We start from the raw sequence: 56,864 nt of genomic DNA, 5'->3' as shown, positions 1-56,864 counted from the left end.
TGAAGAGCGCCGGCAGGTCCGGGCCGAGCGCGATGCGGGCCGCGCCGGTCAGGGTGGCGAAATCGAGGACGATCTCCGGCTGCTGCTCGCTGGCATAGGTCAGTGCATCGGCGAGGATCACGCGCCCTTCGGCGTCGGTGTTGTCGATCTCGATGCTCAGGCCCTTGCGGGTGGCGATCACTTCGCCCGGGCGGAACGCATCCGGACCGATCGCGTTTTCCACCGCCGGGATCAGCAGGGTCAGCTGCACCGGCAACTGCTGGGCCATGATCAGGCCGGCCAGGCCCAGTGCGTGCGCGGCGCCGCCCATGTCCTTTTTCATGTTGCGCATGCCGTCGCCCGGCTTGATGTCCAGCCCGCCGGTATCGAAGCACACGCCCTTGCCGACCAGCGCCACATGCGGCTGGCCCGGGTTGCCCCAGCGCAGCACGATCAGGCGCGGCGCGCGATGCGAGGCGCGGCCCACTGCGTGGATGGACGGGAAGTTCTGCTCCAGCAACGCATCGCCGGTGATCACCTCGATCTGCGCACCATGCGCGGTGGCCAGCTCGCGCGCGGCGTCTTCGAGCTGCTGCGGCCCCATGTCTTCGGTCGGGGTGTTGACCCAGTCGCGCACGCGCAGGCTGGCGGCGATCACGTCGCGCACTTCAGCCGAGGGCGTGGCGGCCAGCTGGGCCGGCGCGCGGTTCGGTTTGCGATACCGCGCGAAGCGGTAGCTGCCCAGGCCCCAGCCGAGCTGCAGCAGGGTCTCGATCTCCGGTGCCAGTGCATCCGCCAGCGTCCAGACGGTGCCTTCGGGCAGCGCGAACGGCGCATGCGCGTAGCTGTAGACATCCCCCGGGTCGCCCACACCGACGATGGCGCCGGCCAGGCCGTGTTCGCCCGGCAGCAGCACCACGCTGCCACCGCTGCCGTTGAACCGCTGCGCATCCAGCCACGCGCCGAGCGCGTCGGATTGCTGCGCACGCCAGCCGGCGTACTGCTCGCGGGTCATCACGTGCAGCGGCAGGGCGTTGCGCGTCTCGGAAGTGAAACCGTTGATCTGGGACATGGGACTCGAGTGCTCCTTGGGCGGCGGCTTACGCGTGCTGGGCGGATGCGTTCGCATCCAGCCAGTCGGCCAACCCGGTCAGGGTGTCGAACTGCAGATCGGGCTGCAGTGAAGGGTGGGTCCAGGTGTGTTCTTCGCGGTTGATCCAGCAGCCGCGCAGGCCGGCCTGCATCGCACCGACCACGTCCATCTCGGCGTGGTCGCCGACGTGCAGTACCTGGGCAGGTGCGATGCCGAGGCGATCGCAGGCGGCGTGGAAAATGCTGGCGGCCGGCTTGGCCGCACCGTGCTCGCGCGAGCCGAGCTGGAAGGTGAAGTGGTGGGACACGCCAATCCGCTGCAGATCGGCATTGCCGTTGCTGAGCGCGGCGACCGGCACGCGCGCGGCGATCCGGGCCAGTGCGTCCATCGCATCCGGGTAGAACTCCACCTGGTTGCGCGCGGCGTAGAACGCCTCGTAGGCCGGTTCCAGCAGCGCCGGATCGGCGCCGCTTTTGTCCAGCGCCTCGCTCAGCGTCAACCGGCGCAGCGCGCTCAGGTCGTAGTGCAGGTGCGGGTTGTCATGGAAGGAGCGCTCGCGCAGTTCGCGCATCGCCGCCACCGGATACATCGCGGCGGTGGCGGGGCTGTGCTGGAGCATCCACTCGTACAACACCTGGTCGATGCGGGCGCCGATGGGGGCGAACGGCCACAAGGTGTCGTCGAGGTCGAGGGTGATGGCTTGGACTGGGAAATTCACCCCGCCATTCTACGCCTGCGCGCGCGGGCTTTCATGGCGCGCGCAGGCGCCGAGGTGAGGTGCTTCAGCGCAGGTCGTAGGAGCAGGCGATGGATGCCTGGCCCTCGTCCTGCCGCACGCTCAGGTCGTGGCGGCCCACTTCCAGCGTGTAGTCGCCGGCTTCATTGCGCGGAATCTTCGCCAGCGCTGCGATCTGGTCGATACCGGCCGTGCTGAAGTAGGCGGTATAGCTGTCGATGCTGTCCTCGCCGCTGGCGCCGTCGTACAGGTGCAGGCGGTTCACCGGCTGGCCCAGCACGAGCAATGGCGTGGTCAGCGCATACTCGCCATCGGACAGTTCGCCGTACGCCTGCAGCTCGGTCGGCTTGAGCACCTTTGCCAGCGCGGCGAACTGCGCAGGCGTCAGGTGACGCTTGCAGGTGACCGCCTCGATCAGCTGGCGGCTGGCCACCTCGGCGCTGGGTGGGGGACCGGCCAACGTCGGGGCAGCAAGGGTGACAAGGCCGGCGAGGGCGAGGCAACGGGCAGCGAGGGAAGACATCAGGGCCGGGATCCATCCGAAAAGGTGCCGGTATTCTGGCAGCACCGGGGATCGCGCGGCCAGCCGTATCCTTGCCCTGAACCGCTTATTCCAGCAGCTTGGCCCAGCCCTGGGTGCCATCCAGCCGCGCCAGCACCAGCTTGATGCAGACCAGCAGCGGCACCGCCAGAAGCAGGCCGATCATGCCCCACAGCCAGCCGAACACCATCAGCGCCAGGATCAGGATCAGCGGTGAGATCGCCATCCGGCGGCCGAGCACGATCGGCGTCACCACCTGGCCTTCGACGGTATGCAGGGCGAGATAGCACGCGGCCGGCAGCAGCGCCTGGAACGGATCGCTGAACTCCACGAAGCCCATCAGCAGCATCAGCGCCACGCCGATCAGCGGTCCCACATACGGCGCGAAGTTCAGCAGCGCCGCGACGGTGCCCCACAGCAGCGCCTCCTGCAGCGAGATGCCGAGCAGCAGCAGGATACCGGCGAACACCAGGCCGACCAGCGTGTTGATCACGGTGATGGTCAGCACATAGCGGGACACCTCGCGTTCGATCGAACGCAGGATGTCGGTCGTGAACCGTTGCTGCTGGCGGCTGGGGAACAGGGCGATGGCGTGCTTCTGCAGGCTCTGCCCGTAAATCATGAAGAACAGGGTCAACAGCACCACCGCCAGCACCGAAGCAGCCAACCGTGGTGCACGGGTCAGGACCTTGTAGGGATCATCCATCTGGGTGCGCACGATCTGCACCCGGCGGCTGCCTTCGCCACCGGCCACGCGCGCGAAGTTCTCGGCGGCCTGGTTGGCCTGCTGCACCGGCTTGGTCAGGTTCTGTACCTGGCGGGCGACCTTGCGCAGCTGCTGCGGTGCCTCCTGGGCCCACTCCATCGCCGGGCCCACCAACTGCACGCCCAGTGCGGCAGCGCCGCTCAGGCCCACGCCAAGCACCAGCACCGCACCGAGGAAACGGGGGATCCAGATCTTCTGCAGCACCCGCAGGATCGGGTTGCCGACCAGCGCGAAGAACATCGCCAGCAGGATCGGCAGCACCACGTCCTGCGCCGCCCACAGGGTAAAGGCCACGGCCAGGGTGGCCAGGATCACCAGCGACATCGGCGCGCGTGGCCGGGGCGGGGAAGGTGCGACAGCGGCTTCAGCGGAAGGGGATACCGGAACGCTCATGCAGGTCGCACACTGGAAAGGAGCGTCATTATTGGGCAAGCCGGGTGCGCATGGCGTGTGGGGGGCGTGCAGACGAAGAAAGGCCCCGCGACGGGTATCGCAGGGCCTTTGGATAGTGCATCCGAGCGCGGTGCGATCAGCGTTCGGACAGGTCCGTGGCGGCTTCCGCCGGTTGCGGCTGATGCGGCGAGGCCGGATCGGCACGCCGTTCCGGAGTGAGCCGTGGCGCGGCTGCTGCCGGAGCCCTAGCCGCCTGACGCGGCGCCTGATCGGTGGCGTCATCCACCTTGTCGGCCGCCTGCTCGGCGGTGTCAGCCGCTTCGCTGGCCTGCATCGAGGCGAACGCGGCCTGGGTACTGGCCACCAGATTGGAGACCGAGCCGATCATCTGCAGCCAACGCGCGCCCTGCACTTTCGCGCCGAGCCCGGTCGGCTCCAGCTTGCCGGCCAGGAAGCCGCCGGCAAGACCGACGGTGATGATGCGCAGCGGTGTCCATCCGGTACGCCAGACGGTGCTGAGGGTGGACCAGCTGCTGCGGGTTTTCTCCACCCGCACCGCTACCACCAGCTCGGCGCGCTGTACGCGTTGCCGCAAGGCTTCGAAGTTCATCGCTTCACCCCCGTGGTATCCACGTCGGCATCGGGATCTTCATCGCTCGGTTCGTCATACAGGCCCAGCCGCGACAACTGGCGGCGGGTGGCATGCATGCCGGTATGGCGGAAGAAGAACGAGACCCGCCACATCGCGTAACCGGTGACGAGCAGGCTGACGATCGACGTGATCAGCAGCGAATGGAACCAGGACAGGCCCCATCGCTGCATCAGGGCGATCAGCGTACCGGCCAGCAACAACCAGGCCGACGCGCCGAATACGATCGCCACGCCGGCCCAGGCCAGTGCCCGGCCAAACGCGCTGCGCGCCAATGCGAAGTCGGCCGAGGCCAACCGTCGCAGGGAGCGCAGCGTGTGCTTGGCCGAATCCACCGTCTCGCGACCGGCCTCACCCACCTGGCGGATGCTCTCGTCCAGGCGGGGTGCTTTTTCACCGCTGTCCGGTGGCGGGGTATCCGCGCCACCGGGGGCGGGCGACTGGGCTTGATCGCTCACGCCGCTGCTTACTTGTCGCCGCCGCTGCGGGCCAGCTTGGCGATGATCCAGCCGGCGGCGAAGGCGACGCCGAAGGAGGCCAGCGGACGCTCACGGATCAGTTCGGCGGCGCTGTCGACCAGGTCCTTGCCCTTGTCCATCAGTGCATCGACCTGTTCCTTGGCAGCGGCACCACCGAACTCGGCCGCGGCCAGACCGGACAGCGCGGTATCGGACAGCTCGGCCTTGACGTTGGCCTTGCCGAGGCGCAGCTCATCACCGGCAGCGCCGGTGGCGCCCTTGATCGCACCGCCGGCAGCGGTGGCCGCCGACTTCAGGTGCGAGCCGGCTTCGCCCAGGTGTTCCTTCAGGTTCTCGGTATTGGTGGGGCTCATCGTGTATCTCCTGCTATGCGATGGGGAAGGTGACCGCGGACGATCCGACGGCAACGAACACAAGGTAATAGCATCGGCCGGGTGTAAGCGACGTTACGGCTGACGCCGCGTTCAGCGCATCACCAGCTGGCCGCCGCCATTTCCCCGGATGATCCTGAGCACCAGCTGCGCCGGGCGCTGCTGGAAGTTGGCGCGCCAGCTGGCGAGGTCGGCAAACTCACCTGCCGTTGCCGCGGTGATCACGTCGCCCTGCGCAAGCCCGGAGGCTGCCGCGCGGCTGCCGCGTTTGACGTCACTGACCAACACCCCGCTGACACCGGCCTGGCGCAGCGACTCGGGCAGATCGACGAAGGTGGCCCCGCCCAAGCGCGGATCGAGCGACTCGCCGGTGACCGCGCGTGCCTGTTCTTTCAGCGTGGCCTTGATCTGCAGCGGCTTGCCCTCACGGCGCACGTCCAGGGTCAGCGTGCTGCCGACCGGTTGCAGGCCTTCCACGTTGTGCAGCGCCTGGGCACTGTCCACGCGCTGGCCGTTGGCCGACACCACCACATCGCCCGGCTTGAGTCCGGCGGTCGCGGCACTGGACCCGGCCAGCACGCGGGTCACCAGCGCCCCCCGCGTCTCGGTCAGCCCCAGGCCCTGCGCGATCTGCTGGGTCAGGTTCTGCGCCTCGATGCCGAGCGTGCCACGCACCACCACGCCGTGTTTGACCAGCTGGTCGACCACATCGCGCGCCAGGTTGGAGGGGATCGCCAGGCCCAGGCCGATGTTGCCGGCCATGCTGCCCTGCGGATTGAAACTGGCGGTATTGATGCCGACCAGTTGCCCCTGCAGGTTGACCAGCGCACCGCCGGAATTGCCCGGGTTGATCGAGGCATCGGTCTGGATGAAGTTCTGGTAGCCCAGCCCGCGGATGCCGCTGCGGCCCACCGCAGAGACGATGCCGGAGGTGACCGTCTGGCTGAAACCGAAGGGGTTGCCGATCGCCACCACGAAGTCGCCCACGCGCAGCTGGGCGCTGTCGCCGAGCTTGATCTCGGTCAGGTTGCCGGTCGGAATGCGGATCAACGCGACATCGGTATCGGCATCGGAGCCGATGAATTCAGCCTTCACCGTGCGCCCGTCGGCCAGGGTCACCTGCACGTCGTCGGCGTTGTCGATGACGTGATGGTTGGTCAGCACCAGGCCCTCGGCGGCATCGATGATGACGCCCGAGCCCAGTGATTCGTTGATGCGTTCCTGCGGCACTTCCGGGAACAGCCGGCGGAAGAACGGGTCGTTGAAATAGGGGTTGCGCACGCGCACCACCTGCTTGGTGTTGACGCTGACGACTGCCGGCATCACCCGCTCCAGCATCGGCGCCAGCGAGGGCACCGCCTGGCCGGCGATCGCTGCGGGCAGCGCGGCCGTGGTCGGAATCGTGTACGCGGCTGGCGCCGCTTCGGCACGGTTGTCCAGGTGCGCGTTGATGGCCGTGGCGGTGAACCCGCCGAAGGCAGCGGCGAGGGCGAGCGTGAGCAGGGTCGGGAGCGGTCGCATGGTCCGGCGGTTCCGTGTCGGAGGGGACGGGGCAGGGAAAACACGTATACGGTAATTCAACCTGAATGAGTGTGTCCGCAATCGGCTAAACCTTGGATGAAATTCGCCACGTCGTCGGCCTTGCGGTGACGTTGCCTGGGCACGGATGGCGGGGCCGATATGGGCCGGTGGCGAGGTGCGAAGGAGGGCGGTGTGGTGTGCCTGGCAACGTCCAGGCGCACCCGGGTCACGCACCCGCAGGGCGCATCCGCGTCATCGAAACCAGCGCAAATGCCGGGTGCGAGGGCAGGGAATGGATCAAGTGCGACGATCAATCATGGGCTCATTGAATGCAGCCGACATGCGCATCGAGACACATCGCGTGCGCCACGCGCTGGAGCGCCGATGCTGTTTTCAAGGGGTTTCGTGCAAGTGGTTGGTGCGTTGCTTGCTGCCGACGATGGGGGTGCTACTGTCGGCGTGGCACGAGCATCGCATCAAGACCGTTCCACGATGAACCGCGCCGGTATAGCATCGCCAGCGATTTGACTAACCAGGCCCCTTAGGAGGCACTCAATGAGCAACGGTAATGGTGTGACCACGGTTCTCTCGCAGACCGTCGAAGATGCAAAAGAAACCGCCACCAACGTCGGCGAGACCATCGCACACGTTGCGGAAGATGCCGTCGCTTCGGTCAAGAAGACCGCCAAGCGCGCCCGCAAGGCGGCCACCACCCAGGTCGCCAAGGTCAAGAAGGCCGTGACCAAGGTCGAGAAGACCGTCGCCAAGAAGGCTGACAAGGCGGCCAAGTCGGTCGGCAAGACCCTGGCCACCGCCAAGCAGAAGCTGGAAGCGGCCAAGAAGAACGCCAAGGCCGAAGCCACTGCCATCAAGAAGCAGGTCGCCAAGAAGAAGGCCACCGCTGAAAAGGCCGTGACCAAGACCACCAAGGCTGCCGGCAAGAAGGCCACGACCGCCAAGAAGGCCGTGACCAAGAAGGCGGCTGCTGCCAAGAAGACCGTGACCAAGAAGGTTGCCACCGCCAAGAAGGCTGTCGCCAAGAAGACCGCGACCGCCAAGAAGGCCGTGACCAAGAAGACCGCTGCCGCCAAGAAGACCGTCGGCAAGAAGGTCGCCGCTGCCAAGACCGCTGTTGCCAGGAAGTCGGCGACCGCCAAGAAGGCCGTGACCAAGAAGACCGCAGCGGCCAAGAAGGTGGCCGGCAAGAAGACCGCCGTCGCCAAGAAGACCGTCGGCAAGAAGGTCGCCACCGCCAAGAAGGCTGTGGTCAAGAAGTCGGCGACCGCCAAGAAGGCGGTGACCAAGAAGACCGCGACCACCAAGAAGGTGGCCGGCAAGAAGACCGCCGTCGCCCGCAAGTCGGTTGGCAAGAAGGTCGCCACCGCCAAGAAGGCCGTGACCAAGAAGACCGCAGCGGCCAAGAAGATCGTCGGCAAGAAGGTCGCTACCGCCAAGAAGGCTGTGGCCAAGAAGGCCCCGGCGAAGAAGGCTTCGGCTCGCAAGGCCGCGCCGGCCAAGCGTGCCGCCGCCAAGCCGGTTGCCCGCAAGGCACCGGCCAAGCGCGCGCGCAAGTAAGTAAGTAAGTTGTAACGTGCTGCTCCTGCCTGAGGGCGGGAGCGGCATGGTGGGAACGGCCTGTCCCCGTCCCCGGTCATTTGCCCGTCCCGGGTCATTTCGGCATCCCCGGTCGAGCGCATCGCGTCACTGTGCGATCAGGCTCCCGGATCATGCCCCCACTGTTCCGCTTCCCTCGGCTCCTGCGCCCAGCCGGAGCATGCTTGACGGTGCCTCCCTGCGTCTGTTGCTAACCTGACCGGCACACGTTCACGGGAAGATGCAATGCGCGGTCTCGACTTCAGCTCCTGGCAGGCCATGCTCTCCACCCTGGTCGGGTTGGCGATCATTACGTTGATCGGCGTCGGCATCCGGCTCCTGGTCATGCAGACCATGCAGCAGCGCCGCGAACGCGAGAATCGTCAGATCAACGAGCGTCTGCGTACGCTGATCGCCGCTTACAAGGTCCTTGGCGGCTCATTCACCGGCACGCTCGATGTCGATCCACGCCATCGCCGGGATTTCCGCGCGCTGCCCGACGGCAGCGAAGGCGGCGATGCGCTGCACCTGCCGGCGGAGGCCGAGAACGGTGGCGAGCGTGCGCGGCGGATCCGTGATGCGGTGGAAGCGGCCCTGTCGGACATCGTGCTGCTGGGCACCGACGAGCAGGTGCGCCTGGCCGCCCACGCCGCCAACGAGATGGCCCAGGGTCGCCTCGTTCCCACGGCCGAGCTGGTGGTGTCGCTGCGTGACTTCATCCGTCAGGCGCTGGACCTGGATCCGATTCCAACCACGGTCACCATCCCGCGCCAGGGTCCCGCACGGCCCTCGGCCGGTGCGAAGGGCAAGGGCGATGCGGGTGACAAGGGCGGCGGCAAAGGCGGCGGAGGGATGGGCGGTGGAGGCGGTGGTGGTATGGGAGGAATGGGCGGTGCTGGCATGGGAGGTGGAGCGGACGATACTGCCGACGCTCATCGCTGAGCGGCCCGCATCCGCTCACGGCGAGGCGGCCGCCCCGATCCGGTAGGGCGGCGGCGTCGCACCCATCAGATGGGTGACGAAGTAATCCCACATCCGGCGCATGTAGTAATCGTCGTTGCGGAACAGTTCGTGGTCCTGGTTGGGCAGGTAGAGCAGGTCGTAGTCCTTGTTGGCCAGCGTGAGGGCGCGCGCCAACTGCAGGGTCAACGCCGGCATCGCGTTCTCATCCAGGTCGCCGTAGACCAGCATCAGCCGACCCTGCAGGCGATCGGCCAGTGCATCGTTGGCCAGTGGCTGGAACAGCGCTGGCACTGCATCCGGTGCTGGGCGCACGGCGGTGCCGTCTGCATAGACCGGCTGGCCGCCGACCAGGCGGTCCATGCCGTGGATCGCGCCGCCGTACATGCCCTGGAAGCTGTGGCTGCCGGCCGAAGCCACCCCGACCTTGTAGAACGCCGGATGGCGCAGCAGGGCACGCGCCGCACTGTAGCCGCCGAAGGAATGCCCATAGATGCCGACCCGCGTCAGGTCCATGCCCGGATAACGTCTGGCCAGCTGGCGGATCGCCGCGACGTGATCGTCCAGCTGCAGATCCGCCGCGCTCAGGAAGCTGGCATCGTGGAAAGCCTTGGAACGTCCGGGTGTGCCACGCGCATCGATGCTCACCACCACGAAGCCGAGCTGGGCCAGGCTGGAGCGCGCGACGGGGTTCATCGTCGCGGTGGCGTCGACGAAGCCCACCGGGGTATTGGTGATGTGCGGTCCGCCGTACATGGCATCGATGACCGGATGCCGTCCATCCTCGCGGTAGCCAGGCGGCAGATAGACCGTGGCCTGCAGTTCGGTGCGTCCATCGGCGGCCAGGACACTCACCCGCTGCGGTGGCGTCCAGCCGGCGGCGCGCACGGCGCGGTCGTCGCCGCGCTCCAGTTCCAGCACGACCCGGCCATCGCCCGTTGAGCGCAGCACGCTGACCGGCGCCTGGTCCACCCGCGAGTAGCCATCGACCACGTACGCCGCCGAGGGCGACAGCAGGTGGGAGGGCCGCCCGCCCATGAGCACGCCGGTTCCGCCATCGATCGCGTGATCAGCTGCTTCCGGTGTCAGCAGGACCGGCGCGCCACCGTCCAGCGACACGCGGTACAGGCGTCGTTGGTACGGATCCCCCGGCTCGCGCCCGCCGGCGGTGAACAGCACCTGGCGACGCACCTCATCGACGCCGACCACATCGCGCACCAGCCATGCGCCCGTGGTCAGCTGACGGACGACACGTCCATCGCGGCGATCGACCAGGTACAGATGGCCCCAGCCATCGCGCTGCGAGAACCAGACGATGCCATCGTCGCGCTGCAGAACGTGCACCGCCGGCCGGTTGTAGGGATAGCTGTTGAGCTGCACGCGGGTATCGCTGCGCTCTTCCCGTACGGTACGCACGCCGCCGGTGCGGACATCCACCTCGACCAGACGCAGCCGCGCGGGGTGGTCATAGCGCACGATCGCCGTATAGACCTTGGCGGCATCGGCCGACCAGCCCAGCACGCCGGCCTCGGTCAACGTGTGCCAGCCCTCGGGAGCGGCGATGCTGCGTGTGCCGCCGCCCACTTCGGTGACGAACCATGCATCGCGGACCTGCTCGGCGTCGCCCAGCAGGCCCAGGCGTACTTCATGCACGACCGGGCGGAACCCGGTGGTCGGCGCAGTCGCCAGGTAGGGATAGGGCAGGACCTTGCGTTCGTCGTAGCGCACGCCGAACAGGCGCTGGCTGTCCGGTGACCAGGTGACCGCGAACGGCGGCATCTGCATCCGGCCTTCCCGTCGCGGAATGCCGCGCAATGCAAAATCGGGCAGTACCCCATAGCCGTACGAGGGCTCGCCATCCACGGTGAGCGCCCGTCGTTTACCGTCGGCACCACGCCGCAGCCACAGGTTGTCCTGCTCGACCCGCACGCTGTGCCGGCCGTCCGGCGCAGGCAGGTCGCGGGGATCGGCGACCGCTGAGGTTTGCAGCGCACACGGCAGCGGCAGCGTGCAGGCCACGACCTGCCTTGCGTCCACGCGCAGCGTGATCCGCAATCCATCGCCGCTGCGGGCGACGCGGTCCACCTGCTGCATCACCGCGCCTGGATCGGCGACCCCGGCAGCCTGCAGTGCCGCCTGCATGACGTTTTGGTCAAACAGCGCCGTGCGCGTGGAGGCCGCCGGATCGACCAGCAGGTAGCGGGTGCGGCCATCGTCCTCCTGGCGGGCATACCAGAAGCGGCCGTCCTCCAGCCAGTGTGGCGCGACGGTAGCATTGCGGACCTTGCCGCGCAGCCGCTGGTCGAGCACACGTTCGGCGCGCTGGTACTGCATCAGGCCCGGTGCCGCGGCCTTGGCCGGCGGGCTGGCGGTCGCGGTGACCGCCAGCCCCAGAACGAGCAGACAGTGAAACATTCCCGAACGTGCTGCGGCCATGCGTCTCGCTCCCTGATGACGGTCGCCCGGCAGGCAGCATCGTCCTCATGGCGCGTGCTCCTGTCAGCCTGGAGCCCCGAGCATGCCGGTGCTCCAGCGCGCACTCAAGCGGCGCTGCCGCAGCGGGTATGCCCTTCCTGGCCCCCGCTCAGCTCTTGAGTTCCACCACCGGCACGAAGCCGCCGTAGATCATCCGCTTACCGTCGAACGGCATCGGATTGTTCTCCGGGTTCATCCGCGGGTCCTCCATCATCTTCTGCATGCCGGCATCGCGCGTGGCCTTGTCCGGCCATTCGATCCAGGAGAACAACACGGCCTCATCATCCTTGGCCGCTACCGCGCGATGGAAGTCGGTCTGCTTGCCGTGCGGGACATCGTCGCCCCAGCACTCCACCACGCGCAGCGCACCATGCTCGATGCAGATCGCATCGCCCATCTGCGCGTGTTCCAGGAATTTCGCTTTGTTCGCGGTCGGCACGGCAAGTACAAAACCATCGATATAGGCCATGGCAAAAGCTCCAGATGACGCGCCGGGATGGGCGCCTTCATGACATACGACGAACCGGGGGATGGAACATCGACAGTGCGCGCGGTGGCCGTTGCGGGCGGTGAATCTGTCCAGGACGGTCACGAAGTGAACAAATTCAGCATCCAATCCGCCAATTTCGGCGGCCTTCGGGACAAACGTCAGAAAACTCTGAGTCATGGTGCGGAACATCCTGATAGGCCAGCTGACGCATTCAGCACATGATGGCCTTGCCGGGCAGGACGCCCCACGGCGCCCTGCGGTCCAACGCCCCACGGCACGGACCTCGGTGCATCCAGGAGGATGGACGCGTTAGCCGATAACTCCCCAAGAGCGGCTTCCCCAGCGCGTGACGCCCCGAAAGGGCACCGTCGTGACCAGAATCCTTTCCCCGCGCGGTTCCCGCGCGTGGCCTTCGCCCCGCCCCTTTTCAGTTACCCGCGTGATCGCCGCGCAGGACGGGCATTCACGTCCTCATCGCCTGAAAAAGGCCACGCGCGTATGCCAGAGCGCGTCTGAACGGCGCCCCAAAATTCACTTTTGTGCACGCGGTCAACTTCAGGGCGGGTTGTGTCGAATAACGGAGAATTTACATTCCCGATGCAGTCCGGCCTCCATGCCGGGTGCAAGTAGTCCAAGACATAAAGGTGTACCCCCATGAAGACTTCGTTGATTGCTCTGGCGCTGGCCGCCGCCCTCCCGTTCACCGCTTCGGCGGCTGAAGGCCTGTCCTACAACTACGCTGAAGCCGACTACGTCAAGACCGACGCAGATGGCGGGAAGGCCGACGGTTGGGGCGTGAAGGGTTCCTATGCCTTCCTGCCGAACTTCCACGCCTTCGGTGAGTACAACCAGCAGAAGACCGACATCGGCAACTTCAAGGTTGACCAGTGGCGCGTCGGCGTCGGCTACAACCAGGAAATCGGCAACAGCACCGACTTCGTGGGCCGCGTTGCCTACAACAAGTTCGACCCGAAGGAAGGCCTGGATTTCAACGGCTACAGCGCTGAAGCCGGTATCCGTACCGCGTTCGGCCAGCACGCCGAAGTCTATGCCATGGCCGGCTACGAGGATTACAGCAAGAAGCACGGCGTCAATCCGGATGGCCAGTTCTACGGCCGCCTGGGTGGCCAGGTGAAGTTGAACCAGAACTGGGGCATCAACGGCGACATCAAGATGGATCGCCATGGTGACAAGGAATGGTCGGTCGGCCCGCGCTTCAGCTGGTAATCCCAGCGTGACCGCATCGCCACGTGCCTGACCGGCGTGGCAGGAAAGGCCCGGCATTGCCGGGCCTTTTTCGTGAGCGCGATGTCCGCAGCGGGCGCGAGGGATAATGCGGCACCCTCATGGAGATGCCCAATGCCCCCGTCCTCCGATCTGCAGCAGCCTCGCCTCGGCTGTGGTGCCGTGATCCAGCGCGCCGACGGCGCGATCCTGCTGGTCCAGCGTGGGCGTCCGCCCGAGCAGGGGCATTGGGGGCTGCCCGGTGGCAAGGTCGATTGGATGGAAACCGTCGAACACGCGGTGATCCGTGAGGTGGAGGAGGAGACCGCACTCCAGGTGACGGTGGAGCGTCTGTTATGCGTGGTCGATCATTTCGAGCCGGCGCTTGCCCAGCACTGGGTCGCCCCGGTGTATCTGGTGCGCGCCCAGGACACCACGATCGCGTCCGTGCAGGAGCCCGAGGCACTGCTCGGGCTGGGCTGGTTCACCGCCGATGCACTGCCCGCGCCGCTGACACTCTCTACGCGCAAGGCCCTGGAACACCTCTCGATCGCGCACTGAGTCCTCGCGCGCAGGGCGCTCAGCGTCGTGCGGCGGCGCCATCTCCCCGCGCCACGGCCTCTACTTCGGCCAGGCTGGTGATGGCGTAGTCGCCCGGCGTGGACATCGCCAGCGCGCCATGTGCCGCACCCAGATCCACGGCCGCCTGCTCGCCCTTGCCGCTGAGCAGCGCATGCACCACGCCGGCCACGAAGGCATCGCCGCCGCCGACACGGTCGAGCAGATCCACTTCGCGTGCGTCGGAGACATACAGCTGCGACCGTGTGCGCAGCGCACCGGCCCAGCCGTGGCGGGCGGCGTTGGCGGCGTCGCGCAACGTGAACGCCACCGCCTGCAGCGCCGGGAACTGCGCCATCGCGCGCACGGCGGCCGCCTCCGCCGGCCCGACATCCATCGGCGTGTGGCGGCGACCAAGATCGCTCAGGTCCATCCCCAGGCACGCGGCGAACGAATACTCATCGCCGATCAACAGATCGCACTCGGCCGCGATGGCGCAGTTGGCGTGACGCGCGGCATCCGGGTCGGGATGGCTGTTCCAGAGGCTGGCGCGGTAGTTGAGATCGTAGGAGACCGCCACGCCGCGCCGGCGTGCGGCCCGCACTGCGGTGATCGCGGTCTGCGCGCTGTGCTCGGACAGCGCGGCGAAGATCCCACCGGTGTGCAGCCAGCGCACGCCGTGTTGCCCGAACAGCGCATCCCAGTCGAACGCCTCCGGCTGCAGCTGCGAGGCCGCCGAGTACGCGCGATCGGAAATACCCAGCGGCGCACGCACCCCGAAACCGCGCTCGGTGAAGTTCAGGCCCATGCGGGTGTTGCGGCCGATGCCATCGTAGTCGCGCCACACGATCTGGCTGGCATCCACCCCGCCGGCCTGGATCAGCTGCTGCGCAAGCAGGCCCAACTCGTTGCGCGGCAGGGCGGTGAGCACCCCGGTGCGATGGGCGAAGGTGCTGCACAGGCCGCGGGCGACGTTGTACTCGCCACCGCCCTCCCACACGTCGAACTGGCGCGCGCTGCGGATCCGGCCTTCGCCGGGATCGAAGCGCAGCATCACCTCTCCCAGCGCCAGCGCGTCCCAACGCTGGCCATTCTCGGCCGCAATCTGGAAGGTCTGGGCACTCATCGCGCCGGGCACCCGAGCAGCGCCAGGTCGATCCCGTCGGCCATGCGCCGGTAGCCCTCGTCGTTGGGATGCAGGTGGTCGCGGGTGATGTCCTCGGGCAGGTTCTCCGGGTTGGCCGGATCACGCAGGATCTGGTCGAAGTCGATCAGGCCATCGAAACCGCTGCGCCCGCCGCGCATCCAGGTGTTGAGCGTGGTGCGGGTGGCGGCGGCGATCGGCTCGTACCGGTCCGAACCACCGAAGGGCGTGATCGTGGCGGCGATCGGGCGAATGCCGTTGCTGTGCAGGCGCTCGGCGATCTGCCGGTAGCCCAGCACCATGTCCTCTGCGTTGCGGCCGGCCACGGGTGGGGTGCCGCCATCATGGCGGATGTCGTTGATGCCTTCGAACAGGATCACGCGGTCCACGTTCGGCAGCGCGATCACATCGCGGTCCAGCCGCGCCAGCGCGCTGTGGCTGCGGCCGTGGTCCATGACCTTGTTGCCGCTGATGCCGGCGTTGACGACCACCACCTGATCCGGGCACGCCTGCTGCAGACGGGCGGACAGCAGTGCAGGCCAGTCGCCATTGCTGCCGCGGGTGGCGGTGGCGCCTTCGGTGATGGAGTCGCCGAGGGCAACCACCACGATCGGCGTGCGCGTGCGTTCGGCGAGCACGGCGGAGACCACGTTCTGCCGGTAGGCGAGTTTGACCGCGTCGCCCACGGTGGCTGCGCGGCCATCGGCGATGCGCAGCGCGGTGCGGCGCACGGCCGGTCGTGTGGCATCCGGGAAATACACGGTGAGCGAGACGTCGGCCAGCGCCGGCGCCGTGATCGCGACCGGGTCGCTGAGCAGCGCAGCGCCGACCGGCACCACGATCTCGCCGCGACCATTGAAGGTGACCGGCTTGGCCGCGGTGGCGGTGCCGGTGAGGTGGGCCGAGGCCCCGCCGATATGCAGCGGGGCCTGGCCGAGTTCATTGCTGATGCGGAAGCGCAGGGCGCGGGCCGAACTGGCCAGGCGCATGTCCTGGCGCACGGTCTGGTTGGCGAACTGCACCGGGGCCTCGGGGGTGCCATCAAGACGATCCGGTGCCGGCGAGGCGGTCCAGGCCGGCACCCAGACCTGGGCCTGGGCGGGCAGCGCCGCAGCGCTGGTGGCAAGTGCAAGAGAGAATGCAGTGATCCAGCGCAGCATGGCGGCCCTCCCAGGCGGTCAGCGGGTCAATCAGGAGAAGTAGGTGCCGCCGTTGACGTCGACGTTGGCACCGGTGATGAAACCGGCCGCATCCGAGGCCAGGTACACCGCGGTATCGGCGGCTTCCTGCGGTCGGCCCTGGCGGCGCAGCGGGGTGTTGCCGGCCACGGCGGTGCGCACTTCCGGCTTGGTGAATTCGTCATGGAAGCGGGTGGCGATCATGCCGCAGCACAGTGCGTTGACACGGATGCCGCGCGGGCCCAGTTCCTTGGCCATGGCGCGGGTGAAAGTCATCACAGCAGCCTTGGCTGTGGCGTAGATCGCCGCGCCCGGGCCACCGCCATCGCGCCCAGCCTGCGAGGCGAAGTTCACGATCGCGCCGCCTTCGGGCATGTGCGGCACCACCGCATGCGTGGTCAGGTAGACCGAGCTCATGTTGAGGTCCATCACCTTATGGAAGAACGCCTCATCGATCTCGGCCAGCGGACGGCGCTGGACCATGCCACCGGCGACGTTCACCAGCACGTCGATCTGCGGGCCGAACGCGGCCTGGGTCGCAGCGACCATGGCCGCCACGGCCTTGGCATCGGTGACATCGGCGCGATGCACGATCGCGGTGCCGCCGGCGGCTTCGACCTGCTTGAGGGTCTCCTGCGCACTGGCTTCGTCGTTGGCGTAGTTGATGCAGACCTTGGCACCGGCCGCGGCCAGCTTGAGCGAGATCTCGCGGCCGATGTCACGGCCGCCACCGGTGACGATCGCCACCTTGTCCTTGAATTGGGTCATGAAACACTCCTGTGATGCGTTGGGGGAAAGGGAAGAAGCGGGCTCAGCGGCGCTCGACCGGGCCGTGGAGTTTTTCCACGCGACCGGTGACCAGCCACAGCGCCAGCAGGGAGGCCGGCACCAGGGCGGCCACCAGGATGAAAATGGGTGCGTAGGATTCGTGGGTCATCGCCGGCACCAGCCAGGTGGTGATCAGCGTGCCGGCCACCGCGGCCATGCCGCCCAGGCCGGCGACCGAGCCGACCGATTTGCCGCTGAAGATGTCGCCGGGCAGGGTCTGGATGTTGCCGATGGCGATCTGGAAGCCGAACAGTACGAAGGCGATGGTCACCACGGCCCAGACCGGATCGGTGGCCAGCACCGCGCCCAGCAGCGCCGGGGCCATGATCGCGCCGCCCAGGGTGATCACCACCTTGCGGGCCTTGTCCACGCTCCAGCCCGCACCGATCAGTCGGCCGGACAACCAGCCGCCGCCGAGGCTGCCGATCATCGCGCCGACATACGGCACCCAGGCGAAGATGCCGATCTGCTTGATGTCGAAACCGAAGGTATCGGCCAGGTAGAGCGGCAGCCAGGACACGAACAGCCACCAGATCGGGTCCAGGAAGAACCGCGAGATCAGGATGCCCCAGGTCTGCCGATGGCCCAGCAGCTGGCGCATGCTGGGCACGTACTCGGGGACCGGCACGGCTGGTTGTTCGGTGGGTGCATCCAGGATCAACGCGCGCTCGGCCGCGCTCACCCACGGGTGCTTGTCCGGGCCTGCGCGGTAGATGATCAGCCACGGCAGCAGCCAGATGAAGCCGATCGCACCGATCAGGATGAAGGTGCCGCGCCAGCCCAGCCACAGGAACAGCACGGCGATCAGCGGTGCCGACACGATCGCGCCGATCGACGCGCCGGCATTGAACACGCCCTGTGCCAGCGCACGCTCACGCGCCGGGAACCACTCGGCATTGGCCTTGACCGCACCCGGCCACGCGCCAGCTTCGCTGATGCCGAGCATGGCGCGCACGATGCTGAAGGACAGGATGGAATGGGTGACCGAGTGCAGCGCGATCGAGATCGACCACACCGCGATCGACAGCGCGAAGCCCAGGCGCGTACCGATGATGTCGAACAGGCGGCCGAACACGAACTGGCCGGCGGCATAGAACAGCATGAACACCGTGACCAGCAGCGCGTAGTCTTCCTTGGTCGCACCGACGTCCTTGGAAATCTGCGGCCACATCACGGCCAACGCGTTGCGGTCGATGTAGTTGATCACCGTGGCAATGGCGATCAGCGCCACGATCAGCCAACGGACATAGGTGCGGGCCTGCGTGGTGACCTTCATTTGCCGTCCTTGCCGGTACGGGTGCCGGTATCGAAGCGCTTCCAGCCACCGTCCCAGCGCCAGCTGTGTCCGCCGCCGCTCACTTCATGCGATCCGCCCTTGGCCGGATCATCGGCGATGCCCACGGCGAGCTGCTTGCCGCCGGCCAGGTCGAGCACCAGCACGTCTGCATCCTTGCCGCGGTAGTGGGTGAGGCGGTCGATGCGGCTGTTGGCGCCCCGCACGGTTTCGGCGGTGCCGTCGTACTGGCCGTGCGGTTCGAGCACGCCGTAGAACGTGGTGGCGGCCTGGCCATCCACCCGCTGCAGCAGCATCGGCTCACGGCGCAGGTTGAACGAGGGATCATTCGCGCCGCTCTCGCCGATCAACGCACGCGAGGGCGCGGTGCTGGCGAACCGGTAGGTATAGAAGCGGCCGTCCAGCAGCCAGGTCAGGCTGCGTGCGTCGCGGGTCGGCTCGCTGGCCGCATCGATCCACACATGCTGGTAGCCGTTGGCCTTGCCCAGCACCGGACGTGCGGCGACCGCGGACTGCGTCTTGAAGCCCACGTCCATGATGTGGCCATTGAAGTGCAGCGGCAGGTCATAGCGCGCGGCCTTGCTGCCGGTGACGCGCAGCAGATCCAGCACCACAGGCTCGCCCAGCGAGGGGTGCGAGAGCAGTGCCTGGGTACGGGTGAAGCTGACCCCGTCATAGGCGCCTTCCATCCGTGCCGAGGCGATCTGGGTGTCGTCGCTGACCGCGAACAGCAGCGGTGTCGGCGCCAGTGGCTGGCCCTGCTTCCAGTCGCCGCCGAAGTGGCTCTGTTCGTTCACCACCAGCGTGTTGTGCGCGATGGTCTGCCGGGCCCAGCTGCTGTTCTCCGGCAGGTAGATGCCACCGGCCTTGGCTTCGATATTGAGGAAACGCGCGGCGCCGTAATCGGTGACCACACGCTGGCCGTTGTCGTAGAACAACCAGTTGAGCTTGTCGAAGTGACCGTGCCCCATGCCCTGCTTGGTGTTCTTCATCACCAGCGCCTGGCCGTTCTCGCCGCCCATGCGCAGGATCGCCAGTGCGCCTTCGGTGCCGTCCGGGCCATCGCGCAGCAGGGTCGGTACGAAGGCGAACGGCTTGGCCTTGTTGTCTGCCAGTGCCTGGGCCACCTGCAGGCCTTCGGGCGAGAGCAGCACGCGCTTCTGTGTTTTGGCGACGGACAGCAGGCGTGCATCACCGGTCTGCGCGTAGGCGATATCGATGCCGGCCACCAGTTCCTCGGTGTCCAGGCCCTTGTCGAGAATGGCGTCGTTGATCGGGAAGAAGTAGCCGCCGTAGCTGCTCTGCACCAGCGCATCCACGGCCTTGAGCAGCACGCCATCGCGGCGCTTGAAGATGCCGCGTTGCGGTTCGTTGCGCTCGATGGCGTTGGCGAACAGGATGAACGGGGCCAGCGCATAGCGCTGGTAGTACGGGCCTTCTTCGTAATACCCGTCCGGCGAGAACAGCTGATCCACCTGTTTCAGGAAGCCGGCGCTGCCATCGCGTTTGCTGCCCTGCAGGGCCTTGTCGACGTAGCGGGTATCGCGCAGCACGTAGCCGGTCATGCCCACGGCAGCGACCGCCCAGGTGGCGTGGTTGTGGATCTTGTCGAAATTTTCCGGCGTGCCGGACAGGAAATCGGCCATCGCGCGGAACACGTTGTCGTCGATCGTCTTGCGATCCGCGTCACTGAGCGTGTCGCGGATCGCGTCGTAGCCCTGCGCCGCGCTGACCAGCCAGACCGAATCGTTGAGGGTCTGCCAGAACAGCCGGCCGGGAATCTGGCCGCGGCCCTGCGGGTGCGCGCCCAGCCCCGGGTAGAGCTTGGCGTAGCCCAGCAGCAGGTCGCGGGCGAAGGTGGCATAGGCCTTGTCACCGGTCAGCCGATACAGCGCGCCGGCGGCCTGGATGGCCTGGTAATTCCGCTTGTGCTGTTCGTGCGTGTAACCGCCGCCTTTGTCCTTGGGCACCGGCACGTCGATGCCGGCCTTCATCATCGCGCGCACGCGCTGTTCGGCACGCTGTTGTTCCTTGGCGAACAGCGGCGAGCGCGCACCCTCGGCACGCATCTGCGTCCACTGCGCGGCGGTGACCAGCACCGGCGCGGTGGCGGCCTCGGCGGGCGCCTGCCGGGCGGCGGGTGCGGCCTGCGCAGCGGGCAACGCGGCCCCGCCAAGGGTGGCGGCGAGCAGCAGCATCAGGGGCGGGGCGTGATTCATGGCAGGGCCTCAACAGGGGTATCAGACAGCAACGGCGCGGTGGCCGTCAGCGGGTTGTCGCCCATGCGCAGGGTCGGTTCCCCGACGCGATGGCTGAAACGGATGCGGCCGCTGCGGTCGAAGCGGTTGCCGCGGATGCTGGCGAACTGCACGCCATGCAGGCGCAGGCTGGTGTCATCGGCCACCCCGGCCTGCTCGAACTGGTTGCCGTGCACCTGCAGCGCCGGACCGAAGGTGCTTTCGTCGGTGCCGCCGCGATACAGGTTCACCACCGGCCCGCCGATGCGGCGGAACGTGGAGTCCAGCAGATCCACCTGCTCAGCGTTGTAGGTGCCCAGATCATCGGTCTCGGCGGCCGCGGCGATCACGCTGCCGGTGATGTCCTCCACCGTGACGTTGGCCAGTGCGATCTGCGCGGCCAGGCTGCCCTTGCCGGTGGCGATCACATCGAAGGCCTTGTTGGCGGTCAGCCCGTGTACGCGGCTGTCCTCGATGCGCAGCGTGTAGTTGAAGGCCTGGCTGCCCGGCGGCACGCGGATCACCGCGTTGCCGGCGGCATCCGGGGCGAGCGCACCATCGATATCCAGCCGCGCCAGGCGCAGCGAACCACGCGCGCCGATCTCGAACAGGCTCGGCCGCGAGAACTGCACGCTGGCCTGGCCATGTGCGGGGCCGACCACGCTGAGCGGATGGTTCACCGCCAGCACCTGGCTCACGGTGTAGCGGCCGCGCTGCAGCTGCAGGCGGTCGCCGGGGGCGCTGGCCGCCACGGCGGCGGTCAGGGTGTCCTCGCCCGGTGCGACCCTGCGCACCGCGCCACTATCCAGTGCGGTGCTGGGCAGTGTCTTGGGGTACCAGTCCACGCCGACCTGGTCGCGGGGAATCGGGGTCAGATCGCGCGGGGCACCGGCATCGATGGCGGCGGTGGGGTAGAGCAGGCCGTTGGCCGCGCGCTGCAGGGACACGGACTGGCCGCTGACACCGCCGGGGAAGCCGGGTGACACGGCAGGGCTCTGCACGTTGCCGGCGAAGGTGATGCCGGAGAGATCGCCCTGCGTACGCAGCAGATCGCGTTTCCCATCGCCGATGAACAGGTTGCCGGCGATGCGGCTGTTCATCGGCATCGCATTGCGCTCTTCATCCAGCCCCGCGCCCAGCAACAACGTTCCGACCTGGATGAAGCTGTTGCGTTCGATCACCGCGTGATCGATCTGCTCGTAGCGGTTCAACGGCGCGTTGTGGGTACCGGCCATCACGCTCAACGCCGCAGCGAAGTTGTCGCCGGCGATGCCTTCGAAGTAATTGTCGCGCACGGTCTGGTTGCGGTTGATCACGCGCACGCCGCCGGTATGCGCCTTGCCATGGCCGAGGAACACATTGCGTTCGACCCGATTGCCGTGGCCGTGGCGCAGCACCAGCGAGCCGCGCGAGTCCTGGAAGACGTTGCCGCGGTACGTGTTGCCGCCGGACTTGTTGGAGACGATCTCCACCTCGCCATCGCACTGCTCGAACCAGTTGTTCTCCACCACGGTGCGCGAGTCGGACTGCGAGTCGTGGCTGGTGCCGATGCGCATCGTCTCGCCGCCGTTGGCGCCCAGGTTGGGGCGCGGGCCGAACCAGTTGTGGTCGATGCGGTGCTGGTTGTCCAGGCCGCTGGTGGCGTTGCGCACCACCACCAGGGTAGTGCCCGCATTGGTCTTGCCGACCAGCTGGTTGTGGTCGAAGCGGTTGTGCTGGCCGTACAGCGCCACCCAGTGATCGGACTGCTGGCGATCCGGCTTGTTGTAGCGGTCGATCACGATCCCGGTCACCCGGCTGTGGTTGGCCCATTCGCTGGCTGACCGCCGGAACGAGATCACTTCACCGCCAGGCGCCCAACCATCCCGGAAGACGAGATGGGACACCTCCAGGTGCTCACCGGCCAGACGCAGCTGGGACTGCCCGCTGAGAATCACCTTGCCGGGCGTCTGCGCCGTCAACTTAATTGGTTGACCAATTTTGCCGGTGCCCCGGAGAAGCAGGTCAACGTCGCGCCAGACGCCGTTCGCCAGGATCACCGTATCGCCGGGGGCGAGGGCGCGTACGGCGGTGGCATAGGCAGCAGCGTCGCGCACCAGATAATCGGCCGCCACGGCAGGGAATGCCGCCAGGGAAAGGCTCAACAGCAGGGCCTTGGCCATGGGACGCCGCGCCAACGGCGCATGCGAGTGTTGCAAAGTCACGGGCTTACCCTCCCAGATGAACCGTGGCGACTGACGCGAGCCACGATCCTAACAGGTTGCCGGGCGCGCACGTCAACCACAATCGCATACCACTTTAGCTGAATGTGGTATGTGCTTTGCGCATTTTTCTGCTGCATCCGCACATTAATTCCATGCAAAGTGGTCTGGACAGTGGTGCGGGGTAGACTTTAGTACCAATTCATTGACATTGGTTCATCAGTCGTGAATCGTCCGGATCGAATCCGTGTAATCGGACGATCCATCCTGGGAGGGAGATCACGATGTTGCATGACCGCCGTACGGCCTCACCACGAGGCCTCCGCCGCACCGCGCTGCACAGCGCGCTGTTCTATGCCCTGTGCGCCACCGCGGCACTGCCGCTGGCCCACGCACAGGATGCCGACGCACCGGCCTCGCCGCCGGGGCAAGCCACCACCCTGGATCAGGTCCAGGTGACCGGCATCCGCAGTACCATCCAGACCTCGATCGACAAGAAGCGCGAGGAGACCGTGGTCTCCGATGTGCTGGCCGCCGACGACATCGGTGATCTGCCGGCGCTCTCGATCGGTGAAGCGATTGAGACGATCACCGGTGCCTCCACCCATCGCGAGAAGGGCGGTGCGTCGGAAATCTCGATCCGTGGCCTGGGCCCGTTCCTCGGTTCGTCCACCTTCAATGGCCGCGAGGCCACCAATGGCAGTGGCGACCGCTCGGTGAACTTCAACCAGTTCCCGTCCGAGTTGATCAACACCGTGGCGATCTACAAGACCCAGCGCGCCGACTTCGTCGAAGGTGGCGTGGCCGGCACGATCAACATGGAGACGGTCAAACCACTGGAGTACGGCAAACGCACGTTCCAGCTCGATGGCCGGGGCACCTGGCAGGACTATGATGACCGCCTGAAGGACAAGGACGGCGTCGGCTGGCGCGGTACCGCCAGCTACATCGACCAGTTCGACATGGGCAACGCCGGCAAGCTCGGTGTCTCCATCGGTGTGCAGGCGCTGGAAGGCAGCAACCCGGAAGAGCTGTTCTCCAGCAGCTCCACCTGGGTGGCCTGCGATGGCCGTGAAGTGGTCGGCGCGACGCGCAACTGCACCCAGGTCAACGGCAACCAGGTCGCCAACGGCGTGCCGTATTACCTGGTGCCCAGCAGCCGCATCTACCGCCAGTTCATCGAGCACGACAAGCGCGATTCGCAGTTCGCCGCGCTGCAGTGGCGGCCCAGCGATACGGTGGAAGTGAACCTGGATTACCAGCACTCCAAGCGTGATTACACCGAAGACCGCTCGGATCTGTCGCTGTCCTCGATGATGCGCAACCTCAACAACCGCGTGGTCACCGACGACGGCGCGCTGCTGCACCACACCGGCAGCACCACGGTCGATTCCACCGGCAATTTCCTGGAGCGCCAGGAGGAATACACCGGCGGCGGGCTCAACGTGATCTTCCGGCCGAGCCCGGCGTGGACGTTGTCCACCGATCTGTCCTACTCCAACACCGAGCGCGATCAGATCGAACGCAGCACCCGCCTGCGCGCCGGTCGCACCGACGTCAACGGTCGGCCGGTCGGCGGCATCAAGAACACCCGTTACGTCGATTACACCTATGACTACAGCGGTGACGTGCCGAGCATCTATCTTGATCCCGCGTTCGATGTGAACAACCCGGACAACTTCACCGATTCGGCGCTGGTGCGTCGTCGCCAGCAGCATCGCGAGCACACCATCCGTGCCGGCCGCTTCGATGCCACGTTCACCCCGGAAAGCGGCTTCTTCACCGCGATCAAGGGCGGCCTGCGCCGCTCCGAGGCGACCTACACCGATTACACCGACACCGTGGATGTGACCACCACCAATGTCGCTGCGATCCGCGCTGCCAACCTGGCCTGCCGCCAAGCCTTCCCGCAGGACGATTTCCTGGCCAATGCCAGCGGCAACACCATCGACCAGTGGGCCAGCTTCGACAGCCGTTGCCTGTTCAAGGCCTTCACCGGCGTGGACGACACCGGCCTGAGCGCGGACCTGCGCAACCCGGCCAATAACGATGTCACCGAGAAAACCAGCGCGCTGTACCTGATGGGCGATTACAGCGCCGAATGGTTTGGCCTGCCGGTGACCGGCAACATCGGCGTGCGCGGCGTGCGGACCGAAGTGCGCTCGGTCGGCCTGCGCAGCGGCCTGGATGTGATCAACAATCCCGACGGCACCGTGACCCTGGAGCCGACCGGCGATTTCACCTCGCAGGTACTCAAATCCAGCAATACCGAATGGCTGCCCAGCTTCAACGCCGCCTTCGAACTTCGCCCGGACCTGCTGCTGCGCGTCGGTGCGTATCGGGCGATGTCGCGCCCGGACCTGGCCGCTGAAGGCTACGGCCGCACCTTCAACCTGGGCGAGGTGGATACCGAGTTCAACAGTGTGGGCGATGCGCTGCGCAGCATCACCGCCACCGGCAACCCGCGCGCCAAGCCGTTGATGTCGTGGAATGGCGATCTCTCGCTGGAGTGGTACGCCAACGAAGACACCATGCTGTCCGGTGCGCTGTACTACAAGCAATTCAACGGCGGCTCGATGCCGGTGATCGTCAACGAGACCTTCGATATCGACGGTCAGAGCGTGACCGTGCCGGTGGAGCAGCTGGCCACCAGCGACCAGAAGAGCGATCTGTTCGGCGTGGAGTTCACCGCCTCGCACAGCTTCTCCTACCTGCCGGGCATCTTCTCCGGGCTGGGCGTGAAGGCCAGCTACAACTACGCCGATTCCAACTTCAAGACCGAAGACCTGCGCCTGGGCGAGTCCACCGACCCCTCGACCGGCGTGGTGACACCGGGCATCGTCGAACCGGCCAACATCTTCGGCCTCTCCAAGCATGTGGCCTCGGCGCAGGTGTACTGGGGCCTGGGCAAGCTCGATCTGCAGGCGATCTACAAGTACCGCTCCGACTATTACCAGCAGTTTGTCGGCGACCCGTCGCAGAACCGCTATGTGCGGGACAATGGCTCGCTGGACTTCCGCGCCACCTACAAAGTGAACAAGCACTTGTCGTTGTCGCTGTCGGCCAGCAACCTCACCGATGAGCCGCGGGTGTCGGATATGCCCATCCTCGGCAGCTTCCGCGAGTACACCACGTACGGGCGGCGGTATTATCTGGGGGTGCGCTACCGCTTCTGAGGTCAGTGGCGCGGTTTTTCCGACCGCGCCGCTCTCTGAAGGCGCGGTCGCCTGTCGGTCCCCAGCCACCTGTCAGCAGGCCTTTGATGATGTCCGAACCCCGTCTTTACCAGTCCATTGCTGCCGAAATCGTCGCGCTGATCGAGAAGGGCGAGTTCCCGCCGGGCTCGCGCCTGCCGGGCGAGCGCGACCTGGCCGAACGCCTGGGCGTGAGCCGGGTGACGGTGCGCGAGGCAGAAATCGCGCTGGAAGCACAGGGCCTGATCACCATCAAGACCGGCTCCGGCGTGTACGTGAAGGCCAAGCCGTCGCAGGCGCCGGGCGCACTGCCCGACGTCTCGGCGTTCGACCTGACCGCGGCACGTGCGGTGATCGAGGCCGAGGCGGCCGCGATGGCGGCCAGCCGCATCACCGATGACGAACTGGAGGACCTGGCCGGCCTGATCGCGGCCATGGTCGACCCGAATTCGGGCGAGGCAGCGGCCAGCGAGGCGGATCGGCAGTTCCACCTGTCGATCGCGCGGATCGCCGGCAACCCGGTGGTGGAGCACTGCGTGCAGCTGATCTGGCGGATGCGCAACGAGCTGCCGCGGGTCAAGCAGGTCTACGCCAACGTCTGCCACAACGACGATGACACCCGCGACGAGGAACACACCCGGATTCTGGATGCACTGCGCCAGCGCGACCCGGCAGCGGCGCGGTCGGCCATGCGCAACCACTTCCAGCGGCTGTTCGAATCGATGCTGGAAGCCACCGAGAATGAAGCGCTGGCTGAAATCCGCCGGCGCACCCAGCAGGACCGCGAACGCTTCATGGCCGCGACCGGGCACTGAGCCCGGCGCGCACCGGCGGGCTTACTCGCCCTGGTACTGCTTTTCTTCGACCAGCTGCGAGCCGGCGATGCGGTTGATCTCGTTCTTCACTTTGACCCGCTCGCCATTGGTGCCATAGACACCGCGCGCCAGCTGGATGAAGGCATCGTCGAACACCTGCGCCGCTTCCTTGTCGCGCAGCTGATCCTGGATCTCCCACATGCGCTCGTTGATTGCCTTGAGCTGCGTCTTCAATGCCTCCAGCCCCGGCTGAGCGCTTACCTGCTGCTGCCACAGCGGCCACAGGCCCTCGAGTTCCTTGCGGACGTTGGCGTTCTTGCCCGCATCGGCGATGCGGTCGGCCTTGATTTCCAGGATGGTGATCTTGTCGATCAGCTCGCCAATCGATACCGGGGTCAGGATCGCGTCCACGCCATTACTCGCAACAGGTCAGAGTGGCCATGATACCGCGCACCCGCGGGCGCCATCCTGACGCAGGATTTACAGAAACGTTGCGCCGATCGCGCGGGTAGGCCATGGCGGCGTTACGGCCCACCTGGGGAGACTATCGCTCTCGACGGCGCGGCCGTCATCTGGAGTGGGACACGTGGTGGATCAACAGTGGAAACAGCGCCTGCGCTGCGGCGTGGTGCTGGTGGGGCTGGTCATGAGCGGGGCGGCCGCGGCCGCGGTGGAAGGCAATGCAGCGCTGACCTCGGATTACATCTGGCGCGGCAGCTCGCAGAGCGACGGCGATCCGGCCGCGCAGGCCGGCGTGAAGCTCAGTACGGCCAACGGCTGGTATGCCTCGGCGTGGGGCTCGGGCGTCTCGTTCCGCCCGGACAACGGCGCGCGCAGCGAATTCGACCTCATCGCCGGCTGGAGCGGTGCGCTGACGCCGGACTGGAGCGTGGACGTCAATCTGACCCGCTACCTTTATCCCTCGACCACGGTCGATCTGGACTGGACCGAGCTCAATGGCACGGTGACCTGGCGGCAACGCGCCTGGCTGCAGGTCGGCGTGTCCGACAACGCGCTGGCCGGCGGCCACGGCGGCACCTATGCGCAGCTCGGCGCGCGTTTGCCGCTGGGCGAGCAGTGGCGTGTCGAGGGCGCGGTGGGCCATTACTGGCTGGACAGCGCGCAGGCCGATGATTACCTGCATGGCCAGCTCAGCGTGGTGTGGCGTGTGCACGGCCCGTGGGAGCTGCGGGTGACCGGGCACGACACCGGCGGCGCCGCGAAACGCCTGTTCCCGGGCAATGCGGGATCGCGCGTCGAGGTCGCGGTACAGACCACCTTCTGAGGCGCGTTCGGGTAGATCCACACCATGCGTGGATCTACCGTTCCCTTGCCTACGTCCCGCGGTGGCGTGGTTTCAAAGCTCCCGCTTTGCCTGCGACACCGCCCAGATGCCCATCGCCACCAGCGCAACGCCCGCACCGGTGAGGCACACGCCGGTCCAGCCGAAGCGATCAAACACCTGCGCCGAGGCCAGTGAGCCCAGCGAGCCGCCGATGAAATACCCGGTCATGTAGCCGGCATTGAGCCGGTTGCGTGCTTCCGGTCGCAGGGCGTACACCACGTTCTGGTTGCTCACGTGCAACAGCTGCGCGGCCAGGTCGAGCACGATCACGCCCAGCACCAGTGCGATCAGCGAGTGCGTGGAGAAGCCCAGCGGCAGCCACGATGCGGCCAGCAGCACCAGCGCCACGGTCGTCGCCAACGCGGCCTTGCCACGGTCGGCCATGCGCCCGGCTACACCGGCGGCCAGCGTGCCGGCTGCACCCACCAGCCCGAACAGGCCGATCGTCGCATCGCTGTAGCCATACGGTTCGGCCGCGAGCAGGAACGCCAATGGCGTCCAGAAGATCGCGAACATCGCAAAGCTCAACGCGCCCAGTACGGTGCGCAGGCGGAACACCGGTTCCTGCGCGAACAGCGTGCCGATCGAGCGCAGCAGCTGCAGATAGCCCAGCCCGGCGGTTTGATGGAAGCGCGGCAGATGCCGATACAGCATGCCCGTGGTCAGCACCAGCGCGGCTGCGGCGATCCAGTACACGGTGCGCCAATCGCCCAGCGAGGACAGCGCCCCGGCCACCGTGCGCGCCAGCAGGATGCCGAGCAGCAGGCCGCTCATTACCGTACCGACCACCTGGCCGCGCTCTTCCGGCCGCGCCAGCGTCGCCGCGAACGGCACCAGCACCTGTGCCACCACCGAGAACAGCCCGGTCAGCGCGGTGCCCACCAGCAGCCAGACGAACTGATGGCTGAGCGCGCTCAGCACCAGCCCCGCCGCCGACAGCAGCGACATCACCACGATCAGCCGGCGCCGTTCGAACAGATCGCCCAGCGGCACCAGCAGGATCAGGCCCGCCGCATAGCTCAGCTGGGCCACGGTCACCACCGTCCCGGCACGCGCGAAGGACACCCCGAACTGCCCGGCGATGGTGTGCAGCAGCGGCTGCGCGTAATAGTTGCTGGCCACGGCGACACCGGTGGCGAAGGCCATCAGCAGGACCTGCCAGCGGCTGAGTGGCGAGGGCACGTCGTGGGTCATGACGGGCTCCAGGAAAGAAGGGGCGCCAGTGTCCGCCCGATCGGCAAATGAGGGAAATGAATAGTTATCATCCAATGCATCTGAAAATGAGATGGCACGATGAACCTCAAGCAACTCGAGTTCGCGGTGGCGCTGGCCGAAGAAGGCAACTTCACCCGTGCCGCCCAGCGCTGCCACGTCGTGCAGTCGGCGCTGAGCCACCAGATCGCCATCTTGAAGACGAACTGCAGGCCACGCTGTTCGAGCGCCTGCCGCGTCAGGTCAGGGTAACGCCCGCCGGTGAAGCACTCTTGACGCACGCACGCCAGGTGCTCGCCTCGCTGCGGCATCTGCGCGATGACGTTGCCGCCGTCGGTGGCCAGGTGCGCGGCATCCTGCACATCGGCCAGATCACCTCGTTGACCGCGGTGGATCTGGTCGCTTGCCTGGCGGCCTTTCACCGGCGCTATCCGCAGGTCGAGTTCCGCCTGCGCATGGACAAGAGCGAAGTGCTGATGGCCGATGTGCGCGAGCGGCGGCTGGATGTGGCGCTGGTCGGGCTGTCGCCGGGCACCCCGATCGAGGGCACCCAGCACCGATTGCTGGCCGAGGAATCGATGGTCGCCGTGCTGCCTCCGGACCACCCTTTGGCGAGGCGTAAACGGCTCTCGCTGGCGACGCTGGCCGAGTTGCCACTGGTGGATTTCGCGCATGGGAGTGGTGCGCGCAGGCAGACCGATGAAGCCTTCGCCGCCGCGGGGCTGCCGCACCGGGTACCGTTCGAGATCAATCACATGGCGCTGGTGGAGCGCTTCGTACAGCAGGGCCTGGCAGTGGGCATCGTGCCGCAGGCCATCGCGGCCGGCTTCAGCGATGTTGCCTGTGTGGCGATCCAGGGCGCACCGACGCGGCGCGTACATGCGGTCTGGTCACACCTGCCCACGCCGGCGGCGCGGGCCTTCATGGAGGCGCTGCTGCAGCACGTGGCCCCGGCACCGGAGCCACGCACCAAGGCCTCACTCAGGCGGCGCGCACGCGCAGGGTCAGGCCCTTGAGGAAATTGCGCAGCATCTGGTCACCGCAGGCGCGGTAGTTCTTGTGGTCCGGCTGGCGGAACAGTGCGGACAGTTCCGGCTTGGAGACCGAGAACCCCGCGGCGTCGAACACGTCGTGCATGTCCACGTCCTTCAGCTGGAAGGCGACGCGCAGCTTCTTCAGCACCAGGTTGTTGGTGATGCGCTTTTCCACCGGGCGCACCGGCTGGCTCTCGTCGCGGCCACGGAAATGCACGATCAGGCCATCCAGGAAATGCGCCAGGGTGCGGTCGTCGCAGGGCACGAAGCCTTCTTCGTCTTCCTTGCGCAGCCAGCCGGCCACATCGGCCTTGTCGACCACGAAGGCCGGATCGGCCAGGGCACAGGTGTCGGCGATCATGCCGTCGCTGAGGTCGAGCATGTAGCGGATGCTGCGCAGTACATCGTTGTTGATCATGGGACGTCCAATACCGCCGGCGCGGCTGCGCGGCTGGCGGCCATTTTACCCCGTGCCGGGCGCGCCGCCGGCTGCGACCGGTGGTCGCTGTCATCTGGCTGCCATGAAAGTGAAGCACAGTGCCGCGATCAGGCATCGACAGGCAGTGGAGCAGGCAATGCGCAGGTGGCAGGTACTCGGGTGTGTGGGCATGTTGCTGGCGGGCCAGGCGGGCGCGCAGGTTCCGTATGTGGCGCTGGAGCAGCGGCTGGATCCGCAGGCGCTGGCCGAGGTCGGGCTGACCCCGGCCCAGCTGCAGACGCTGAACCGCCTGCTGCGCCAGGCCGAGGCCGATGCCCCGGCACCGGTGGCCGCCGCGGCAGGACCTGCCGCAGGCCCGGGTGTGCCGACGCCGGCCCCGATGTTCCCCGGGCTGGACGATGGCCCCATCACCGCCAAGGTCACCGGCCAGGTGAGCGGCTGGGCTCCCGGCACCGTGTTCACCCTCGACAACGGCCAGCAGTGGCAGGTGCTCAAGGGCGAGATGACGCTCAAGACCGCCCGCAGCAACCCCGGGATTGTCGTGGTGCCGGGCATTGCCGGCCGCTGGTTCCTGCAGGTGGATGAAGACCTGCCCAAGGCACGGGTGTTCCGCATCCGCTGACGCGACGCCCCGTAGCGGCAGTCAGCGGAGCAGCGCCCGGCTCTGCACCGGGCGGGCATCGGTGCGAAAATGGTCGGGATCTCCACGGAGTACCTCGATGACCCGTACCGCTCTGATTACCGGCGCCACCTCCGGCTTTGGCGCCGCCGCTGTCCACCGTTTCGCCCAGGCCGGCTGGCGCGTGATCGCCACCGGGCGCCGTGCCGAGCGCCTGCAGCCGCTGGTCGATGCCTACGGTCCCGAGCGCGTGCACGCGGCGGTGTTCGACGTGCGCGACAGCGCGGCAATGGAAGCGGCCCTGGCCGCCCTGCCGGCCGGCTTCGCCGACATCGACCTGCTGGTCAACAACGCCGGCCTGGCCCAGGGCACCGCCCCGGCCCAGAGCGCCTCGCTGGAAGACTGGCGCACCATGATCGACACCAACGTCACCGCCCTGGTGACGCTGACCCATCGCCTGTTGCCACAGCTGGTCGCACGCAAGGGCGCGATCATCAACATCAGCTCGGTCGCCGGCGTGTACCCGTACCCGGGCGGCAACGCCTACGGCGGCACCAAGGCCTTCGTCAGCCAGTTCTCGCTGGGGCTGCGCTCGGACCTGCACGGCAGCGGCGTGCGCGTGACCACGATCGAGCCGGGCATGGCCGAAACCGAGTTCACCGTGGTCCGCACCCATGGCGACCAGGCGGCCTCGGACAAGCTCTACACCGGTGCCAACCCGATGACCGCCGATGACATCGCCGAGCAGATCTTCTGGGTCGCCTCGCTGCCGGCGCACCTGAACATCAATCGCCTCGAAGTGATGCCGGTCAGCCAGTCGTTCGCCGGGTTCCAGGTCGCGCGCGACTGATCCAACCGGACCGCCACCCGGTAGAGCCGACCGTTGGTCGGCTGCTCTGGGCGATCAAAAAAAACGCCGGGCAATGCCCGGCGTTCCTGTATACGTCGCAGCGCGGCTACTGCGCTTTGATCGCCATAGCTTGAAGCCCGGTCCCATCCAGCTTCTGCTTGGCTTCGGCCAGCTCGCCCGCGCTGCCATACGGCCCCATGCGCACGCGGTACACCGTCTTGCCGTTGATCTGGGCAGATTCCACGCGTGCAGCCAGGCCGATCATCGCCAGCTTGGCCTTGGTCGCTTCCGCATCACCGGAGGCACCGAAGGCGCCGGCCTGCAGGATGTAACGCACGTTGCCCGCGGCCGGATCGGCGGCGGCAGCGGCGGCAGCCGGGGCGGTCGCCGCAGGTGCATCCGGCTTCGGCGCGGTGGCCACCGTGGCCGGGGCCGATGCCGCCGGTGCCGGCGTGGCAGCCGGACGTTCATTCACCGGCGCCGGCAACGCAGCGGTACTGACCGGCGCAGGCGTGGTGGTCGCGGCGGTGCTGGTCGGCGCCGGTGCGGGCGGCAACGGACGGCCTTCCAGCGCCGCCTGCGCGCGCTGCGCATCGGCCTTGGCACGGCGCTGATCTTCGGCGCGTGCGCTGGCCGCCAGCTCGGCATCGGACATTTCCACTTCCTTGCCGGGCAGCAGGGTGTAGAAGTCGTACTGCGTCGCCGCCGGCTTGGCCGGTTCGGCGGGCTTGGCGGCGCCGGGCTTGGGCAGCTCGGTGCCGACGTCGGTATCGGCATCGCTCACCGGGGCCGGCTGGGCGTTCGGGTCCGGCTGCGGGCCGACCCGCAGGAAGCCATCACCGTCGTTCTTGAACAGGTTCGGTGCCGCCAGGAACACCACGGCCGCAATCGCCACACCCGCGACCAGCCACACCCATCCCGGGGTGCCCTGGTTGCTGTTGCGCCGTGCCTGGCTCTTGCCGCGTCGTGCTGCCATTTACTGCTTCTCCACTGCTTACATTTTTTCCGGGGCGGAAACGCCCAGGATGTTCAGACCATTGGCCAGGACCTGGCGCGCGGCGCAGGCCAGCGTCAGCTTGGCGTTGCGTTCGCTTTCGTCGGCTACCAGTACCTGCGTGCCGTGATACCACGTGTGGAAGGCGTGCGCCAATTCACGCAGGTACTGCGCGATCAGGTGCGGTTCCAGCGCCAGGCCGGCCGCTTCGACGACTTCCGGGAAGCGCGACATTTCCACCATCAGCCACAGCGATGCCTCATCGCCCAGTGACGACAGGCCGGTCAGACCTTCGGCCGGCGTGTAGCTCAGCTTCTTCTCCTGCGCCTGGCGCAGCAGGCTGCACACCCGGGCATGCGCGTACTGCACGTAGAACACCGGGTTGTCGTTGCTCTGCTGGCGGGCCAGATCGATATCGAAGGTCAGCTGCGAATCGGGCTTGCGCGCGATCAGGAACCAGCGGGTGGCATCGCGGCCGGCTTCTTCGATCAGGTCGCGCAGGGTCAGGTAGCTGCCGGCCCGCTTGGACAGCTTCACTTCCTCGCCGCCGCGCATCACCGTCACCATCTGGTGCAGCACGTATTCCGGCCAGCCCTTCGGGATGCCGACGTCCAGCGCCTGCAGGCCGGCACGCACGCGCGCCAGCGAACCGTGGTGGTCCGCGCCCAGCTCGGTGATCGCGCGCTCGTAGCCGCGCTGCCACTTGGAGAGGTGGTAGGCCACATCCGGCAGGAAGTAGGTATAGGTGCCGTCGGACTTGCGCATCACGCGGTCCTTGTCGTCACCGAAGTCGGTCGAGCGCAGCCACAGCGCGCCGCCTTCCTCATACGTATGGCCGGCCGCGTTGAGCTGGGCGACGGTCTCTTCGACCTTGCCGTCCTTGTACAGCGAGCTTTCCAGGAAGTAGATGTCGAAATCCACGCCGAACGCGGCCAGATCCTGGTTCTGCTCGTTGCGCAGGTAGGCCACCGCGAAGCGACGGATCGCATCGAGGTTGTCCGGGTCGCGCTCGCCGACCACCGAGTGGCCTTCCAGCTCCACCGTGGCGCCGGCCAGGTAGGCCTTGGCCACATCCTCGATGTAATCGCCGCGATAGCCGGCTTCCGGCCAGCCGGCGTCGTCGGGCTTGAGGCCCTTCGCACGCGCCTGGGTGGACAGCGCCAGGTTTTCGATCTGCACGCCGGCGTCGTTGTAGTAGAACTCGCGCTTGGCGTTCCAGCCGTTCACTTCCAGCAGGCGCGCCAGGCAGTCACCGATCGCCGCCGCGCGGCCGTGGCCGACATGCAGCGGACCGGTCGGGTTGGCCGACACGTATTCCACGCCCACGGTGCGGCCGTTGCCGCTCAGGTTGTGGCCGTAATCGGCGCCTTCCTTGAGCACGCTGGCCGCTTCGCGCTGGTAAGCGCTGGGAGCGAGATGGAAATTGATGAAGCCCGGGCCGGCGATCTCGACGCGCAGCACATCATTGCTCTTGGGCAGCGCATCGAGCAGCGCCTGGGCCAGGGCGCGCGGGTTGCTGCGCGCCGGCTTGGCCAGCAGCATCGCGGCATTGGTGGCGAAATCGCCGTGCTCACGGGTCTTCGGGCGTTCGACCACGAATTCCGGGGTCAGGGTATCGGCCGGCAGAGTGCCGTTGGCGCGCAAGGCTTCGATGCCTTGGCTGATCAGGGCGCGGAGGAGATTTTTCACAAGGCCTGCTTTGGGACTGGAGCGGCGGAATCGGCAATTTTAGCCCAGAAGCCACCCCGATCCATTGAACCGGGGCCGAGCGGCGCCGTTTCCCACCCCGGCTCAGGTGGTTCCGGGGCCCATCCAGCCGCGCGCGGCCATCGATACCGGTGCCCCGTCGCCGATCACGACATGGTCAAGCAGACGGATATCCACCAGGGCCAAGGCCTGCTGCAGCAGTGCGGTGATCCGGCGGTCCTCCAACGAGGGCTCGGCACTGCCGGAGGGATGGTTGTGGCTGACGATCACCGCGGCTGCGTTGTGCAGCAGGGCGCGGCGGACCACTTCGCGCGGGTAGACCGCCGCGGCATCCACCGTGCCGCTGAACAGCTCCTCGCAGGCCAGTGTGCGGTGCTGGTTGTCGAGAAACAGCGCGGCGAACACCTCGTTGGGCCGGGCCCGCAGCCGCTGCTTGAAGTAGCGCCCGGCGGCGGCCGGGTCGCGCAGGCTCTCCCCGCGGGCCAGCTCGGCCGCCAGATGCCGATGCGCCAGTTCCAGCCCGGCCACCAGCTTGCAGCTGCGCGCCGGCCCAAGGCCGGGCAGGGCCGCCAACGCGGCGGCCGGGAGGTCGAGCAGGTTGCGCAGGGGACCGTGGGCCTGCAGCAGGTCGCGGGCGGTTTCGACCGCGTCGCGGCCGCGCAGGCCGGACCCCAGGAAGATCGCCAGCAGCTCGGCATCGGACAGGGCGCCGGCGCCTTGGGCAAGCAGCTTTTCGCGGGGACGCTCGGCACTGGGCCAGTCTCGGATCGACATGGCCCCAGTCTCCCTCGGTGCGGAGCGGGCCACCATCGGTGAACCGGGCGGCATCGTGTCGGTAAATGCAGGGCACCGTGCCAAGTCAGGCGGTTGCTTATGACGAAAACCTGCCTCCTTATGCCGCTGGCGCATCAGGCGGCTTACGGACCATCGGGTAAGCTAATCGCCTCGGTTCGACAGGAACACCCAAGGTGGCTGACTCCCCCCAGGCTTCTCCGGCGTCCGCGCGCCCGTTGGAAGGCCAGAAGCTGTTGTTGTGCGTTGGTGGCGGGATCGCTGCCTACAAGTCGCTGGAACTGGTGCGCCGCCTGCGCGATGCCGGAGCCCAGGTGCAGGTCGCGATGACCGCCGGGGCCCAGCAGTTCGTCACCCCACTGAGCTTCCAGGCGCTGTCCGGCCAGCCCACCCGCACCACCCTGTGGGACAGCGCGGCCGAGCAGGCCATGGGCCATATCGAGCTGGCACGCTGGGCTGATCGCGTCGTGGTCGCGCCGGCCACGGCCGATCTGCTCGCGCGCCTGGCCAACGGCCACGCCGACGATCTTGTCACCACCCTGTGCCTGGCCACGACCGCGCCGCTGACCGTGTGCCCGGCGATGAACCACCGCATGTGGCTGCACCCGGCCACGCAGGCCAATATCGGCCTGCTGCGCGAGCGCGGTGCCCAGGTGATCGGGCCGGAAGACGGTCCATTGGCCGAAGGCGAGTCCGGCCCCGGTCGGCTCACCGAACCGAACGCGATCGTGGCCGCGCTGGCCGGGCTGCATGCGCCGGCCCCCGCCGAGCCACCGCCGAGCAGTGAACTGAAGGGCCTTCGCGTGCTGATCAGCGCCGGCCCCACCTATGAAGATATCGACCCGGTGCGCTACGTCGGCAACCGCAGCAGCGGCAAGATGGGCTACGCCCTGGCCGCCGCCGCCGCCCGCCTGGGCGCGCAGGTGGTGCTGGTCAGTGGCCCGGTCCAGCTGGCCACGCCCGCCGGTGTGCAGCGCGTTGATGTGCGCTCGGCCGCGCAGATGCGCGAAGCGGTGCTCGGTGCGTTGCCGGCCGACATCTATATCGGTGCGGCCGCGGTGTCCGATTACACCCCGCGCCAGGTTGCCCCGCAGAAACTGAAGAAGACCGCCGACACCCAGAGCCTGACGCTGGAGCTGGTGCGCACCCCGGACATCCTGGCCGAAGTGGCCACGCAGACCAACGCGCTCAAGCTGGTGGTCGGCTTCGCCGCCGAGACCCACGATGTGGAGAAGTACGCGCGCGGCAAGCTGGTCGACAAGCGCCTGGACCTGGTGATCGCCAACCAGGTCGGGATCAGCACCGGCGGTTTCGAGAGCGATGAAAACGCGGCCACGGCCTACTGGCAGGGCGGCGAACAGGTGTTCCCCGGCACCTCCAAGGCCGTGTTGGCCGAACAACTGTTGTCCCTGATTGCCCAGAGGTTGCACGCATGACCATCGATTCCTCCCTGCAGCCGTTGCAGGTCAAGCTGCTCGACCCGCGTTTCGGCGACGAATGGCCGCTGCCGGCCTACGCCACCGAACACAGCGCCGGCCTCGATCTGCGTGCTGCGCTGGAGACCGAACTCACCCTGCAGCCCGGCGACACCGCGCTGATTCCCAGTGGCATCGCCATCCATATCGCCGATCCGAACCTGGCCGCCGTGGTGCTGCCGCGCTCCGGGCTTGGCCATCGCCACGGCATCGTGCTGGGCAACGGCACCGGCCTGATCGACGCCGATTACCAGGGCCCGCTGCTGATCAGCGCCTGGAACCGCGGCCGTGAGCCGTTCACGCTGCAGCCCGGCGATCGCATCGCCCAGCTGGTGGTGCTGCCGATTGCACGCGTGGCGCTTCAGGTAGTGGATACTTTCACCGACAGCGCCAGGGGAACGGGTGGATTCGGCCATACCGGGGTGCGCTGACAGGGGAGCTTCATGAGCAAGGCGAAGGCGGAAGGACGGCCGCGGTTGACCACAGGGCGCTCGGTGCCGCTGTTGGCCGTGCTGCTGGTGTTGTTGGCGGTCTGGTTCGGGTGGAGCGGTGTGCGCCAATGGCGTCAGGCGGCCGTTGGCGCCGAGCTTGAACAGTCGCGCGATCAGGTGGTCGAGGGGCTGCAGACGGCGCTGACCGGTCAGCTCGGCACGTTCGGCAAGGTGCTCAAGACCGAGCGCGTTGCCAGCGCACTGGCCAGCGGCAACGCACACGGTGCCGCCGTCGCCATCCGCGAAGGCTGGCCCGGTGTGGAAGACGTCCAGATCCTCACCGCCGATCTCGATGCGGCCTACGCCGATCCGAAGGCCTTCGGCTACTCGCGCTTGGCCCTGCTCGAGGCGGCCATCGCCGATGACAAACCCGTCGGCCGCGTGGTGCGCGATGCCGGCGGGCAGCGCCTCGGCCTGGCCGCGGCGGTGGAGCTTGGCCCGCAGGGGGCGGCCGTGGTCTACGTGCGCCAGCCGCTGCTGCGGCTGACCGGCATATTCGACCAGGTTGCCGTGCCGGGCGCCGGCTATCTCGCCCTGCGCCAAGGCAATCACAACGTGATTGAACAGGGCAGCCGCGGGCTGTCCGGCGGCGCTGAAGCGCTGGCACGTCCGGTCGGTACCAGTGGCCTGCGTCTGTCTGCCGCGGTGCCGGACATCGAACCGGGCCCGTTGGGCCTCGGCGCGATCTCCAGTGCGGTTGTCGCCGTGTTGCTGCTGTTGATCGCCGTGCTGCTGGTGCTGGGCAAAGGCAAGGTGCCGTTGCCGCGCCGCCGCGGTGCTGCCGACAGTGCTGCCGACACCGGCCCGACCTTGAGCGAAAGCCTGGCCCAGGCCCCGCTCGCGGTGGCCGCCGTCGAGAACGTTGACGAAACCGCAGCGGCAACGCCGCCGCCGTCCGTGCCGGGCGAGACCGTCGCGGCCGAGATCTTCCGCGCCTACGACATCCGCGGCATCGTCGGCCGCGAGCTGACCCCCAAGGTCGCCGCCCTGATCGGCCAGGCGGTCGGCTCGGTGCTGCAGGTCCAGGGCCTGCGCGACATCGTGGTGGGCCGCGATGGTCGCCTGTCCGGCCCCGAGCTCACCGCCGGCCTGATCGAAGGCCTGCGCCGCGCTGGCTGCAACGTCACCGATATCGGCCTGGCGCCGACCCCGGTGGTGTACTTCGCCAGCTACCACCTGCGCGCCGGCAGCTGCGTGGCGGTGACCGGCAGCCACAACCCGCCGGATTACAACGGCTTCAAGATCGTGGTCGGCGGCGAAACGCTGTCCGGCGATGCGATCACCGAGCTGTACCACCGCATCCGCGATGGCCAGTTGCACGTGGCACCCGAGCCGGGCAGTTTCCAGACCCGCGACGTGAATGCCGATTACATCCAGCGCATCGCCGATGACGTGCAGCTGGATCGCCCGCTCAAGGTGGTCGCCGACGCGGGCAATGGTGCCGCCGGCGAGCTTGCCCAGCCGCTGCTGGAAGCGATCGGTGCCGAGGTCATTCCGCTGTACTGCGATGTGGACGGCACCTTCCCGAACCACCATCCGGACCCGAGCGACCCGCACAATCTGGAAGACCTGATCCAGACGGTGAAGCGCTTCGATGCGGATATCGGCCTGGCCTTCGATGGCGACGGCGACCGTCTCGGCGTGGTCACCCGCGAAGGCAGGATCATCTACGCCGATCGCCTGCTGATGCTGTTCGCCGCCGATGTGCTGATGCGCAACCCGGGCGCGCTGGTGATCTACGACGTGAAGTGCAGCGGCAAGCTCTCCGATTACGTGCTGCGCAACGGTGGCAGCCCGCTGATGTGGAAGACCGGCCATTCGCTGATGAAGGCGAAGATGCGCGAAACCGACGCCGAACTGGCGGGCGAGATGAGCGGGCACTTCTTCTTCAAGGAACGCTGGTTCGGCTTCGACGATGGCCTGTACGCCGCCGCGCGCCTGCTGGAGATCCTGGCCCAGCGCGAAGAGAGCCCCTCGGAGGTGTTGGACGAACTGCCCGACAGCGTCTCCACCCCGGAGCTGAAGGTGCCGGTGGACGCGGGCACTCCGCACGCGCTGGTGTCGTTGTTCGTGTCCTCGGTGCAGGTGGAGGAGTCGCCGTTCGCCGGCGCGCGCCTGTCCACCATCGACGGCCTGCGTGCCGACTTCCCCGATGGCTGGGGCCTGGTGCGCGCGTCCAACACGACGCCGGTGCTGGTGCTGCGTTTCGAGGCCGATGACGAGGCGGCGCTGGAGCGCATCAAGGCACTGTTCCGCGCGCAGCTGCAACCGCTGCTGCCGGGTGTGGAACTGGGTTTCTGACCCCGGGAGGGCGCATCCACGCATGGCGTGGATGCCGTTGATCACCCCTTGAACCGAAGCCCCACGCCCGGCTCGGTGAACAGATAGCGCGAATCCAGCGCCGAATCGCCCAGCTTGTGGCGCAGCTTGCCGACCAGGATCCGCAGGTAATGCGTGTCGTGCTGATGCGTCGGCCCCCAGATCTCCTGCAGGATCTGCGGCTGGGTCACCACCCGCCCGGCATTGCGCAGCAGCAGCGACAACAGCGCGTACTCCTTGCGCGTCAGCGCCACCGGCGCACCGTCCAGATGTACTTCGCGCCGCACCAGGTCGATATGCAGGTGCCCATCATCGAACTGTGGCAGCACGCCCTCGCTGGAGACCGTGCGCGAGCGCAGCAGTGCACGCACGCGCGCCATCAGCTCCTGCGTGCCGAATGGCTTGGTCACGTAGTCGTTGGCGCCGGCATCCAGCGCCCGCACCTTCTCGGTCTCGCTGGCGCGCACGGTCAACATGATCACCGGCACCTGGCTCCACTGGCGCAGCTCGCCCAGCACGTCATGGCCTTCCATGTCGGGCAGGCCGATATCCAGGATCACCAGGTCCGCCCCTTCGCCGACCAGCGCTTCCAGCCCGGCCTGGCCGGTCGCGGCCTGGGACACGCGGTAGCCCTGCGCGCGCAGGCTGATCTCCAGGAAGCGCCGGATCTGCGCTTCATCGTCGATCACCAGCACGCGCGCCGGGGGCACGCCGTGGGAAGCCTCAGGAATCGTCGTTGTCATCGGCAGGTTGGGGGTGCAGCAAGGGCAGGGTGATGCGGATCAGGGTACCGCGTCCGTCGCGCCCCGGCAGCGCCTGCACGCTGCCGCCATGCGCGCCGATCATGCCCTGGCAGATGGTCAGGCCCAGCCCGGTACCATGCCGGCCGCGGTCGCCGCGTTCCACGCTGTAGAACATGTCGAAAATGCGGGCCCGCTCGTCGTCGGGAATGCCCGGCCCGGCATCGAGCACATCGATGCGCAGCTCGCCCTCGACCAGCCGTGCCTGTACCTCCACCGCCGCGCCGGGCGGAGAGAACTTGGCCGCGTTCTCCATCACGTTGAACACCGCCTGCTCGACCAGCGCCGGATGCACCCAGATCGGCGCCAGTTCAGCGGGAATATCCAGCTTCAGCAGCACGTCGGGCTGATAGCGCTGCAGGCGCCGCGCAGCCGAACCGACCAGTTCGTCCACACCGATCCAGTCGCGGTTGATCTGCAGGCCGTCATGGCCGAGCCGGGTCATGTCCAGCAGGTTCTGGATGTAGCGATCCAGGCGCTCGCCTTCGACCAGGATGGTGTCCAGCAGGGCGCGCCGGTCACTGGCATCCATTGCATCGGCGTAGCTGGAGAGGCTGTCGGCCGAGCCGATCATCGCCGCCAGCGGCGAGCGCAGGTCATGCGACACCGAGGACAGCAACGCCGAGCGCAGCCGCTCGGTCTCGTTGCTCACGTGCGCCTTCTCCAGATCCGCCACCAGCTGGGTGCGCAGCGCGGCCTGGGCGATGTCGTCCACCATCGCCTCGGCCAGCTGGCGCTGCTCCGGCGTCAGCCGCGGCGCCTCGCGCGGGAAGCGCATGCCGGCCACGCCGATCGCCCGGTCGTCGCCGTCCAGCAGCGGCAGAAACCACCAGCCCGCGCCGGCCAGCGTATCGGTGAAGCGTCCGCTGGGCTGGCCATGCCGGTGCGCCCAGTCGGCCGCGGCCAGATCGGTATCGCCCGGCGCGGCGCTGCCACTGGCGCTGGTGTACTGGCCGATGCGCAGCCACGCCGGCGCATCCATCGCCTGCTCCAGCGCCTCGCGGCCGGCCTGGGCGACCTGCTCGTTGCTCGGCGCACTGGCCAGCTGCCGGCCCAGTGCCTGGCGCGCATGCGCGTGCCGGTTGGCCGCGCGCAATGCGACCACCTGCATGCGCAGGCGCGAGGCCAGCCGCCCGGCCACCAAGGCTGCGGCCAGGAACAGGAAGACCGTGATCACGCCCTGGCGCGCGCTGATCGCGAAGGTGAAGCGCGGCGCGATGAAGAAGAAGTTGTAGGCCAGGAAGCACAGCGCTGCGGCGATCACCGCTGCACTGGTGCGGCTGCGCGCGGCGACCATCACCACCGCCACGATGAACACCATCGACAGGTCGTACAGCCCGATCCAGCGCTCGGCAATCAGCGCCACCAGGCAGGCGACGGCCGTGGCGCCGAGTGCCAGCAGCGCATCCTTGCCAGCACTGCGGCTCGGTATCGACAGCCCGGACCGGCGTGCCCGCGCACGCGCCTGCGGCGTGCCGATGATGGTGATCTCGAAATGCGCACCGCGCCGGATCAGCTGCTGGGTCAGCGTGCGGTTGAGCATGCGCGCCAGCGGGCGCTCCCGTGTGCGGCCCAGCACCAGCGTCGACACGCCATTGTGTGCGGCATGGTCGAGCAGGGCATCGGCAATGCTGGAGCCATGCAGCAGCTCCGCTTCACCGCCGAGGCGGCGGGCGAGGGCGAAGGCGGCATCGATCTCGCGCCGGGTCTGCTCGTCGTGCGCGCGCGCCTGCACCGTCACCACCGTCCACGGCGCATCGCGCCGCTCGGCGATGCGCCGGCCGACCCGCACCAGGTACTCGCTCTGGCCGCCGCCATCGATCGCCACCAGCACCCGCCGGCGCAGCGGCAGGTTGCCTTCGCCGCGTGCGGCACGGGTTTCGCGCAGGCTGCTGTCCACGCGGTCGGCCGCTTCCTGCATCGCCAGTTCGCGCAGCGCGGTCAGGTTGGCCGGCGAGAAGAACGCCTGCAACGCCTGCGCGGCCTGCTCCGGCACATAGACCTTGCCCTGCTGCAGGCGCTCGATCAGCTCGCGCGGCGGCAGGTCCACCAGCACGATGTCGTGCAGGCGGTCGAGCACCGCATCGGGCACGGTCTCGCTGACCCGCACCCCGGTGATCCGCATGACCACGTCGTTGAGGCTTTCCAGATGCTGGATGTTGACCGTGGTCCACACGTCGATGCCGGCATCCAGCAGCTCCATCACGTCCTGCCAGCGCCGCTCGTGGCGGCTGCCGGGCACGTTGCGATGCGCCAGTTCGTCCACCAGCACCAACGCCGGGCGACGCGCCAGCACTGCATCCAGGTCCATCTCGTCCAGTGCGTGCTGTTGATACTCGCGCTGCAGCAACGGCACCTGCGGCAGGCCCGCCAGCAGCGCCGAGGTCTCGGCGCGGCCGTGGGTTTCCACCAGCCCGATCACCACGTCCACGCCGCGGCGCAGCTGCTCGTGTGCGCGGGTGAGCATGCTGAAGGTCTTGCCCACGCCGGGGGCCGCACCCAGGAACACGGTGAGTTTGCCGCCCGCTTCGCGCTGCAGGCTGTCGACCAGGGCATCGGCCTGGCGGGTACGGGAGTCGCTCATGGGCGGGGATTGTGCGCCCAGGACAATGCGCAGCGCATCAAGGCATGCCGTGCAGCCGGGCCGTGCCCTGCTGCGCGTCGAGAGCAACGTTCAATGTCATCACGTTCACCCGCGGCTGGCCGAACACACCCCATTGCGGGCCCCGGGTATTGGCCTGCACCAACGCGGTGACGCGCTCCACCGGCAGGCCACGGCTGCGCGCCACCCGGGCGATCTGCACCTGCGCGGCGGCCGGGGAGATCTCCGGATCCATGCCGGCGCCGGACTGGGTGACCAGATCGCCGGGCACCTGCGCAGCGGGTACGCCCTCGCGTGTGGCGACCGCAGAGATGGCGGCCTGCACGCGCTCCTGCAGCGCCGGATTGCTGCGCGCCATGTTGCTGCCGGCAGCCGCCATCGGGTCATAGTTGGCCGCCGACGGCCGCGCCTGGAAGTAGCCATCGCCGACGAACGGCTGGGCGATCAACTGCGAGCCGCGCACCTGCCCATCGCGGATCAGCAGGCTGCCATCGGCCTGCGCCGGAAACAGCAGTCGGCTCACGCTGGTGGTGGCCACGGCATAGGCAAGCCCGAGCAGCAGCAGGCTGCTCACGCCGAGCACGAGGGCCGGGCGCCAGGCGCTGTCCTGCTGCAGCTGGGTAGAGGCGGCCGCGCGGCTGCGCGCCGAACGGGGAACGGACGTAGCAAGCGAGCGGTTCATGCGCCGAATACCGAGACAAGGAAGAGGTCGATCACTTTGATGGCCGCAAACGGCAGCAGCACGCCACCCAGGCCGTACACCAGCATGTTCCGGCGCAGCAGCGCGGTGGCCGTGGCCGGACGGAAGCGCACCCCGCGCAACGCCAGCGGGATCAGCGCCGGAATCACCAGGGCATTGAAGATCAGCGCCGCCAGCACCGCGTTGCGCGGGCTGGAGAGGTGCATCACGTTCAACGCCGCCATCGCCGGCATCGTCGAGGCGAACAGCGCCGGCAGGATCGCGAAATACTTGGAGACATCGTTGGCCAGCGAGAAGGTGGTCAGTGCACCACGCGTGATCAGCTGTTGCTTGCCCACCTCCACCACCGCCAGCAGCTTGGCCGGATCCGAATCCAGATCGACCATGTTGCCGGCCTCCTTGGCGGCCTGCGTACCGGAGTTCATGGCCAGCCCGATGTCGGCCTGGGCGAGCGCCGGTGCATCGTTGGTGCCATCGCCGACCATCGCCACCAGCCGCCCACCGGCCTGCTCGGCGCGGATGCGGGCCAGCTTGTCTTCGGGGCGGGCTTCGGCGATGTAGTCGTCCACGCCGGCCTCGGCCGCGATCGCCGCAGCGGTCAGCGGGTTGTCGCCGGTGATCATCACCGTGCGGATACCCATCGCGCGCAGCTGCGCGAACTTCTCGCGCATGCCGTGCTTGACCACGTCCGACAGCTCGATCACGCCCAGCACATGGCGGCCTTCGCACACCACCAGCGGGGTGGCACCATTGCGCGCCACCTGCTCCACGCGGCCGGGCAGCTCCGACGGCACCGTGCCGCCCAGCTCACGCACATACGCGGTGATCGCATCGGAGGCGCCCTTGCGGATGCGGCGCCCGCCGTCCAGATCCACACCGGACATGCGGGTCTGCGCACTGAAGGCCAGATAGTCCGCACGGTCCGGCTCGGCGGTGGCGCAGCCCTGCTCACGCGCCAGCCGTACCACCGACTTGCCTTCCGGGGTCGGGTCGGCCAGCGAGGACAGCAGCGCCGCCTCGCGCAGCTGGCTGGCGTCGATACCGGCAAGGGCATGGAAATGCGTGGCCTGGCGGTCGCCGTAGGTGATGGTGCCGGTCTTGTCGAGCAGCAGCACGTCCACATCGCCAGCCACTTCCACCGCCTTGCCGGACTTGGCCAGCACGTTGGCGGCCAGCGCACGGTTCATGCCGGCGATGCCGATCGCCGGCAGCAGGCCGCCGATGGTGGTGGGGATCAAACACACCAGCAGCGCGATCAGCAGCAGCGGATTGACCTGCACGCCAACGAACGCCCCGATCACCGGCAGCGTCGCCACCACCACCAGGAAGGTCAGCGTCATCGCCGCCAGCAGCAGGGTCAGGGCGACCTCGTTCGGGGTCTTCTGGCGGTTGGCGCCTTCCACCAGCGCGATCATCCGGTCCAGGAAGCTGTGGCCCGGCTCGGCGGTGATGCGCACGATGATCTGGTCGGAAAGCACCTTGGTGCCACCGATCACACCACTGCGGTCGGTGCCCGCTTCGCGCAGCACGGGGGCCGATTCACCGGTCACCGCCGCTTCGTTGATCGTGGCCAGGCCCTGCACGATCTCACCATCGGCCGGGATCAACTCGCCGGCACTGACGATGACATGATCGCCTGGGCGCAGTTCGGCCGCCGGAACCTGGGTTTCACTGGCCCCGGCATGCGCGGCGGCGAGCCGGCGCGCACTGAGGTCCTGGCGGGCCCGCCGCAGCGAGGCGGCCTGGCCACGGCCACGCGCTTCGGCGACGGCCTCGGCGAAGTTGCCGAACAGGACGGTCAGCAGCAGGATCGCGGTGACCGCCAGGCCGAAGCCCAGCGGCGCATTGCCGGTCAGCGTCACCAGCGCGCTCACCACCGTGCCGACCATGACCACGGCCATCACCGGGCTGTGCAGCAGGTGCCGCGGCGAGAGCTTGATCACGGCATCGCGCAGGGCACGGCGCCAGCCGGCGCCATCCAGCAGGCGCTGGCGGCGGTGGGAAGAAACGTTCAACGGATACGTACTCATGGGAGGCGGTCTCAGTGCAGCGTCAGCGACAGGTGGTCGGCCACCGGGCCAAGGACCAGTGCCGGCATGAACTGCAATACGGTGAGGATGACGATCAGCGCGATCAGGGTCAGCGCGAAGGTCGGGGTTTCGATCTGCAGCGTGCCGGCCGATTCCGGCGCCCGCCGCTTGGCCGCCAGCTGCGCGGCCACGATCAACGGGATCACCAGCACGGGGTAGCGGCCCAGCAGCAGCACCAGGGTGCAGCTCAGGTTCCACCACACCGTGGCATCGCCGAGGCCCTCAAAGCCCGAGCCGTTGTTGGCGAACGCCGAGGTGTACTCGTAGAACACCTGGCTGATGCCGTGGAAGCCGGGGTTGGAGGTGCCGGTGATCGATGGGATCGCCAAGGTCAGCGCGGTGAAGCCCAGGATGGTGATCGGCTGCAGCAGCACCAGCAGCGCGAGCAGGCGCACCTGCGGCGTTTCCAGTTTGCGGCCGAACAGTTCCGGCGTGCGGCCGGTCATCAGCCCGGCCAGGAACACGCCCAGCATCAGGTACACGATGAACTGCTGCAGGCCGCAGCCGATGCCGCCCCAGATCGCGTTGACCAGCATGTTGACCATCGGCACGGCACCGGCCAGCGGGCTGAGCGAGTCATGCATGCCGTTGACCGAACCGTTCGACACCTGGGTGGTGATCGCTGCCCACAACCCCGTGCCATCGGCACCGAAGCGCACTTCCTTGCCCTCCATCAGCAGCGGGCTGGCGGCGGTGGCCGAGTGACCCTCCAGCCACACGGTGGCGGCGATCGACACGCTGGACATCGCCAGCATGCAGCCGAACACCAGCCCGGCCAGGCGCTTGCGTCCGGTAAATGCGCCGAGCATGAAGATCACCGCGATCGGGATCAGCAGGATGCCGATCAATTCCAGCGCATTGGACAGCGGGGTCGGGTTCTCCAGCGGCATCGCGCTGTTCGGGCCGTACCAGCCACCGCCATTGGTGCCCAGCTGCTTGGCCGCGACCATCGCCGCGACCGGGCCGAGCGGAATCTTCTGCGTCTCCATGCCGGCCGCGGCATCGATCGGCGTGGCCTGCGGACCACCGGCGAGCGTGGCGGGCACGCCCTGGCTGGTCAGCAGCACCGCCCACAGCAGGCACAGCGGCAGCATGAAGCGCACGCACGCGCGCACCACATCGGCGTAGTAGTTGCCCACATCGACACGGCGGTCCGCACTGAGCAGCGCGGCCTGGTCGGCCGGCACATCCTCAGGGCGCGCACTGAACAGCGCACGCAGGGTGGCCACCACCAACGCCAGGCCCATCATCGGCGTCACCACCTGCAGGCCGGTGATCGCGGTCATCTGCGCGAAGTAGGACAGCTGCGCCTGGCCGGAATAGTGCTGCTGGTTGGTGTTGGTCAGGAACGACACCATCGTGTGCAGCGCGGTATCCCAGCGCAGGTTGGGGATCTGGTCGGGATTGAACGGCAGCCAGGCCTGGGTCATGAAGACCGCCTGTACCAGCACCGCGATCACCACGTTGCTGAGCAGGAAGGCGCCCACGTAGCCACGCCAGGACATGCCGCGCGCCGGGTTGACCCCGAGCAGCCGGTACAGAGGTTTTTCAATCCACCCGAACAGCGCGTCGCCGCGCATCGGGCCACCGCGCATCACCCGGGCCAGGTACAGCCCAAGCGGAAAGGCCAGCGCGATGCTGGCCAGCAGGATCAACAGGATCTCGGTCATGGTCGGCTCCGGTCAGAAGGTTTCGGGCCGAAGCACGACGTACAGCAGATAGGCGGCGGCAACGAGCACCAGCACACCGCACAGCAGGGAAAGCCAGGCAGACATGGTCGTGGCCTCAAACGCGGGAAAGGGAGCGCGCGGTGCACGGGGCACCGGCGGGGAAGACAGGCATACACGGGCTCATGGGACGTCCAGGTGGAACCACTCCACGTCAGGCGCTCATGGTCTGCCTGCCCGGCATAAACGCTCCACGCCCGAAACCGGCGACTTCCGTAAAAAGTGCATAAAAAGGTGCGTCTGTGGTGCGAACGTTACGCCCCGCAGCGACCGGCAGGCCCCTCGGCAAATGTCCCCCGGCCGCCGCCTGACGGCGACAGCCTCCTCCTTGATTTTGCCCAGGGACCTACCGGCCGCTACGGAGCTCAGCGTGCGGTACGCGTGCGAGACAGCGAACTTGCTGTTGGCCGCCAGTGGTCTGTACACGTGGGGCGCGATGCCCTTGTGGGCGAAATAAAGGAGGAGGGGGCGGCCGCAGGCCGACGCCGGGGGACATTCGCCGGCAAGGGCGTCGCGCTCCAGCGCCCGACCAACTCACCGCTCCTGCTTCCGGAAAAGTTCAGAGCGCGCTCCGTGCCTGCCGCAAGGACAAAAACCAAAAAGGCGACCCAAAAGGCCGCCTTCGTTTCAACGCAATCGCACATCCACCCTTACCCGCGCGGATCGCTCCCCACACCCTTCAACAACCGATAGCGCTGCAGCGTGCTCTCGATCTCCACATCCAGCGCCCGGCGCTGCTGCTCGAACGAGGCCTGCATGCGCCGCTGCGCCACCAGCTCGGCATGCCGCTCACGGATGCGCTCGGCCTGCTTGTCCGGCACCGGCTGGCCATCCAGCTCGCGGTTGCCCGCAGTGGCCAGCAGGGTGACCAGCGCATCACGCACGCTGGCCACGTTGTAACTGGCGGTGTGGATGTTGTTGTCCAGGATCCCGCTGCGCTCGGCGAACACCCGGCGCAGCTCGTCCTCGCTTTCATACGTGGCCAGCATCGCCTGCTCGGTGCGCTGGCGGGTCTGCTCGGCGGCGAGGTCCAGGCGTTGCTGCGCGGCCTGCGCAGCGGCATCGGCGCGCTCTTCGTCGGTCAACGCGCGCTGCACTTCACCACTGCGCATGCCGCTGCGCAGGTTGAACTCCTCGCGCGCGCTGTTCACCGCCTCCTGGGGCAGGGCATCACTGCAGATCCGCTCGCTGCCCTTGTTCCAGCAGTACAGCTTCTTCGGCGTCGCATCAGCCGTGCGCTTCTGCGCCTGGGCAGGCAACAGCGGCACGGCCAGCAACAGGCCGACAACGGTGAACGTGGCAAACCTGGACATGGTGAAAGCCCCCTGCTCTCAACGCGTAGGACGGCTGCCGTAGCGGGAACGATAGTCCTCCAGCGGCTGCCGGTAACCGACAAGTTCCGGATTTCCGGAGGCAAAATCAAGCAGGTCGGCCAGCGTGGCCACCGCGACCACCGGAATGCCGGCTTCTTCGGCCACGGCCTGCGCGGCCGAACGGCGGTCGGTTTCCGAGGCGATCTCCTGGCGGTCCAGTGCGACCACGATGCCCGCCGGGGTGCCACCGGCGCCCTTGATGATCGCCAGCGCTTCGCGGATCGCGGTGCCAGCGGTGATCACGTCATCCACGATCAGCACGCGCTTACCGTTCATGTCGGCGCCGATCAGGTTGCCGCCTTCGCCGTGGTCCTTGGCTTCCTTGCGGTTGAACGACAGCGGCAGGTCGCGGCCGCGCTGGGCGAACTCACAGGCGGTCGCGGTGGCCAGCGGAATGCCCTTGTAGGCCGGGCCGAACACGACGTCGAACTTCAGCCCGGTCGCTTCCACGGCATCGGCGTAGCACGCCGCCAGCTGGGACATCCGCGCGCCGGAATCGAACCGGCCGGCATTGAAGAAATAGGGGCTCAGACGGCCGGACTTCAGGGTGAACTGGCCGAAACGCAGGGCATCGGCGGTCAGGGCCAGTTGCAGGAAACGGTGGCGATGGTCGCTCATCAAGACTCAATTCAATTCATTTGGAGCGCAAATCCTAATGCATGCCCGCACTTTTCCGCTCGCCGGCCCCTGCGGCCCGGTGTCGCACAGGTTGGCGAGACGGCATCGTCAGGTGCCCGCGGGCGGCAATCGCGTCCGTTTCCAGCCAGCCCCTGCAAGGGCCGAAACGGTATGCTCTTGCCGGTATCGTTCCAGACCCGGGTCAGCATGCGCATCATCAGTTTCAACGCCAATGGCATCCGTTCCGCCGCCACCAAGGGCTTTCTCGAGTGGTTCCGCGCCCAGGACGCCGATGTCCTGTGCATCCAGGAAACCAAGGCCCAGGAAGACCAGCTGACCGACCCGATGTTCCGCCCGGACGGCCACCACTGCTTCTACCGCGACGCCATCACCAAGAAGGGCTACAGCGGCGTGGCGATCTACAGCAAGCGCGAGCCGGACCAGGTGATCACCTCGCTGGGCTGGGCCCCGTTCGACGATGAGGGCCGCTACATCGAGGCCCGCTACGGCAACCTCAGCGTGGTCTCCTTCTATATCCCCTCGGGCAGCTCGGGCGATCTGCGCCAGGGCTTCAAGTACGAAGTGATGGAGTGGCTGCGCCCGATCCTGGCCGGCTGGCTGGCCAGTGGTCGCGACTACGTGCTGTGCGGCGACTGGAACATCGTGCGCTCCGCGCTGGACATCAAGAACTGGAAATCCAACCAGAAAAACTCCGGCTGCCTGCCGCCCGAGCGCGACTGGCTCAACGGCCAGTGCGTGGACGCCGACCAGGCGCTGGATATCGCCGCCGGCCAAGGCTGGACGGATGCCTACCGCCTGCTGCACCCGCAGGGTGAGGACTACACATGGTGGAGCAACCGCGGCCAGGCGCGCGCCAACAATGTCGGCTGGCGCATTGATTACCAGTTCGTCAGCCCGGGCCTGCGCGAGCGCCTGCGCAGCTGCTCGGTGTACCGCGATGAGCGCTTCTCCGACCATGCGCCGTTCACGGTGGACTACGCCCCATGAGTGAAGCGGTCGAGCCGATGTCCTACAAGGGCTGGGCGGGGATCAAGCGTGCCTTCGGTACGCCCTCGGCGCTGACGATGGCCTTCCTCGGCTTCGGCAGCGGCCTGCCGTTCCTGCTGATCGCCTCGCAGACCCTCTCCACCCGGCTGCGTGATGTCGGTTTGGACCTGGGCAGCATCGGCCTGATCAGCCTGGCCAGCTTCTTCTATCTGATGAAGTTCGTCTGGGCGCCGCTGATTGACCGCTACGCATTTCCGCTGATCGGCTTCCTCGGGCGCCGCCGTTCCTGGCTGCTCGCCTCGCAGATCGCGGTCACCGGCGGGTTGTTCGCGCTGGCGTTCGTCCGCCCCGAACTCGGCGTCACCCCACTGGTCCTGTGGGTGCTGGTGGCCTCGTTCGCCGGCGCCACCCAGGATTCGGTGGTCGATGCCTACCGCATCGAGATCGCACCGGAGAGCGCCCAGGCGGCACTCGCCGCGACCTACACGCTGGGCTATCGCATCGGCCTGATCCTGGCCGGCGCGGGCGCGTTGTACCTGGCCCAGTTCGAGAGCTGGATCGTGGCGTACCTGGCCATGGCCGCCTTGATGATCCTGCCGATCATCACCACGCTGCTGTGCCGCGAGCCGGAGCAGCCTGAGGTGCGCATCCAGCGCCGGATCGATTTCTTTGGTGCGTTCTGGCAGCCGATCGCCAGCTTCTTCAGCACCAACGGTGTGGTGCTGGCGCTGGTGCTGCTGGCCTTCGTCGGGCTCTACAAGTTCCCGGATCAGGTGATCGGGGTGATGGCCGGTCCGTTCTATCTGGATTCGGGCTTCACCAAGGCCGATATCGCTACCGTCTCCAAGCTGTTCGGCGTGTGGATGGGCATCGGAGGTGCCTTCCTCGGTGGCATCGCGGTGGCCGCGTTCGGCTTCCGCCGCATGCTGCTGGTCGCCGCGCTGGGCGTGGCGCTGTCCAACCTGGCGTTCCTGCTGATGGCGCACAACCCGGGCCAGCTGTGGGCGTTCTATGCGGCGCTGAGTGCGGACAACCTGTTCCAGGGCTTTGCCGGCACCGTGCTGGTCGCCTTCATGTCCTCGCTGACCGACCGCAACTTCACTGCCACCCAGTACGCGCTGCTGGTCTCGCTGGCCAACCTGCCGGGCAAGTTCGTCGGCGGCGTCTCCGGTTACATCGTGGAGGCGAGCTCCTACAGCACCTTCTTCATCCTCAGCGCCACCACGGTCATCCCGACCCTGCTGCTGCTGATCTGGCTGTGGCCACGGATCCGGGACCGCAGCACGGCCTGACGGGTTTGCGTGCCGGCAGAGCCTGATGGATCATGCCGGCACAACGGCCGCGGGGATGGCGGCGCGCCAACGGGGAGAACGATGGCTGATCTACTGCTGCGGGAGGTGGACCCGCTGTTGCTGGAACGTATCCGCCGCATTGCGGTTGCGCGCGGCTGGACCCGCGAGGACACCTGCGTGGCGCTGCTGGAGCAAGGCCTGTTCGCCAGCGAACTGGAGGTCCGCAGCGGCTTCCACGATCCCGAGGTCGACGCGCTGGCCGATGCCATCGCCGCCCTGCAGGCGTTGCCGGACGCGCAAGGGCTGTAACGGCCCGCCAGTGCTGCCCGGCGCAGGCGTGATCACGGTGCACCCCGCGGCGCCCGGCACCACGCCACCTCAGGCGGGATGGATCGCCCCCAGAATCCGGGGTCCGCGCGCACCACTCACGCTCGGCAGATTGCCCGGCAGCCCGGCCAGCGTGCGCTGTGCCAACCACGCAAACCCCATCGCCTCCAGATAATCCGGATCCAGCCCGTGCACCGCGCTGGACTCGATCACCACGCCCGGCAGGCGCGCGCCGAGGCGCCGCAGCAGCTGCGGATTGCGCACGCCACCGCCGCAGACCAGCACCCGCCTCGCGCCCGGAAGGTGCGCCAGCAGCGCATCGGCCACGGTGGCGGCTGTCAGTTCCAGCAGGGTTGCCTGCACATCCGCGCCGGAGACCTGCCCCTCGCCCAGCTGCGCCTGCGCCCAGTCCAGGTGGAACTGCTCGCGCCCGGTGCTCTTCGGCGGCGGCAACGCAAACCACGGATCGGCCAGCCAGCGGGCCAGCAGCGCCGCATCGACCTGGCCACTGGCCGCGAACGCGCCATCGGCATCGAACGGTTCGCCGCGATGGCGCTGGCACCAGGCATCCATCAGCGCATTGGCCGGGCCGGTATCGAAGCCGCGCGGTGTCCCGTCGCGCGGGATCAGGGTGAGATTGCCGATGCCGCCCAGGTTGAGCACGGCGCGGTCTTCATCGCTGTCGCCCAGCATCGCCAGGTGGAAGGCCGGCATCAGCGGCGCGCCATGCCCGCCAGCGGCGACATCGCGGCGGCGGAAATCGGCCACGGTGGTGATGCCGGTCAATTCGGCGATGCGGTTGGCATCGCCGATCTGCATCGTGAAGGCTGGATCAGCCAGCGGCCGATGGCGCACCGTCTGCCCATGCGAGCCGATCGCCTGCACCTGGGTGCGGTCGATGCGCGCGCTGTCCAACAGGCGGTTGGCGGCCGCGGCGAAGGTGATCCCGACCTGGGCATCAAGGCGGCCCAGTGCATCAAGCGAGGTGATGGTGCCGCCTTCCCCCAGCGCGATCAGCTCGGCGCGGATGGCCGGATCCCAGTCGTGGGTCAGGCCTTGGACGAAGCGGCAGCCACCCTCGGTGGGGAACTGCACCAGCGCGGCATCGATGCCGTCGGCGCTGGTGCCGGACATCAGGCCCAGGTAGAGCGGGGTGGTGGGATCAACAGCAGAGGTCATGGCCAGGCGGTCCAACGGGTTGCGTGCAGCTTCCGCGCAACCCGTTGCCGCCGTCAATCGCAGCGATCAGCCGCGGTTGGATTTGACCGGCTTGCCGGCCTTCGCCGTGGCCGTATCGGTGGCCTTGGCATCCGGTGCCGGGCTGGCATCGGCGTAGATCAGCTTCTCCATGCCCTGGATCCGCGCCAGCGCGGGGGCGGTCTGGGCACGGAAGGCAGCCAGCTCGGCGCCCTGCAGCGGCTCCGGCGGCGGCATCGTCACCGACAGCGGATTGCGGTGCACGCCGTTGACGCGGAATTCGTAGTGAAGGTGCGGGCCGGTGGCCATGCCGGTCGAGCCCACGTAGCCGATCACGGTGCCCTGGGCCACGCGCTGGCCAGTCTTGATCTTGCCGAACCGCGACATATGCCCGTACAGGGTGGTGTGGCCGCGGCCATGATCCAGTATCACCACGTTGCCGTAACCGCGCTGGGTCCCGGCGAACTGCACGCGGGCATCGCCGGCGGCCATGATCGGGGTGCCGGTACGCGCGGCGTAGTCCACGCCCTTGTGCATGCGCATCTTGCCCAGCACCGGGTGCTTGCGCGCGCCGAAGCTCGAGCTCAAGCGCGCGAACTGGATCGGCATGCGGATGAAGCTCTTCTTCAGCGGGCGGCCGCTGGCATCGAAGTACTCCGATTTGCCGTTGCGGTCGAAGCGGAAGCCGCTGTAGGTCTTGCCGCCCGAGCTGAAGGTCGCCGCGAGGATCTTGCTGGTGTCCACCTTCTCGCCTTCGCGCCAGGTTTCATCCAGCACCACGCTGAAGCGGTCGCCCGGCTGCAGGTCCTTGGAGAAGTCGATGTCGTACTTGAAGATTTCGTCGGTCATCGTGGCAATCGCCGAGGGCGACAACCCCGCCTTGCGCGCGGCGGCATACAGGGAGCTGGTGATCTCGCCACTGGCGACCACGCGGCGGGTCGAGCTCTCGCGCTTACTCACCGTTTCGGTGATCTTGTCGCCAGCCAGGGACAGCTCCACGCGGTTGTCGGCATCGCGGTCGAAGCGGATCGTGCGCAGCTCACCGGACAGCGGCAGGTCGAAGGCGATCTCCGCACCCGGGCGCAGCTTGGTCAGCGATTCGCGCACACCGGGGTGCTCCAGCACCTGGTGCATCACCGTGGCCGGGATGCCGGCCTGGTCGAACAGATTGCTCAGGGTCTGGCCGCGCTGCACGCGCAGCACCTGCCAGCTGTCGCCCGGGGTCTGCTGCTGGCGTTCCAGCGACAGCGGCGGCAACGGCAGCGCCAAGGTCGAATGGCTGACCGAGTAGGGCGAATCGATGGTGTGCGAGAAGCCGGGGACGATCGTGGCCACCAGGGCGCCGATGGTGGCGAACAGGCTGGCGTGCATCCAGTGGCGGCGGGTCCAGCGCTGGTTGAAGGCCGCGGGAAGATGCTGTTTGAGCTTCCGATGGAGGGCGGTGTCGTGGAGGACGTTGAGACGTTCCTTGAAGCGCTGCTTGCGCGCGCGGCCTTGATCGGAATTGAGCATCGTCGGTCTGTTCCTGGCTGGCCCGGGAGCGCGGGCCCAAACGTCGGTAACATAGACAGGTATAAATACCGCGTCAAACCCTTGTGCCTATTGGCTTTTGTGAAGCACCTGCGGTTAACTTGTACTTAACGTCATTCATATAAATAAGGCATTGCCGGGAGTTGTCACGTGTCCTCGATTGAAGAAGCCATTGCCCTGATCGGGCGAGGCGCCGATGAGATCCTCAAATCCGACGAACTGCGCCAGCGTCTGGAAAGCGGCCGTCCGCTGCGGGTCAAGGCCGGCTTCGACCCCACCGCACCGGACCTGCACCTGGGCCACACCGTGCTGTTGAACAAGCTGCGCCAGTTCCAGGACCTCGGCCACCAGGTGATCTTCCTGATCGGCGACTTCACCGGGATGATCGGCGACCCCTCGGGCAAGAACGTCACCCGCAAGCCGCTCACCAAGGAAGATGTGCTGGCCAACGCGCGTACCTATGAAGACCAGGTCTTCAAGGTGCTGGACCGCGAAAAGACCGAAGTGCGCTTCAATTCGGAGTGGTTCGGCAAGATGGCCGCCGCCGACATGATCCGCCTGGCTGGCCAGCACACCGTGGCGCGCATGCTCGAGCGCGACGACTTCGCCAAGCGCTATGCCGCCCAGCAGTCCATTGCCCTGCATGAGTTCCTGTACCCGCTGGTGCAGGGTTACGACTCGGTCGCGCTGGAAGCGGACGTTGAACTGGGCGGTACCGACCAGAAGTTCAACCTGCTGATGGGCCGTGGCCTGCAGGAGCACTACGGGCAGAAGCCGCAGATCGTGTTGACCATGCCGTTGCTGGAAGGCTTGGACGGTGTGGCCAAGATGTCCAAGTCGCTCAACAACTATATTGGTATCAGCGAACCGGCCATCGACATCGTCACCAAGACGATGAAGATCGGCGATGACCTGATGTGGCGCTGGATCGAGCTGCTCTCCTTTGATATCAGCCACGCCGAGGCCAAGGCCCTGCGCGAACAGGTCCAGGCGGGCGGGTTGAACCCGCGCGAGGTGAAGCTGCGCCTGGCCCGTGAGCTGACCACCCGCTTCCATGATGCGGCGGCGGCCGAACAGGCCATCGCCGGCTGGAATGCCGCGGTGACCGGGCAGGGCGATGTGACCCTGCTGCCGCTGCAGGAAGTGACCATTCCGGCCGAAGGCCTGCGTATTGGTGCCCTGTTGACGGCTGCCGGCCTCACCCCAAGCAACTCCGAAGCCTCCCGCAAGCTCAAAGAGCGTGCGGTGAAGGTGGATGGCGAGGTGGTGGAGGATGCCCAGCAGGTGTTCGTGCCCGGTTTCGAAGGCCTGCTGCAGGTTGGCAAGCGCACCTTCGCACGCGTGTTGCTGGTCGCGGCCTAAGTGGCACAAGGGGTTCGGGCGATCCGGACCCCTTCCAGCATGAATGTGGGAGAGACGACGTGAAAAAATGTCGTCCACCCCCTTCACAAACGACCCGGATAGGGACATACTTTCCCTCCCCCGACGCAGGGGCCACCGCAAGGCGGCAACCGCGAAGGAACAGGACTTCAACTGCTTCGAAAGAAGGTGTTGACGGAAACGAAAAGCCTGACATAATAGGCGGCTCGCAACGACGAAAGCCC

Annotated in this window: 50 protein-coding genes (1 of these 50 running past the window's edge); 18 read left to right on the top strand and 32 right to left on the bottom strand. The window is 67.5% G+C overall.

Annotation, left to right across the window (positions count from 1 at the left end; translation table 11 throughout):
• The 8 genes from ACW6W5_RS11355 to ACW6W5_RS11320 all read right to left on the bottom strand — a co-directional run.
• Positions 1–1,051, bottom strand: the 5' portion of a protein-coding gene (locus tag ACW6W5_RS11355) for a leucyl aminopeptidase family protein (protein WP_152152882.1). The gene continues 317 nt to the left of window position 1, outside the view; the window shows 1,051 of its 1,368 coding nt (coding positions 1–1,051); it begins with the start codon at positions 1,049–1,051; the stop codon falls past the left edge of the window.
• 28 nt (positions 1,052–1,079) lie between these two features.
• Positions 1,080–1,790 (bottom strand): HAD family hydrolase, encoded by a 711-nt coding sequence (locus ACW6W5_RS11350; protein WP_121044173.1) that lies wholly within the window; start codon positions 1,788–1,790, stop codon positions 1,080–1,082.
• A gap of 64 nt (positions 1,791–1,854) precedes the next feature.
• Complete coding sequence (locus ACW6W5_RS11345; RefSeq protein ID WP_121044170.1) at positions 1,855–2,331, bottom strand: hypothetical protein; 477 nt, start codon at positions 2,329–2,331, stop codon at positions 1,855–1,857.
• Positions 2,332–2,416: 85 nt separating this feature from the next.
• On the bottom strand, positions 2,417–3,508 hold the full coding sequence (locus ACW6W5_RS11340; protein WP_121044167.1) for an AI-2E family transporter: 1,092 nt from the start codon (positions 3,506–3,508) through the stop codon (positions 2,417–2,419).
• Positions 3,509–3,644: 136 nt separating this feature from the next.
• Positions 3,645–4,118, bottom strand: coding sequence for a protein sip-5 (locus ACW6W5_RS11335; RefSeq protein WP_121044164.1), 474 nt, complete (start codon positions 4,116–4,118; stop codon positions 3,645–3,647).
• Positions 4,115–4,615: a phage holin family protein gene (locus ACW6W5_RS11330; protein WP_193222801.1), complete on the bottom strand. Its 501-nt coding sequence runs from the start codon at positions 4,613–4,615 to the stop codon at positions 4,115–4,117. The genes ACW6W5_RS11335 and ACW6W5_RS11330 overlap by 4 nt, the downstream gene beginning before the upstream one ends.
• 8 nt (positions 4,616–4,623) lie before the next feature.
• A complete protein-coding gene (locus ACW6W5_RS11325) occupies positions 4,624–4,989 on the bottom strand; it encodes a hypothetical protein (RefSeq protein WP_121044161.1) in 366 nt (121 codons plus the stop codon).
• A 111-nt stretch (positions 4,990–5,100) separates the two neighbouring features.
• On the bottom strand, positions 5,101–6,528 hold the full coding sequence (locus ACW6W5_RS11320) for a Do family serine endopeptidase (protein WP_152152880.1): 1,428 nt from the start codon (positions 6,526–6,528) through the stop codon (positions 5,101–5,103).
• Between the two features lie 555 nt (positions 6,529–7,083).
• On the opposite strand from ACW6W5_RS11320, the gene ACW6W5_RS11315 reads away from it, so the two are divergent.
• Complete coding sequence (locus tag ACW6W5_RS11315) at positions 7,084–8,103, top strand: histone (RefSeq protein ID WP_152152878.1); 1,020 nt, start codon at positions 7,084–7,086, stop codon at positions 8,101–8,103.
• 264 nt (positions 8,104–8,367) lie between these two features.
• Positions 8,368–9,063 carry a hypothetical protein gene (locus ACW6W5_RS11310; protein WP_193222800.1) on the top strand — a complete coding sequence of 232 codons (696 nt, stop codon included), beginning with the start codon at positions 8,368–8,370 and terminating at the stop codon, positions 9,061–9,063.
• Positions 9,064–9,078: 15 nt separating this feature from the next.
• Here ACW6W5_RS11310 and ACW6W5_RS11305 read toward each other — a convergent pair whose 3' ends face one another.
• Together ACW6W5_RS11305 and ACW6W5_RS11300 are read right to left on the bottom strand one after the other, a co-directional pair.
• Entirely contained in the window at positions 9,079–11,496 is a 2,418-nt protein-coding gene (locus tag ACW6W5_RS11305; protein ID WP_152152876.1) for a S9 family peptidase, read from the bottom strand.
• A 169-nt stretch (positions 11,497–11,665) separates the two neighbouring features.
• On the bottom strand, positions 11,666–12,025 hold the full coding sequence (locus ACW6W5_RS11300) for a DUF1428 domain-containing protein (protein ID WP_121044145.1): 360 nt from the start codon (positions 12,023–12,025) through the stop codon (positions 11,666–11,668).
• A gap of 675 nt (positions 12,026–12,700) precedes the next feature.
• On the opposite strand from ACW6W5_RS11300, the gene ACW6W5_RS11295 reads away from it, so the two are divergent.
• Together ACW6W5_RS11295 and ACW6W5_RS11290 are read left to right on the top strand one after the other, a co-directional pair.
• Positions 12,701–13,273, top strand: coding sequence for an OmpO family porin (locus tag ACW6W5_RS11295; protein WP_121044142.1), 573 nt, complete (start codon positions 12,701–12,703; stop codon positions 13,271–13,273).
• Positions 13,274–13,405: 132 nt separating this feature from the next.
• Positions 13,406–13,831: an NUDIX domain-containing protein gene (locus ACW6W5_RS11290; protein ID WP_121044139.1), complete on the top strand. Its 426-nt coding sequence runs from the start codon at positions 13,406–13,408 to the stop codon at positions 13,829–13,831.
• Positions 13,832–13,850: 19 nt separating this feature from the next.
• Here ACW6W5_RS11290 and ACW6W5_RS11285 read toward each other — a convergent pair whose 3' ends face one another.
• Genes ACW6W5_RS11285 through ACW6W5_RS11260 form a run of 6 tightly spaced genes read right to left on the bottom strand, consistent with a single transcriptional unit; the run spans position 13,851 to position 22,671 of the window.
• Positions 13,851–14,954, bottom strand: a complete 1,104-nt coding sequence (locus tag ACW6W5_RS11285) for a sugar kinase (RefSeq protein ID WP_152152874.1) — start codon at positions 14,952–14,954, stop codon at positions 13,851–13,853.
• Positions 14,951–16,132, bottom strand: coding sequence for a GDSL-type esterase/lipase family protein (locus ACW6W5_RS11280; protein ID WP_121044136.1), 1,182 nt, complete (start codon positions 16,130–16,132; stop codon positions 14,951–14,953). Before ACW6W5_RS11280 ends, ACW6W5_RS11285 begins: the two co-directional genes overlap by 4 nt.
• Before the next feature lie 30 nt (positions 16,133–16,162).
• Positions 16,163–16,918, bottom strand: a complete 756-nt coding sequence (locus ACW6W5_RS11275) for an SDR family NAD(P)-dependent oxidoreductase (RefSeq protein ID WP_019185567.1) — start codon at positions 16,916–16,918, stop codon at positions 16,163–16,165.
• A 43-nt stretch (positions 16,919–16,961) separates the two neighbouring features.
• Positions 16,962–18,254: an MFS transporter gene (locus ACW6W5_RS11270; RefSeq protein WP_121044130.1), complete on the bottom strand. Its 1,293-nt coding sequence runs from the start codon at positions 18,252–18,254 to the stop codon at positions 16,962–16,964.
• Complete coding sequence (locus ACW6W5_RS11265; RefSeq protein WP_226956644.1) at positions 18,251–20,491, bottom strand: oligoalginate lyase; 2,241 nt, start codon at positions 20,489–20,491, stop codon at positions 18,251–18,253. The genes ACW6W5_RS11270 and ACW6W5_RS11265 overlap by 4 nt, the downstream gene beginning before the upstream one ends.
• Complete coding sequence (locus ACW6W5_RS11260; RefSeq protein ID WP_226956643.1) at positions 20,488–22,671, bottom strand: polysaccharide lyase 6 family protein; 2,184 nt, start codon at positions 22,669–22,671, stop codon at positions 20,488–20,490. The genes ACW6W5_RS11265 and ACW6W5_RS11260 overlap by 4 nt, the downstream gene beginning before the upstream one ends.
• A 323-nt stretch (positions 22,672–22,994) precedes the next feature.
• Between ACW6W5_RS11260 and ACW6W5_RS11255 the strand changes: the two genes are divergently transcribed.
• Positions 22,995–25,886 (top strand): TonB-dependent receptor, encoded by a 2,892-nt coding sequence (locus ACW6W5_RS11255; RefSeq protein WP_152152872.1) that lies wholly within the window; start codon positions 22,995–22,997, stop codon positions 25,884–25,886.
• Positions 25,887–25,975: 89 nt separating this feature from the next.
• Positions 25,976–26,719, top strand: coding sequence for a FadR/GntR family transcriptional regulator (locus ACW6W5_RS11250; protein WP_152152870.1), 744 nt, complete (start codon positions 25,976–25,978; stop codon positions 26,717–26,719).
• A gap of 21 nt (positions 26,720–26,740) precedes the next feature.
• Here ACW6W5_RS11250 and ACW6W5_RS11245 read toward each other — a convergent pair whose 3' ends face one another.
• Complete coding sequence (locus ACW6W5_RS11245; RefSeq protein WP_121044117.1) at positions 26,741–27,130, bottom strand: DUF6165 family protein; 390 nt, start codon at positions 27,128–27,130, stop codon at positions 26,741–26,743.
• 235 nt (positions 27,131–27,365) lie between these two features.
• On the opposite strand from ACW6W5_RS11245, the gene ACW6W5_RS11240 reads away from it, so the two are divergent.
• Complete coding sequence (locus tag ACW6W5_RS11240; RefSeq protein WP_121044508.1) at positions 27,366–28,004, top strand: TorF family putative porin; 639 nt, start codon at positions 27,366–27,368, stop codon at positions 28,002–28,004.
• A gap of 72 nt (positions 28,005–28,076) precedes the next feature.
• Here ACW6W5_RS11240 and ACW6W5_RS11235 read toward each other — a convergent pair whose 3' ends face one another.
• Positions 28,077–29,258 (bottom strand): MFS transporter, encoded by a 1,182-nt coding sequence (locus tag ACW6W5_RS11235; RefSeq protein ID WP_121044113.1) that lies wholly within the window; start codon positions 29,256–29,258, stop codon positions 28,077–28,079.
• A gap of 99 nt (positions 29,259–29,357) precedes the next feature.
• Here ACW6W5_RS11235 and ACW6W5_RS11230 point away from each other — a divergent pair, with 99 nt between their 5' ends.
• The gene (locus ACW6W5_RS11230; RefSeq protein ID WP_226956642.1) at positions 29,358–29,528 is read left to right on the top strand and encodes a LysR family transcriptional regulator; all 171 of its coding nucleotides are present in this window, start codon (positions 29,358–29,360) and stop codon (positions 29,526–29,528) included.
• 20 nt (positions 29,529–29,548) lie between these two features.
• A complete protein-coding gene (locus ACW6W5_RS11225) occupies positions 29,549–30,292 on the top strand; it encodes a LysR substrate-binding domain-containing protein (RefSeq protein WP_226956641.1) in 744 nt (247 codons plus the stop codon).
• Here ACW6W5_RS11225 and ACW6W5_RS11220 read toward each other — a convergent pair.
• Complete coding sequence (locus ACW6W5_RS11220; protein ID WP_152152868.1) at positions 30,258–30,728, bottom strand: YehS family protein; 471 nt, start codon at positions 30,726–30,728, stop codon at positions 30,258–30,260. The genes ACW6W5_RS11225 and ACW6W5_RS11220 overlap by 35 nt on opposite strands.
• Positions 30,729–30,885: 157 nt before the next feature.
• Between ACW6W5_RS11220 and ACW6W5_RS11215 the strand changes: the two genes are divergently transcribed.
• Both ACW6W5_RS11215 and ACW6W5_RS11210 read left to right on the top strand, forming a co-directional pair.
• Positions 30,886–31,371, top strand: coding sequence for a hypothetical protein (locus ACW6W5_RS11215; RefSeq protein WP_226956640.1), 486 nt, complete (start codon positions 30,886–30,888; stop codon positions 31,369–31,371).
• A 97-nt stretch (positions 31,372–31,468) separates the two neighbouring features.
• On the top strand, positions 31,469–32,218 hold the full coding sequence (locus tag ACW6W5_RS11210; protein ID WP_121044105.1) for an SDR family NAD(P)-dependent oxidoreductase: 750 nt from the start codon (positions 31,469–31,471) through the stop codon (positions 32,216–32,218).
• 106 nt (positions 32,219–32,324) lie between these two features.
• Here ACW6W5_RS11210 and ACW6W5_RS11205 read toward each other — a convergent pair whose 3' ends face one another.
• The 3 genes from ACW6W5_RS11205 to radC form a co-directional block, all read right to left on the bottom strand.
• Positions 32,325–33,194: an SPOR domain-containing protein gene (locus tag ACW6W5_RS11205; protein WP_121044102.1), complete on the bottom strand. Its 870-nt coding sequence runs from the start codon at positions 33,192–33,194 to the stop codon at positions 32,325–32,327.
• A gap of 18 nt (positions 33,195–33,212) precedes the next feature.
• Positions 33,213–34,901 carry an arginine--tRNA ligase gene (argS, locus tag ACW6W5_RS11200; protein WP_121044099.1) on the bottom strand — a complete coding sequence of 563 codons (1,689 nt, stop codon included), beginning with the start codon at positions 34,899–34,901 and terminating at the stop codon, positions 33,213–33,215.
• Between the two features lie 102 nt (positions 34,902–35,003).
• The gene (radC, locus tag ACW6W5_RS11195) at positions 35,004–35,693 is read right to left on the bottom strand and encodes a RadC family protein (RefSeq protein WP_121044096.1); all 690 of its coding nucleotides are present in this window, start codon (positions 35,691–35,693) and stop codon (positions 35,004–35,006) included.
• Between the two features lie 194 nt (positions 35,694–35,887).
• Here radC and coaBC point away from each other — a divergent pair, with 194 nt between their 5' ends.
• Genes coaBC through ACW6W5_RS11180 form a run of 3 tightly spaced genes read left to right on the top strand, consistent with a single transcriptional unit; the run spans position 35,888 to position 39,978 of the window.
• Positions 35,888–37,147 (top strand): bifunctional phosphopantothenoylcysteine decarboxylase/phosphopantothenate--cysteine ligase CoaBC, encoded by a 1,260-nt coding sequence (gene coaBC, locus ACW6W5_RS11190; protein WP_121044094.1) that lies wholly within the window; start codon positions 35,888–35,890, stop codon positions 37,145–37,147.
• Positions 37,144–37,617: a dUTP diphosphatase gene (gene dut / locus ACW6W5_RS11185; RefSeq protein WP_046272982.1), complete on the top strand. Its 474-nt coding sequence runs from the start codon at positions 37,144–37,146 to the stop codon at positions 37,615–37,617. Before coaBC ends, dut begins: the two co-directional genes overlap by 4 nt.
• Before the next feature lie 12 nt (positions 37,618–37,629).
• Positions 37,630–39,978 (top strand): phosphomannomutase/phosphoglucomutase, encoded by a 2,349-nt coding sequence (locus tag ACW6W5_RS11180; protein WP_152152866.1) that lies wholly within the window; start codon positions 37,630–37,632, stop codon positions 39,976–39,978.
• A gap of 41 nt (positions 39,979–40,019) precedes the next feature.
• Here ACW6W5_RS11180 and ACW6W5_RS11175 read toward each other — a convergent pair whose 3' ends face one another.
• The 8 genes from ACW6W5_RS11175 to pyrE all read right to left on the bottom strand — a co-directional run bounded on the left by ACW6W5_RS11175 (position 40,020) and on the right by pyrE (position 49,906).
• On the bottom strand, positions 40,020–40,739 hold the full coding sequence (locus ACW6W5_RS11175; protein WP_121044087.1) for a response regulator transcription factor: 720 nt from the start codon (positions 40,737–40,739) through the stop codon (positions 40,020–40,022).
• Complete coding sequence (locus ACW6W5_RS11170; protein WP_152152864.1) at positions 40,720–43,380, bottom strand: sensor histidine kinase; 2,661 nt, start codon at positions 43,378–43,380, stop codon at positions 40,720–40,722. Before ACW6W5_RS11170 ends, ACW6W5_RS11175 begins: the two co-directional genes overlap by 20 nt.
• Before the next feature lie 37 nt (positions 43,381–43,417).
• A complete protein-coding gene (gene kdpC, locus ACW6W5_RS11165; RefSeq protein ID WP_152152862.1) occupies positions 43,418–44,080 on the bottom strand; it encodes a potassium-transporting ATPase subunit KdpC in 663 nt (220 codons plus the stop codon).
• A complete protein-coding gene (gene kdpB / locus ACW6W5_RS11160; protein WP_152152860.1) occupies positions 44,077–46,128 on the bottom strand; it encodes a potassium-transporting ATPase subunit KdpB in 2,052 nt (683 codons plus the stop codon). The genes kdpC and kdpB overlap by 4 nt, the downstream gene beginning before the upstream one ends.
• Before the next feature lie 11 nt (positions 46,129–46,139).
• Positions 46,140–47,858 carry a potassium-transporting ATPase subunit KdpA gene (kdpA, locus tag ACW6W5_RS11155; RefSeq protein ID WP_152152858.1) on the bottom strand — a complete coding sequence of 573 codons (1,719 nt, stop codon included), beginning with the start codon at positions 47,856–47,858 and terminating at the stop codon, positions 46,140–46,142.
• Positions 47,859–47,870: 12 nt separating this feature from the next.
• Positions 47,871–47,963, bottom strand: coding sequence for a potassium-transporting ATPase subunit F (locus tag ACW6W5_RS11150; RefSeq protein WP_019183961.1), 93 nt, complete (start codon positions 47,961–47,963; stop codon positions 47,871–47,873).
• Positions 47,964–48,565: 602 nt separating this feature from the next.
• Entirely contained in the window at positions 48,566–49,228 is a 663-nt protein-coding gene (locus tag ACW6W5_RS11145; protein WP_152152856.1) for a hypothetical protein, read from the bottom strand.
• A gap of 18 nt (positions 49,229–49,246) precedes the next feature.
• Positions 49,247–49,906 (bottom strand): orotate phosphoribosyltransferase, encoded by a 660-nt coding sequence (pyrE, locus tag ACW6W5_RS11140; RefSeq protein ID WP_046272987.1) that lies wholly within the window; start codon positions 49,904–49,906, stop codon positions 49,247–49,249.
• A 207-nt stretch (positions 49,907–50,113) separates the two neighbouring features.
• Between pyrE and ACW6W5_RS11135 the strand changes: the two genes are divergently transcribed.
• The 3 genes from ACW6W5_RS11135 (at position 50,114) to ACW6W5_RS11125 (ending at position 52,515) form a co-directional block, all read left to right on the top strand.
• Entirely contained in the window at positions 50,114–50,914 is an 801-nt protein-coding gene (locus tag ACW6W5_RS11135; protein WP_152152959.1) for an exodeoxyribonuclease III, read from the top strand.
• Entirely contained in the window at positions 50,911–52,206 is a 1,296-nt protein-coding gene (locus ACW6W5_RS11130) for an AmpG family muropeptide MFS transporter (RefSeq protein ID WP_152152854.1), read from the top strand. Before ACW6W5_RS11135 ends, ACW6W5_RS11130 begins: the two co-directional genes overlap by 4 nt.
• Positions 52,207–52,287: 81 nt before the next feature.
• The gene (locus tag ACW6W5_RS11125) at positions 52,288–52,515 is read left to right on the top strand and encodes a hypothetical protein (RefSeq protein ID WP_046272989.1); all 228 of its coding nucleotides are present in this window, start codon (positions 52,288–52,290) and stop codon (positions 52,513–52,515) included.
• A gap of 69 nt (positions 52,516–52,584) precedes the next feature.
• Here ACW6W5_RS11125 and ACW6W5_RS11120 read toward each other — a convergent pair whose 3' ends face one another.
• Both ACW6W5_RS11120 and ACW6W5_RS11115 read right to left on the bottom strand, forming a co-directional pair.
• The gene (locus ACW6W5_RS11120; RefSeq protein ID WP_152152852.1) at positions 52,585–53,712 is read right to left on the bottom strand and encodes an anhydro-N-acetylmuramic acid kinase; all 1,128 of its coding nucleotides are present in this window, start codon (positions 53,710–53,712) and stop codon (positions 52,585–52,587) included.
• Between the two features lie 66 nt (positions 53,713–53,778).
• On the bottom strand, positions 53,779–55,242 hold the full coding sequence (locus ACW6W5_RS11115) for a M23 family metallopeptidase (protein ID WP_121044062.1): 1,464 nt from the start codon (positions 55,240–55,242) through the stop codon (positions 53,779–53,781).
• Between the two features lie 168 nt (positions 55,243–55,410).
• Here ACW6W5_RS11115 and tyrS point away from each other — a divergent pair, with 168 nt between their 5' ends.
• On the top strand, positions 55,411–56,622 hold the full coding sequence (gene tyrS / locus ACW6W5_RS11110; protein WP_152152850.1) for a tyrosine--tRNA ligase: 1,212 nt from the start codon (positions 55,411–55,413) through the stop codon (positions 56,620–56,622).
• Positions 56,623–56,864 lie beyond the last annotated feature (242 nt).

The organism is Stenotrophomonas sp. IS26 (assembly GCF_054188265.1).
Note: the sequence above shows the minus strand (reverse complement) of the source record. Positions and strands in the feature narration are given on the sequence as shown.

Bases quoted from the DNA above. Each gene is read 5' to 3' on its own strand.
- ACW6W5_RS11345 (WP_121044170.1), bottom strand. From the start codon at position 2,331: ATGTCTTCCCTCGCTGCCCGTTGCCTCGCCCTCGCCGGCCTTGTCACC.
- ACW6W5_RS11340 (WP_121044167.1), bottom strand. From the start codon at position 3,508: ATGAGCGTTCCGGTATCCCCTTCCGCTGAAGCCGCTGTCGCACCTTCC.
- ACW6W5_RS11335 (WP_121044164.1), bottom strand. From the start codon at position 4,118: ATGAACTTCGAAGCCTTGCGGCAACGCGTACAGCGCGCCGAGCTGGTG.
- ACW6W5_RS11325 (WP_121044161.1), bottom strand. From the start codon at position 4,989: ATGAGCCCCACCAATACCGAGAACCTGAAGGAACACCTGGGCGAAGCC.
- ACW6W5_RS11320 (WP_152152880.1), bottom strand. From the start codon at position 6,528: ATGCGACCGCTCCCGACCCTGCTCACGCTCGCCCTCGCCGCTGCCTTC.
- ACW6W5_RS11315 (WP_152152878.1), top strand. From the start codon at position 7,084: ATGAGCAACGGTAATGGTGTGACCACGGTTCTCTCGCAGACCGTCGAA.
- ACW6W5_RS11310 (WP_193222800.1), top strand. From the start codon at position 8,368: ATGCGCGGTCTCGACTTCAGCTCCTGGCAGGCCATGCTCTCCACCCTG.
- ACW6W5_RS11305 (WP_152152876.1), bottom strand. From the start codon at position 11,496: ATGTTTCACTGTCTGCTCGTTCTGGGGCTGGCGGTCACCGCGACCGCC.
- ACW6W5_RS11300 (WP_121044145.1), bottom strand. From the start codon at position 12,025: ATGGCCTATATCGATGGTTTTGTACTTGCCGTGCCGACCGCGAACAAA.
- ACW6W5_RS11295 (WP_121044142.1), top strand. From the start codon at position 12,701: ATGAAGACTTCGTTGATTGCTCTGGCGCTGGCCGCCGCCCTCCCGTTC.
- ACW6W5_RS11290 (WP_121044139.1), top strand. From the start codon at position 13,406: ATGCCCCCGTCCTCCGATCTGCAGCAGCCTCGCCTCGGCTGTGGTGCC.
- ACW6W5_RS11285 (WP_152152874.1), bottom strand. From the start codon at position 14,954: ATGAGTGCCCAGACCTTCCAGATTGCGGCCGAGAATGGCCAGCGTTGG.
- ACW6W5_RS11280 (WP_121044136.1), bottom strand. From the start codon at position 16,132: ATGCTGCGCTGGATCACTGCATTCTCTCTTGCACTTGCCACCAGCGCT.
- ACW6W5_RS11275 (WP_019185567.1), bottom strand. From the start codon at position 16,918: ATGACCCAATTCAAGGACAAGGTGGCGATCGTCACCGGTGGCGGCCGT.
- ACW6W5_RS11270 (WP_121044130.1), bottom strand. From the start codon at position 18,254: ATGAAGGTCACCACGCAGGCCCGCACCTATGTCCGTTGGCTGATCGTG.
- ACW6W5_RS11265 (WP_226956644.1), bottom strand. From the start codon at position 20,491: ATGAATCACGCCCCGCCCCTGATGCTGCTGCTCGCCGCCACCCTTGGC.
- ACW6W5_RS11260 (WP_226956643.1), bottom strand. From the start codon at position 22,671: ATGGCCAAGGCCCTGCTGTTGAGCCTTTCCCTGGCGGCATTCCCTGCC.
- ACW6W5_RS11255 (WP_152152872.1), top strand. From the start codon at position 22,995: ATGTTGCATGACCGCCGTACGGCCTCACCACGAGGCCTCCGCCGCACC.
- ACW6W5_RS11250 (WP_152152870.1), top strand. From the start codon at position 25,976: ATGTCCGAACCCCGTCTTTACCAGTCCATTGCTGCCGAAATCGTCGCG.
- ACW6W5_RS11240 (WP_121044508.1), top strand. From the start codon at position 27,366: ATGAGCGGGGCGGCCGCGGCCGCGGTGGAAGGCAATGCAGCGCTGACC.
- ACW6W5_RS11235 (WP_121044113.1), bottom strand. From the start codon at position 29,258: ATGACCCACGACGTGCCCTCGCCACTCAGCCGCTGGCAGGTCCTGCTG.
- ACW6W5_RS11230 (WP_226956642.1), top strand. From the start codon at position 29,358: ATGAACCTCAAGCAACTCGAGTTCGCGGTGGCGCTGGCCGAAGAAGGC.
- ACW6W5_RS11220 (WP_152152868.1), bottom strand. From the start codon at position 30,728: ATGATCAACAACGATGTACTGCGCAGCATCCGCTACATGCTCGACCTC.
- ACW6W5_RS11215 (WP_226956640.1), top strand. From the start codon at position 30,886: ATGCGCAGGTGGCAGGTACTCGGGTGTGTGGGCATGTTGCTGGCGGGC.
- ACW6W5_RS11210 (WP_121044105.1), top strand. From the start codon at position 31,469: ATGACCCGTACCGCTCTGATTACCGGCGCCACCTCCGGCTTTGGCGCC.
- ACW6W5_RS11205 (WP_121044102.1), bottom strand. From the start codon at position 33,194: ATGGCAGCACGACGCGGCAAGAGCCAGGCACGGCGCAACAGCAACCAG.
- radC (WP_121044096.1), bottom strand. From the start codon at position 35,693: ATGTCGATCCGAGACTGGCCCAGTGCCGAGCGTCCCCGCGAAAAGCTG.
- dut (WP_046272982.1), top strand. From the start codon at position 37,144: ATGACCATCGATTCCTCCCTGCAGCCGTTGCAGGTCAAGCTGCTCGAC.
- ACW6W5_RS11180 (WP_152152866.1), top strand. From the start codon at position 37,630: ATGAGCAAGGCGAAGGCGGAAGGACGGCCGCGGTTGACCACAGGGCGC.
- ACW6W5_RS11175 (WP_121044087.1), bottom strand. From the start codon at position 40,739: ATGACAACGACGATTCCTGAGGCTTCCCACGGCGTGCCCCCGGCGCGC.
- ACW6W5_RS11170 (WP_152152864.1), bottom strand. From the start codon at position 43,380: ATGAGCGACTCCCGTACCCGCCAGGCCGATGCCCTGGTCGACAGCCTG.
- kdpC (WP_152152862.1), bottom strand. From the start codon at position 44,080: ATGAACCGCTCGCTTGCTACGTCCGTTCCCCGTTCGGCGCGCAGCCGC.
- kdpB (WP_152152860.1), bottom strand. From the start codon at position 46,128: ATGAGTACGTATCCGTTGAACGTTTCTTCCCACCGCCGCCAGCGCCTG.
- kdpA (WP_152152858.1), bottom strand. From the start codon at position 47,858: ATGACCGAGATCCTGTTGATCCTGCTGGCCAGCATCGCGCTGGCCTTT.
- ACW6W5_RS11150 (WP_019183961.1), bottom strand. From the start codon at position 47,963: ATGTCTGCCTGGCTTTCCCTGCTGTGCGGTGTGCTGGTGCTCGTTGCC.
- ACW6W5_RS11145 (WP_152152856.1), bottom strand. From the start codon at position 49,228: ATGTCCAGGTTTGCCACGTTCACCGTTGTCGGCCTGTTGCTGGCCGTG.
- pyrE (WP_046272987.1), bottom strand. From the start codon at position 49,906: ATGAGCGACCATCGCCACCGTTTCCTGCAACTGGCCCTGACCGCCGAT.
- ACW6W5_RS11135 (WP_152152959.1), top strand. From the start codon at position 50,114: ATGCGCATCATCAGTTTCAACGCCAATGGCATCCGTTCCGCCGCCACC.
- ACW6W5_RS11130 (WP_152152854.1), top strand. From the start codon at position 50,911: ATGAGTGAAGCGGTCGAGCCGATGTCCTACAAGGGCTGGGCGGGGATC.
- ACW6W5_RS11125 (WP_046272989.1), top strand. From the start codon at position 52,288: ATGGCTGATCTACTGCTGCGGGAGGTGGACCCGCTGTTGCTGGAACGT.
- ACW6W5_RS11120 (WP_152152852.1), bottom strand. From the start codon at position 53,712: ATGACCTCTGCTGTTGATCCCACCACCCCGCTCTACCTGGGCCTGATG.
- ACW6W5_RS11115 (WP_121044062.1), bottom strand. From the start codon at position 55,242: ATGCTCAATTCCGATCAAGGCCGCGCGCGCAAGCAGCGCTTCAAGGAA.